Here is a 53,779-nt window from a genome sequence, read left to right as displayed (position 1 = left end):
TCATATCTGCCTCACAGAGTTAATTGGTCGGCCAATGATTGGCTTCCGAGAGGCAGCGTACCCCATTACTTGGCCGACCAAGGTAAAATCTGGGAGGCGGGTAGGATTTCCAGCCCGAGACGAGAAGAGGACCGCCGCCATGACCGCGCAAGCAGCCGGGGAACCGCGTACCGAACCCGTCTGTCCGGTGCCCGGGGCGGTGCTGGACGGACCGGTCAGTCACGCCATCAGCCGCGTGGCCCGGCTCCACCGGATCGCCGCGGGCCGAGCCCTACGGGATCTGGGACTGCATCCGGGACAGGAGTTCCTGATGATGCACCTGTGGGACAGCGGGGCCGTGCGCCAGTCCGAGCTGATCAAGGCGGTCGGCCTCGACCCGTCGACGGTGACGAAGATGCTCCAGCGCCTCGAACAGGCCGGCCACGTCCGGCGCCGCCCCGACCCCGCCGACCGCCGCGCCTCCCTCGTCGAGGCGACGGAGACCAGCTGCGGGCTGCTCTTCGAGGTGCGCCGGGCCTGGGGCGAGCTGGAGCGCCAGACGCTGGCCGGCCTCGACGCGTCCGAGAGCGCCCAACTGACCCGCCTGCTGGGCAAGGTGGAGACCACGCTGTGCTCCGAGCTCGCCCGGAGCGGCGACGGGGACTGCGACACCGCCTGCTAGGCCGGAACCAGGGGCGAGGGGCCGACGGCCAGGGGCCAGGGCCCGTGCGACCGGGCGTGCTACGGCGGGTCCAGGCGGTTCGCCAGGTCCCGGAAACCGGACCACGGCACGGTCGGGGTGCGGGCGTCCCACACCTTCTGGGAGAGCGCGGCCAGCGGCAGCCGGATGCCGGCCGCCACCTGGTCCTGGGTCTGGGCGCCGGACAGGTCGGCCCAGACGGCGAGGCGCCCGCCCAGGATCTGGCCGGCGTACTGCGCCGGGACGGCGGTGCTGCCGCGCAGGACCAGCGGGGTCCACTGCTCGTAGATGCGCTGCCCGGTGGGGTAGGTGAACTGGTTGGGCTCGCCCAGCACGTAGTACAGGTACTCGTCGTTGAGGTTCACGAGCTTGCGGCCCTCGCGCAGGTACTCGAGCGGCGGGCGGGCGCCTATCTCCTTGCCGGTCCAGTACTCGACCTGGATGTCGTCGGCCGCCTTCGCGGTCCCTCCGGCGAAGAACCCGTCGTTCCACGCCTTCAGCGCCTTGCCCGACGGGCGCACGGTGTCCGCCCGGTCGTTGAGCCAGCCCGTGGCCAGGTCCTGAACCCGGGCGTTCGGCCCGTACCGCTCCCGCGCCGCGGTGGCGAGCTGCGGGAAGGAGGCCTCCGGGTCGCGGACCACCAGCGCCTGGTACTCGTCGGCGCCCAGGTGCCAGGCCCCGCCGGGGAACAACGGCTGGTATTCGCGGAGCAGTTCGTCGATGAGCTTCGCGGACGCGGGGTTGGATATGTCCACCGCTCCCTTCACCGCCCTGCCCTGCGCGTCGCGCAGCTGGAGGTCGGGGTGCGCGCGCAGCACCGCGCCGAGGTGTCCGGGCGAGTCGATCTCCGGGACGACGGTGATGTGCAGGCGGGCGGCGAGCGCGATGATGTCGCGCACCTGCGCCTTGGTGAGGTGCGGGGTGGAGACGATCTCGGGGTGGCTGTCGGACTCGATGCGGAAGGCCTGGTCGTCGGAGAAGTGCAGGCCGAGCTGGTTGAGTTTCAGGTCGGCCATCTCGCGCAGCCGGTCCTTTATCCAGTCGGGGGTGAAGTGCTTGCGCGCGATGTCGAGGTTGAGGCCGCGCTGCGGCTCGGCCGGGCCGTCGCGCACGGTGCCTTCGGGGGCCGAACCGGCGCTTTTCACGGCCTGCTTGAGGGTGCGCGTACCGTAGAAGACGCCCGCCTCGTCGGGGCCGGTGATACGGACCCGGCCGTCCTTGACGTCGAGGGTGTACGACTCGGCCGGGCCGGACCCCTTGGCGCCGAGGGCCAGGTGCACGTCGCCCGGGCCGGGCTCCGCCGATTCGGCGTACCCCATGCCCAGTTCACCGGCGAGCAGCCGGCCCTCGTCGGACAGGGCGGCCTTGTCGCCGGGAGCGACGACCACCCGGGCCTCGGGGGCGGGCTTCCAGCCGGGTCCCCGGGCCGGCACGTGCTCCCGTACGGCGGGGATGGTGCGCGGGGCGGTGGACAGGGCGTAGGACGGCGTCGGGGACGGGGCGGCCGCGGTGGGTTCCGGGGCGGGGGCCGCGGACCCGGCCGGAGGGCTCGCTCCGGGGGTCGGGGCGGCCGGGGCCGCCGGAGCACGGGCCTGGTCGGAGGCGGCCGTGCAGGCCGGGGTGGCAAAGGTGACCAGTGCGGCGACCGCGGCCGCCGCTATGGCGTGGCCTCTCACGTGAAACCTCGGCTTCCGGATCATGCGCCCGCGTCCCATGCGCCCGTGTCCCCCGTACCAACCTGGCACGGGGGACACGGGCGCGCGACCGGGAGGGCTCGGACCTGGGCGGTCACAGGGGCGGTCTCAGCCCGTGCGTCTCAGGACGGGGCGGTCTCAGACCAGGGCGTCGAGCGCGGCGGCGGCGAAGCCGTGGTCCTGCTCGGGGGCGCCGCCGCCGACGCCGAGGGCCCCGATCAGGCGGCCGTCGCGGTGCACGGGCAGCCCGCCGGCGATGAACAGCAGCGGACGGTCGAGGGCGGTGGGCAGGGTGTGGAAGGGGGCGCCGGGCTGGACGGCGGCGACCAGGTCGGCGGTGGGCGCGTCCAGCTGGAGCGCCGTGAAGGCCTTGCGGGTGCTGGTCTCGCCGGAGATCAGTACGGCGCGGTCGTCGCGGCGGAAGGCGAGCAGGTGGCCGCCCGCGTCGAGGACGGTGACGCTGACGGTGGCCCCGGCCGCTTCGGCGGCGGCCGTGGCGGCGGCGACGAGCAGCTCGGCGTCCTCGGTGGTCAGCGGGGCGACGGCGGTGCGGGTGGGGCCGGACATGCGGGTTTCTCCTTGCGAGGGGGTCGTGCGGGGAACGGGGGCGGATCAGTGGTGGGCGGGTACGGCGGCGGCCGCCTCGGCGGGGGCCGCGCCGGCGGCGACCCGGCCGCCGGCCGCGCCGCCCGCCGTACGGCGCTCCAGGGCGCCGGACACCAGGGCGAGCACCAGGGCGGAGGCGGCCAGCGCCGCGCCGACCCAGTTCGGGGCGGTCCAGCCGAGGCCGGCGGCGATCACGAGGCCGCCGAGCCAGGCGGCCAGGGCGTTGCCCAGGTTGAAGGCGCCGATGTTGACGGCCGAGGCCAGGGTCGGAGCGCCCGCGGCCTGGTCGAGGACCCGCTTCTGGAGCGGGGGCACGGTCGCGAAGCCGAGGGCGCCGATGAGCACCACGGTGACGGCGGCGCCCGCCTTGGTGTGGGCGGTGAGCGTGAAGACGGCCAGGGTGACGGCGAGCGCGCCCAGGGAGACGTACAGCATCGGCATCAGCGCACGGTCGGCGTACCGGCCGCCGATGAGGTTGCCCGCGACCATGCCCAGGCCGAAGAGGACGAGGAGCCAGGTGACGGAGGAGTCGGCGAAGCCCGCCACGTTGGTCATCATCGGGGTGATGTAGGTGATCGCGGCGAACACTCCGCCGAAGCCGAGCACGGTCATCGCCATCGCCAGCAGCACCTGCACGTTGCGGAAGGCGGCCAGCTCGCTGCGGATCCGTACGCCGCCTTCGGGCCGGGGCAGTTCGGGGACCAGGCGGGCGATGCCGAGCAGGCCGAGGACGCCGAGCCCGGCGACGATCAGGAAGGTGACGCGCCAGCCGAGGGTCTGGCCGACGAAGGTGCCGAGCGGGACTCCCACCACGTTGGCCACCGTCAGGCCGGTGAACATCATGGCGATGGCTCCGGCCTTCTTCTCGGGGGCGACGAGTTCTGCGGCGACGACCGCGCCGATGCCGAAGAAGGCTCCGTGGGCGAGCGAGGCGACGACACGGCCGGCGAGCATGATCCCGAAGGCGGGGGCGAGCGCGGACAGCACGTTGCCCACGATGAACAGGCCCATGAGCAGCATCAGCATCCGCTTGCGGGGGATGCGGGTGCCGAGCACGGTCATCAGCGGTGCGCCGAGGACCACGCCGAGGGCGTAGCCGGTGACCAGGAAGCCCGCGGTGGGGATCGAGACGCCGTAGTCGTCGGCGACCTCGGGCAGCAGGCCCATGATCACGAACTCGGTGGTGCCGATCCCGAAGGCCCCGATGGCGAGGGCGAGGAGGGCGAGAGGCATGAGGGAGGTGTCCTTCGGCGGGAGGGGGGTGTGGTGCGGGGGGAGGGGGGTGTGGTGCGGGGGTGGCGGGCGGCCACCGGGGGCGACACGTTGCGGTCGCCGCTTACACGCGTACACATTAATTGCAGACGCGGGATATTTGCAAGCGCGGGCTATTGCGCGTGTGACCTATCCTGGTGGTCACACGCGGTACCCGCTTCGAAGGAGGAGCCCATGACGGCCACGGACAGCGCGCTCACCGCCCTCTCCCAGGGCTGGTGCGCCCTCTCCCTGCTGCACGGGCGGATCGAGTCGCACATCGAACGCGCCCTCCAGGCCGGCCACGGCCTCAGCGTGCGCGAGTTCTCGCTGCTCGACGTCCTGAGCCGGCAGCACAACGGTCCGGGCGGGCACCTGCGCATGCACCAGGTCGCCGACTCGGTGCTGCTCAGCCAGAGCGCGACCACCCGCCTGGTCAGCCGTCTCGAGGACCGCGGTCTGCTGAGCCGCTACCTCTGCGACACCGACCGGCGCGGCATCTACACCGACGTGAGCGAGTCGGGCCTGGCCCTGCTGGCAGCCGCCCGGCCGACGAACGACACCGCCCTGCGCGAGGCGCTGGACGAGGCGGCGCGCAATCCGCAGCTGGCCCCGCTGGTCGCGGTGGTGGAGAACACCCGGTCCTAGACCGCCTGTTGGATCCTGCCCTGGCGCCGTGACCGGGAGGGTTCACCGGCCACGGCACACGGGACTCGCCCCCGGCCCGCCCCGGCTACGGCCGCGTGGGGCTCGGGGACACCGAGGACGGCACCGGGCGGGAGGGCGTGGGCTGGGTCGCCGAGGGGGTCGCGGACTTCGACGGCGGGAGCGGGCCCCCCGCCGGCCTCGACGGCCCGCTCTTCGCCGGATCCGGCACCTCGGAGGGCGAGGCGCTCGGGTCCGGGCCCGGCTCGGAGCCCGCCCCCGGGCTCACGGACGGGGCCGGCGACGAAGGCGTCGGCGTCGGCGTCGGCGGCCCGATCTCGGGCGGGGCGGCGGGCGGCACCGGACGGACCGGCGCGGGGTCCGGGGCCAGCACCAGGTAGCCGACCACGGCCGCCGCCGCGGCGGCCAGCCCGGCCAGCGGCAGGCCGAGCCGGCGCAGCCGCAGCGCCGGGAACCGGCGTACGTGCGGCCCCGGCGGATCGGCGGGGCGCAGTTCGCGGACCGTGATCCCGGCCGCGCGGGCGTCCAGGGCCGCGCGCAGCCTGCCCTCGACGCGGCGTTCGAGGGAGCGTTCGCCGTACGTCATACCCGTCCCTCCAGAATCCGTTCCAGTGCGTCCAGGGCCCTGCTCGCGTTCGACTTCACCGCTCCCCGGCTGATCCCGAGGGTGCTCGCGATCTCCGCCTCGCTGAGGTCCGCCCAGTACCGCAGCACCAGCACCTGGCGGCGGCGCGGGGTCAGCCGGCCGAGGGCGGAGAGCACTTCTCGGTGTGCCTCGTCCAGGACCACGTGCGTCTCCGCGGACGGTACGTCGGCCGGTGAGGGCGGGGTCCAGGCCCGGGCCGTACGCCGTCGGCGCAGCACCGAGCGCGAGGTGTTGACCACGGCCGTGCGCAGGTAGCCCAGGGCGTTGTCCACTTCGGCGATGTGCTCGCCGTGGCGGCGGTACAGCGCCGTGAAGGCGTCCTGGACCACGTCCTCGGCGGTGGCCAGGTCGTCGACGAGGAGCACCGCCAGCCGGACCATGCGCAGCCGGTGCGCGTGGTAGAGCGCGGTGACGGTGGGCGGCGCGTCTCCCGGACCGCCCGCGGTGCCGTCCCCGTACGGGCTGCCGTACCGGCCCTCGTACGGAAGCCCGTACGGCCGGGGCTCGGCCGCCGGGGCGGAGCGGTCGCGGCGCAGCAACGACCACAGGCCCTGCCACGCCCGGGCGAAACCGGGCGTGAGGGGGCCGACGGGTGGTGCGAGGTGGAGCACAGGATTCCTCAGCCGTTGGCGCGGCGCCGCACGGCGTACAGGGTCCCGGCGCCGGCGGCGATGAGGACGGTGGCCCCGGCCCCCAGTGCGGCGGTGGTCGCGGAGGAGCCAGTATGGGCCAGCTCGGCACCGGCGGGCGAAGCAGCGGGCTGCGGGGCTTCGCTCGGGACCGGGCCGGTGCCGGCGTTCGGGGCCTTGCTCGGGGCGGCGCTCGGAGCCGCGCTCGGCCGCTCGCTGCCGGGCACGCTGACGGACGGGGTCGGCAGTGCGCCGGTGGCGGGCGTCTTCGGCGCGGCGCTGGGCGACGCACTGGACGCGGGCGCGGGCGTGGCCGGGGCGGAGCCACCCGCGGCGGCGGCCGCCGGGCCGGCGAGGGCGACGACCGCCCCCGCGGCGGCCGCGGTGACGGCCGCCCGGCGGAGGCTGCGGGGGACGCGCTTCAGGTTCATCACGGTGGTTCTCCACGATCGGGTCGGGGTCGGGGCGCGGAACCGCACCCTTCACCCCCGCACGACGCGCGACCCCGCGGGAGGTTGCCGCCTTCGGCCGAGAATTCTTCGCAGGGCCGTGCCCAGCACCTCGACCCCCTCCTCGATCTCGCCCGCCGAGCCCGCCGCGTAGCCCAGGATCAGGCCGGGCGGGCCCGGGGCGAGGCGGTGCCAGGACAGCGGGTGGGTCTTGACCCCGAGCTCCAGGGCCGCCGAGGCAAGGGCGGTGTCCTCGAAGCCGGCGCCGTCGAAGGTGACCATCAGGTGCAGCCCCGCGGCCGCGCCGTGCACCCGGGCCCCCGGCAGCCGGTCCGCGACGGCCCGGAGCATGGCGTCGCGGCGCCGGCGGTGGCGGCGCCGGACGAACCGCAGGTGCCGCTCCAGCTCCCCCGAGTCCATCAGCCGGGCCAGGACCAGCTGGGCGAGGACCGGATTGCCCAGGTCGGCGTACCGCTTGGCGGCGGTCACGGCCTCGCTCAGGCGCGGCGGGACCAGGAGCCAGCCCAGGCGCAGGGCCGGGGCCAGGAGCTTCGACACGCTCCCGGCGTAGCAGACGCCCTCCGGCAGCAGGGCGCGCAGGGCGGGGACGGGGGCGCGGTCGTAGCGGTGCTCGGCGTCGTAGTCGTCCTCGATCACCAGTCCCCCGCCGGCCGCCCAGCCGAGCAGCTCCCGGCGGCGCTCGCCGTCGAGCACGACCCCGGTCGGGAACTGGTGGGCCGGGGTGAGCAGCACGGCCCCGGCGCCGCTCGCCTCGAGCGCGGCCACGTCCAGCCCCAGCTCGTCCACCCGTACGGGAACCGTCTCCAGCCGCCCGTACTCCAGCTGCTGGCGGGCCCCGAGGGAGCCCGGGTCCTCCACCGCGATGCGGTGCACCCCGCTCTCCCGCAGGACCTGCGCCAGCAGGCCCAGCGCCTGGGCGACTCCGGCGACGATCACCACCTCGTCGGGGTCGGCGCGGATCCCCCGGTTGCGGGCCAGCCAGCCGACGACGGCCGCGCGCAGCGCGGGCGCGCCCTGCGGGTTGCCGTAGCCGAAGTCGGCCGGGGTGAGGCCGGCGAGGACCCGGCGCTCGGCCTGGAGCCAGGCGGTACGGGGGAAGGCCGTCAGGTCGGGGACCCCGGGCGAGAGGTCGATCCGGCAGGGCACGGCCCGCAGGGCGTCGACGAGTCCGCCGCGCGCGGGGGCGGCGGCGGGCTCGGCCACCGGCGGCGGGGCGGCGACGACGACCGTGCCGCTGCGGCCGCGGCCGGAGACCTGGCCGGTCTCCGCGAGCCGCTGGTACGCCTCGGTGACCAGCCCGCGGGAGACGCGGAGCTCGGCGGCGAGCACCCGGCTGGCCGGGAGCCGGCTGCCGACGGGCAGGGTGCCGTCGGCGATGGCGGCGCGCAGCCGGCCCGCCAGCCAGTCGGTGCGGCCGCCGGGCGGGGCCTGGCCGATGTCCAGCTGGAGGAAGTCCGAGCCGCTTTTGGACCCCTGGTTCGCGTCTTCATTGGACCTGCTCACCGGACCATTGTGCCGCGAGGCTGGAGGACATGAAGAGCATGAAAGCCACCAGCCCGGTGAATGGCCCGAAATCCGCTCAATCCAAGCAGGCCGCGCAGGCCGCGCGTTCGCCCTCGCTCGCCTTCCGGGACCTGGCGCCCGGTATCGCCGGGATGGTGCTGGTGGGCAGCAGCGTCACCGTCTCCCGCTCCCTCGTCGACGCCCCGCTGTTCGCCGTCCAGGCCGTGCGGTACACGGCCGCCGCCCTGCTGCTGCTCGCCCTGGCCCGGGCCGCCCGGGTGCCGCTGCTGCGGCCGCGCGGCCGTGAGTGGCTGTGGCTGGCCGGGGTCGCGGCGACCGGGCTGGTGCTGTTCAACGTGGCCGTCGTACGCGGGGTCGCGCACGCCGAACCGGCCGTCATCGCCGTCGCGGTGGCCTCCGTACCGATCCTGCTGGGGCTGATCGGCCCGTTCCTGGAGGGCCGGCGGCCCAGCCGCCAGGTGCTGCTGGCGGCGCCCGTGGTGGTGGCCGGGGCCGTGCTGGTGGAGGGGACGGGCCGGACGGACGCCGCCGGGGTGGCCTGGGCGGCCCTCGCGCTGGGCTGCGAGGCCGGGTTCACCCTGCTCGCCGTGCCGGTGCTGCGCCGGCACGGCCCGTGGGGGGTGTCCGTACACGCCGTGTGGATGGGGGCGGTGATGCTGGCGGGGCTCGCGGTGTGCTTCGAGCGCCCCGCCGACCTGCTGGAACAGGGCGCGGCCCAGTGGGCGGCCGCCGCGTACCTCGCCGTGCTGGTGACGGCGGTGGCGTTCCTGCTCTGGTACCGGACGGTGGCCGCCGTGGGCTCGGGCCGGGCCGGGCTGCTGACGGGGGTCGCGCCGCTCGCCGCGGCGGGCACCGGGGTCGCCACGGGCGGCGGGGTTCCGGGGCCCGCGGTGTGGCTGGGCCTGGTGGTGGTCATCGCCGGGCTGGCGGCGGGCCTGCGGCCGCCGCGCCGCGCGGCCGGCCCGCTGCCGCACCGGGAGCCCGCGTCCCCTTGAGGGCGCCGGGCCCCGTGGATCACAATCCGCAGATGGCGACGCCCTCGTACAGCAGTGCCCCGTGCACGGGTTCCCCGTACAGCAGCTGGATGCGGTACTTCTCCCCCACCGCCAACCACCGCAGACTCGGCCTGGTCTGCCTCGGGGTGGGGGTCCAGCAGGGCGGACTGCCGGTGGTGGGGCCGCGCTCCCTCGACCATCACGTCGCCGTGGTGGTCACGCGCGGCCGGGGCTGGTTCAGCCACGCCGGCCGGCCGCCGCAGCCGGTGACCGCGCCCGCGCTGCTGTGGCTGGTCCCGGGGGTGGAGCACCACTACGGGCCCGATCCGCGGACCGGCTGGGACGAGTGCTTTGTCGACTTCACGGGCAGCAGCGTGGAGGCGTACACCGACCTGGGCTACGTGACCCCGGACCGGCCGCTGGTACCGCTGAGCGGGACGGCCGGGGTGCAGCACGTGGTCGACGGGATCGTACGGGCGGCCCGGCGCGGCGGCCCGCTGCTGGAGGTCGAGGCAGCGGCCGCCGTGCACGGGCTGCTGGTGGCGCTGCGCTACGCCCGCGCCGAGGTGTCCCGGCACGGGGACGCCGTGATGGACACCCTGGCGCGGGACGCCCTGCTGCCGATATCGGTGGCCGAGCACGCCGCCCGGCTCGGGATGCCCCTGCCCCAGCTGCGCTGGGCGGTGCGGCGCAGCACCGGGGAGGGGGTCAAGGAGTACCTCCTCGGGATCAGGCTGAGCCGGGCGAAGGAGCTGCTCGCCCGCACCGACCTGCCGGTCGCCGGGGTGGCCCGGCGGGTCGGCTACGAGGATCCGGCCTACTTCAGCCGGCTGTTCAGCCGCCGGGTGGGCATGGCCCCCGTGCGGTTCCGGGCGCAGCAGTCGGCCGGCAGGACACTCCCTACGGCACGTGGCCGATGGTGATTTCGGCGACCGAGGTCCACGGGTTGCCCGCCACCTCCCTGGTGGCCTTCAGCTTCACGTAGCGCGCGGTGCGCGGGGTGAAGGCGACGTCCTGCTGTGCGGCCGTGTCGGCGAAGGTCCCGGAGGCGGCCGCCGCGCCCCAGGTGACGCCGTCGGTGGACGTGAACACCTGGTGGTCGGCGATCCGTCCGTTGCTCTGCGTCTGCCGGGGCAGGCAGTGGAGGGCGGAGACGTTGTAGGAGGCGCCGAGGTCGAGGGTGATCTCGTGCGGCAGGGGCGCGGTGGCGGCGTACCACTGGGTGTGCCAGATGGTGGACGCGTCGCCGTCCAGCACGTTGGCGGCGCTGCCGTTCTCTCCGGCGGTCTCCTGGCTGTCGACCGCCGTCACGCTCATCTGGCTCTGCGGTACGAGCAGTTCACCGCCGCCGACCGGGCCGAGGTCGTCGACGGCCAGGTCGTCGAGGATCAGGTCGGCCTCGTTGTGGGAGTCCTCGGGGGTGACCTTGCGTACGCCGATCCAGGCGTCGGCCCCGGCGGTGAAGGTCTTGGTGAAGGTGGTGGGGGTACGGGCCTGGTTCAGTGCGGTGGCGGTCTCGGTGGTGCCGGATCCGGTGACGAACTGGTAGTCGCCGCTGAATCCGCTCTCGTAGCGGAAGGTCACCTTGTAGGAGCGGCCCGGGGTGAAGCGCAGGGTCTGCGGCAGGGTGCGGTAGACCAGTCCGGTCCGCTCCTCGTGCGATTTGAGGGAGTTCTGGCCGCCGATCACGTCGTCGACCAGCTTCCCGCTCCATCCGGCCTGGGTGTACGGGGCGTTGCGCTGGGCGATGTGGGTGCGCGGGTCGGTGGCGGAGCCGCCCGCGCCGCCGAAGGCGAAGGGGCCCCAGCCGGCGTCCACGTTCTCGAAGTCCTCGGCGAACCAGTGCCCGGCGAGCGGGGTGCGGGCGGAGCGGACCACGCGGACGTCGTCGAGGTAGACGGTGCCCGGTCCGGTGGCGGCGGACAGCCGCAGGGTGGCGGTGGACTGTCCGGCGGGGACGTCGAAGAGGACCTTCATGCGCTGCATCCGGGTGCCGTTCTTCTCGCTGCCGCCGAGGTTGTTCGTCAGCGGTGAGGAGTCGGCGTACACGGAGGCGGCGGCGCCGCCGGCGGGGGTCGCGGTGAGGGTGGCGGCCCGGCCGGTGGGGGTGGAGACCCAGACGGAGGCTGCGTAGGTGCCGGGGGTGAGGCCGGTGAGCTGCTGGGAGACGGCGGGGGCGGTGCCGGGGGCGAAGGTGAGCTCGCTCTGGCCCTGGGCGTTGCGGGTGACGGCGGCGCCGGTCCCGGTGACGGTCCAGGCGTTCAGGCCGCCCGAGTAGAAGGAGGGGTCCTTGACCGGGGTGCCCTCGCCCCACTGGGGGTCGGCCGGGGCGGCCGGTGCGCCGTTGGTGACCACGTACGCGGTGCGGGCGGCTGCGTTGATGGTGACCTGGCCGCCCGCGCCCACGGTGAGGTCGCCGGCCGGCACGCGGCCGGTGTCGGTGAGCCGGTACAGCTTGGGCGCGCTCCAGCCGGCGGGCAGGGTCCAGGTGGTGGAGCCGGCCTTGTCGTTCCAGTGGTAGAGCTTGCCGTCGCGGGGCAGCAGGTAGGCGTCTCCGGACAGGACGGTCCGGCCGGCCGTGGTGATCTGGCGTTTGCTGCCCGTGGTGGTGACGGTGGTGCCGTTCGCGAGGGTCACCGTGTCGGCGGTCCACTTCACGATCGGGGATTCCTGGAGGTACTTGGTCGGCAGGTTGACGGCGAAGGTGGTGTTGAGGAAGGCGGTGAAGTCCTTCTTGCCCTGCCAGCCCTCGTACGCGGTGATCTCGGCGCCGCCGAGCAGCGGGCTGCGGGCGATCCAGTCGTCCTTGGCGTGGTTGGCGATGAACCGGGCGATGGTGGAGTTGATGCCCTTGAGGTCGCTGCCGCCGTAATTGACGTCGGTGGCCCAGTGGTGCCAGAGGGACTGTTCGGTCAGGGTGTTGGGGAACTCGGTGGTCAGCTGGAGTCCCAGTCCGGTGATCTCGCGCTGGAGCTTGCGCGAGACGTAGCCGTCGCCGTACCAGACGTCCACGTAGAGGAAGTCGAGGCCGGGGGCGGCGGCCTTGAGGTCCTGGAGCCGCTTCAGCCGCTGCCCGGACTGGCCGTCCTTGCGGGTGTCCACGTAGTACGACTGGTCCAGCCAGTCCCAGCCGAGCCCGCCGCTCTGGTGGGCCGGGTCGAAGGTGGCCGAGACCGGGTACTCCTCGGTGGCGTTGATGTGCACGCCGAAGTCGGCGTTGTAGGCGTGGCCGGCGGTGGTGAGGGTGTTCAGGTCGACGGCGCCGCCCAGCTTGGAGCCGATGTTCTTGTAGTCCATGTGCGCGGAGTCGTGGCCCTCGGAGGCGTAGCCCTTGAGGAGGACGAACTGGCCGAGGCCGTCGGTGGCTCGGTTGACGCGCTTGGTCTCGTCCAGGGTCTGCGCGAAGGGATGGGTGGCCTGGGAGGCGAAGTTGAAGGGGATCCGCTGCACGACGCGGTCGGCGGTGTCCTGCCAGCCGGTGGGCGGGGTCCAGATGTCGCGGTAGGCGACGGCGGCGTCCTGCCAGTCGACGGCGGAGTCCGCGTTGCGGTCGGCGGTGATCGCGACGCGGACGTACGGCAGGGGCTCGGTGTCGCTGTCGGCTGCGCCCGCGGGCCGGTACAGCCACGCTCCGCTCCACAGGCCGGCGCGGCGGTAGCCGCCCTTGTCGGTGACCCGCTTGGATATCCGGCCGTTCTCCCGCGCGGTGCCGCCCGAGGGCGTGTCGTACAGGGAGTTGGAGTCGATGGCGGCGGCCAGCCGCCCGGTGTTGGCCAGGCCGTACATCACGGTGGTCGCGGCGGGGTCGACGGGGGTGGCTGCGGTGACGGGGGTGAAGGTGTCCCCGGTGCCGGTGGTGGCGGTGTGCATGTTCGCGGTGGCCAGGGCGGCGCCGGGCTGGTCGCTGCGGACGCTGACGAGGTGGTGGTCGGGGATCGCGAAGGTGCGTACGCGCAGCGCCGCGGTGTCCTCGATCGCGGTCACGTTGAACTCCACGACGGAACCGGTCACCGAAAGACGGGATCTGACGGTCACTCCGGAGAAGGAGAGCGCGTAGTCCACCCCCGAGGCGGAGGGCGTCGAGGTCACGGTCGGGGTGTGGCTCGTCCCGTTGACGAGCACGGTGCTCAGCACGTCCTCGTTGCCGTGCAGGACGTCGCCGGTGGCCCGGCGGGTGTAGCTGATGACGCGGGGGAAGCCGCTGTCGACGCTGACGGACAGTTCGGGCGAGGTGATCGTCACGGGTGCGGCCGCCGCGGCGGGTGCGGCGGGTGCGGCCACGACCAGGGTGGCGACCAGGCCGGCCACCGCGGCCGCGGCCGGCCAGAGGGGGGTGCGCATCGGACCTCCGGGAGTCGGCGCTTCCTTGGCGGAAGACCGCTCGGCACGCAGGCCCGAGCGGTCCGCTCACTGACCTGACAGCTTGCGGACCGCGACCGGGCAAACCCATGGACAAAGCGGAGCGCCGTCCTGGACTTACGTACGCGCGAACTCGGGAGGGGCGGGTGCGGGGCGGGGCACGGCGGGTGGGGGTGCGGGTGCGGGTGCGGGTGCGGGTGCGGGTGCGGGTGCGGGTGCGGGGCTAGCCGGAGGCCGGGACCAGGATGACGGCGGTGCCGTAGGCGCACACCTCGGTGCCGACGTCGGCGGCTTCGGTCACGTCGAAGCGCATCATCAGGACGGCGTTCGCGCCCCGCGCCTTCGCCTGGTCGATGAGCCGTTCCATGGCCTGGTTGCGGGTCTCCACGAGGGTCTTGGTCAGCCCCTTGAGCTCTCCGCCGATCATCGACTTCAGGCCCGCGCCGATCTGGCTGCCGAGGTGGCGGGAGCGCACGGTGAGCCCGAAGACCTCCCCGATGACCCGTTCCACCCGGTAGCCCGGGACGTCGTTGGTGGTGACGACGAGCACACCGGTCTGCTCGGCGCCGGGGCCGCCGCCGTAGTCTTCGATACCCATGGCCCCACTGTCGCCTGCCCCGGCGCGGCCCGCATCCGGAACGGCCGGGTTCAGGGCATTCGGGCGGCGAGGCCGAACTCGTGGGCCACGACCACCGCCTGGGCCCGGCTGGACAGCCCCAGCTTGCTCATGCAGCGGTGCACATGGGTCTTCACGGTGGCGGAGCTCAGGAACAGCCGCTCGGCGATGTCGGCGTTGGGCAGGCCGGCGCCGACCAGGCCGAGCACCTCGCGCTCGCGCGGGGTCAGCGTGTCGAGCCCGGGGTGCGGGGGCCGGGCGACCGGGGCGGCGTACGTGGCGATCAGCCCGCGCAGGGCCCGGGGGCTGAACAGCATCTCGCCGGCGTGCACGGTGGCGATGGCGGCGAGCAGCCGGTCGGGCGGGGTGTCCTTGAGGAGGAACCCGCTCGCGCCGACGCGCAGGGCGCGGAAGACGTACTCGTCGGTGTCGAAGGTGGTGAGCACGAGCACCTTGGGCCCGCCGCCGGGACCGTCCGGCCGGTCCCGGGCGCCGCCACGGCCGCCCTCGCCGACCCCGCCGTCGCCGCTGCCCCCGCCGTCGCCGCCGTCCTGGCCTTCCGCGTGGGCGGCCAGGATCCGCTCGGTGGCCTCGATCCCGTCCGCGCCGGGCATCCGGATGTCCATCAGGACGACGTCGGGCCGGGTCTCGGCGGCGAGCCGGACCGCCTCCTCCCCGTCCGCCGCCTCCCCCGCGAGCTCGAAGCCGGGAGCGGCGGTGAGCAGCGCGGCCAGTCCGGACCGGATCAGGAACTGGTCATCGACGACGAGTACGGACGGCATGCGCGTCTTCCCCTCCCGGTCTGGGCACGGGAATCCGCAGGCCGACCTCGAAGCCGCCCCCGGGGACCGGCCCCGCGGTCACCGTGCCGTGGTAGATCGTCGCCCGCTCGCGCATGCCGATCAACCCCTGACCGGCCGCGCCTCCCGGGCCGGCCGGCGCCCGGGCCGGCGCGCGGCCGCTGCCGTCGTCGCCGACCCGTACCCGGACCTCGTCCGCTCCGTAGTGGACCTGGACGGTGGTCCGCGCCCCCGGGGCGTGCTTGATCACGTTGGTCAGGGCCTCCTGGACCGCGCGGTACGCGCACAGGTCTATCCCCGGCGGCAGCTCGTACGGCGTCCCGGTGACCCGTACGCCGACGGGCACCCCGGCCGCGCCGACCCGCCGGACCAGCTCGTCGAGCCCGGCCAGGCCCGCCACCGGGCCCCTGTCCTCCTCCTGGCCGGGCAGCGGTCCGTCCTCGCGGAGGACCAGCAGCATCCGGCGCATCTCGGTCAGGGCCTCGCGGGCGCTGTCCCCCACGGTGTCCAGGGCCTTGCGGGCGGTGGGCGGGTCGGAGGAGAGCACGTAGGAGGCGAGCCCGTTCTGGACGGAGATCACCGAGACGTGGTGCGCGATGACGTCGTGGAGTTCGCGGGCGATCCTGATGCGTTCCTCGGCGACGGCGCGGCGGGCCTTCTCCTCCTGTTGCAGCCGGAGTTGGCGGGTGAGTTCGCGCAGCCGCCGGGAGCCGTCCCCGGCGACCCAGCAGACGACGGTGGCGACGGTGACGAAGGCCATGCTCATCGGGACGACGCCCGGCTCGGCGAGCCGGGTCCCCCACAGGAGCACGGCCAGCGCCCCGGCGGCGGACCGGACCGACACCTTGCGGGGGCACGCGGAGGCCACGGTGTAGAGGGCGGTGGCCAGCCCGCACGCGGCGACCACGTGGTAGTAGCCGAGGGTGAAGTAGACGCCGGCCCACAGCCCGGTGTTCAGCAGGACCGCGACGGGGTGGCGGCGGCGCAGTACGAGCGGCAGGTAGACCAGGGCGAGCAGGACGTAGGCGAAGGCGTCGGTGTCGCGCCAGTAGCCGTACGGGTCGGGCCAGTTGTGCAGCAGCGTGGACGACATCCACAGGGAGCCCGCGGCCCATACGATCTCGCCCGCGACCGGCAGCACGGCACGGAGCCGTACCACGGCCGGATGTTCGGACAGCTGCACGTCAACCCCCTTGAGTACACCCCAGGTTGTACAGGGTCGACACCCAGGGGGGTAGGCCGGATTCAACCCGTGGACAGTCGCGGCCGGTGATCGGCCGCGCGTAGCTTCGGCAGGGCCGGTTCACCGGCCGGCACGGCCTCACCCCCCGGGGCCCGCCGCGCGGCCGTGCCCGTTCGGGGGCGGGCACGGCCTCGCTCACCCGTGGGCGGGGGTCAGGCGGGGGCAGGTGGTGGAGCGGGTGCCGAGGAAGCGGAAGCGGCCCGAGGCGACCTCGTAGAAGAACAGGCCGTCGCCGGTGTAGGTGCCGTTGGCCCGCTCGAAGGCGTAGGTCTTGGAGACGCCCTGGTGGGTGGTCCCGCGCAGGGTGGGCAGCAGGTCCCCGCGGCCGACCTGGGCGCGGCCCAGGTCCCGCGCGCACCGGGCCAGCAGGTGCACGGCGTCGTAGCCCTCGGCCGCGTAGAGCGGGGCGGGGCCGCCGTGGCGGGCGCGGAAGGCGGTGTCGAAGGCGCGGGCCGCCGGGGGCGCGGGGGCCGCGGCGGGGTCGACGGCGGTGGAGACCAGCAGCCAGCCCTCGGCGCTCGCGCCCGCCTCCTGGAGGAAGCGGGGGTCGTGCACGGCCTGGGTGGCGAGGACCCGGCCGCGGTAGCCGGCGGCTGCCAGGGCCGCGGCGAGGCGGGCCGCGCCGGTGGGTCCGCCGCCGTAGAGGACGGCGCCCGCGGCGGCCCGGACGGCTTCGCGGGCGAGGGGGCCGGAGCCGAGGCCGGGGCCGTCGCCGAACCCGTCGGACCGGGCTGCGGTTTGTCCCCGGACTTCCCGCCCGGCCCGCAGCCGGTGAGGACCAGCAGCCCCGCCAGTGCCCCGCTCAACGCCCCCGCCATCGCCGGCACACGCCGCGTGACCGCCCTCAGATCGCTCACCGGAATCCAACAGGTCGAGTATGAACGGCGGTTGAATCGGCCGCCGCGCGAATGCGCGGGGGTGCTGGGCATGCCGTGAAGCGGAGAGGCGTACTCCGTCCGGCGGGGGCACAGATTGGGCATATCGGGCTAAACCGCGGTGAGCCAACCCTGCGAACGGCCCCGCCGTCGCCATAGTCGTCCCTGGCAACCGCCAGGTTGCCGCCCAGCGCCGCGCGCCGCGGCCGGGCGGATGCTTTCGTAGAGGAGCCGGCTCATGCTGAAGCCCACCAGGACCATCCTCGCTCTCGCCGCCGGAAGCCTGGTGCTCGGCCTGGTCGGGGCCGGGACCTCGGTCGCGGACGAGCAACCGGTGGCCGAGGCCTCGACGTCGCAGCAGGCCGAGGCCGCGGCCATGCGGCACTCGATCGGCAAGGTCGTCTCGAAGGGCCCCCTGAAGGTCCGCAGCAAGCCGAACACCCGCTCCCGGATCGTCGGCCAGGTGTACCCGAACCGCACGGTCGAGATCGAGTGCAAGCAGTACGGCGAGTCGGTCGACGGGAACCGCGTCTGGTACCGCCTGCACGACGAGAACGGCAACAACGAGAACGGCAACAACGAGAACGGCAGCGACGGGAACGGTTCCGACCAGAACGGTTCCGACCAGAACGGCAGCAACGGGAACGGCACCTGGCCGGGCAGCGGCAACCAGAACGCCGGCACGGGCGGCAACCGCGGCGAAGACCGGGCCGCCTACGACCACGAGCGCTGGGTCTCGGCCCGCTACGTCAAGAACCTCAGCAAGGTGCGCTTCTGCCGCTGACTCCGCACGGTCCGGTCACCGGGCCGGTCAGCTGTCCGGGCGTACGGCGCGCGGCCCCACGCAACGCGCTCCGTACGCCCGGACCCGCTCGCGCAGTTCGCGGTCGGCCGTGACCACCACCACGACGCAGCCGCGGTCCGCATGGGCCGCGGCCAGTTCCACGATGCGGTCGTCGCCGCTCCCGGGCGCCGGGTCCACCCGTACGCCGGGAACGGACTCGACGCCCCGGGCGGCCCCTTCGACGACGAGGACGATCTCCTCGTCCCCGTCCCGCGCGGCCAGCCGGTCGCGCAGCCGCTCGGCCGCGCCCCGCCGGTCCCGCCACCAGCCGTCCGGTACCGAGCCGACGACGTTCGCGCCGTCCACGATCAGCACGTGCCCCATGGAGCCGTCCTAGAAGTCGCCGTAGTTGACCTGCCAGGTGGGCAGGCCCATCCGGCGCCAGACCGCGACCACCCGGTCCCGGTCGTCGAGCGAGACCCGGACCGCGTACCGGCCGCGCACGTGCGCGTCGAAGAGCTCGGCCTTCACCACGTCGTCGCGGCGCGTGTCGCCCGCCGCACGCATCCACAGCTCGTCGTACGGCACCCGGTGCCGCCGCAGCCAGGACTCGGTCTGCGGGCGGTGCTCCTCGCTCCGCCCCGACAGCAGCACGATCACGTCGCCGTCGGCCCGCCGGAAGGCGTCCAGGGCGTGCCGGACGGGCTCGTTGAGCAGGTCGAGCTCGCAGCGCGAGAAGTCGTACGGGCCGCGGTCGCCGGTCAGCGCGAGCGTCCCGTCGATGTCGCACATCACCGCGGCGGGCAGGGCCGGGTCGGCGACGTACTCCCGCACCGGCGGCGCGGCCACCTCGCCGGAGGTGCCGTTCAGCCACTCCGCCGTCAGCCGCCAGCCGCCCTTGCGGGCCTTCTGGTGCTTGTCGGCCAGTATGCGGATGATCTCCTCACCGACCTGCTTCTCCCGGGCGGCGTCCCGGCGCAGGCACTCCTCCAGCGGGACGTCGGTGAAGTCGTGCACGACGAAGGTGGCGAGTCCGCCGACGGCCGCCTTGAGCCGCTTGGGGATGTGCTTGGTCAGGTGGGTGTTGTCGACGACCACGTCGAAGCCGCCGTCGACGGCCGCACGGACCGCCGCGTCCTGGACGGCCAGCACGGTCTGCTCGTGCGCGTGGGACCGGCCCCGCTCGGGGTCCGGCAGGTCGAGCATGCTCCGCAGGTCGTCCAGGTTGACGCGGCGCATCCGGCCCCCGGACTCCGCCTGGAGGGCGCGCGCCGCGGTCGTCTTGCCGGAGGCCGGCAGCCCCGTCATGACGTGTACGACGGGCAGCGGGGGCTCCTCGTGCGGGGCCGGGTCCGCCGGACGGGCCGGGGCGGGGGCCTGGGCGGCCGCGGCCCGGGCGGGGCCGGGGACGCGCGGCGACGCGGCCGGCGGCGCGGGGGCCCGCACCTCTTCGGGCGCGGCTTTGGACACGGTCTGGTCCTCCTCGTCGGTGGCGTACGGGTCGGCGGTCTCCGGGCGCACGTGGCGCCAGGTGGTGAGCTCGGTCGGGCGGCCGTCGAGCCGCAGGAACATCGCCGCGCGGATCCCCCGGTCGCCGAGCCCCTTGACGGCGCGGGCGAAGGCGCCGCGGTCGCCGGCCAGGTGGACGAGTCCCGCGTAGGCCTCGTCGATGGCCTGCTCGTGGCGCGCGGCCTCGCCCTCCAGACGCGCGATCACCTCCCGGACCCAGGTGTCGAACTCGTCGGGCACCTGCTCCAGCAGTGCGTCGAGCGGCTTGCCGCCCGAGGCCTCGATGTCGGCGACCGTGCAGTTCAGGCCCTGGGCGAGCTGCTTGGCGGGCAGGGCGGCGAACCGCTGGATGCCGTGGCCGCGCCAGATGTCCCGCTCGGTGACGCCGGTGAGCACCTTGTGGAGCCGTACGTACTCGGACAGCTTGGCCTTGGCGCGCACGCCCGAGGCGAAGCGCAGCACGAAGCCCTCCGCGTCGGTGCCGGTCGCCGCGGCGCCGCCGGGCATGGTGCTGGACTCGGTCAGCGCGACCAGTTCGTCCAGGGGCATCGCGGGCCAGACGGTGACGACGGAGCCGATCCCCTCCCAGTGGGGCGCGGCCTCGGCGAGCGGGACCTCGGTGCCGTCCGCTCCGAACGCGGCGAGCAGGACGAGGTCGCGGCGGCCGCCGTAGTCGACGACGATGCGGTTCTGCGGGTAGAGGATCTCGGCGAGGTAGGTGGTCCCGGGGCGCAGGGCCGCGGTGTCCCTGGTGTCGAGGAGGCGCTGCGCCCAGGTGGACTGGGCGCTGTTGAAGGAACCCTTGGAGGCGACGTGCCAGCGGTCCGCGTAGTGGAAGACCACGGCGAGGCTGCCGTCGACCTTCTCGTAGACCTCGAACGGCTCGTCCGGCAGGGCGGGCGCGTAGGGCCGGCCCGCCGCGTGCTCGCCGACGTTGAAGAACTTCGGCAGCGGCAGGGCGACGACCGCGCCGGTGGTGTCGTCGGCGACGAGTCCGCGGCAGCGCGTGGTGACCTGGTTCCACACGCCTTCGTACTGGGCCGTCCGGGTGTAGGTGTAGATGGACAGCGGCAGTTCGGGGTGCGTCTTGCGGGTCACGTACCCGGCGTCGATCGCTTCCGCCAGCGCCTGTGCGGGCAGCAGGTCGTGAAGAGTCAGGCGGTCCTGGCTCATGGGTTCCTCCCGGTTTGAGATGGCTGATTCTCGCGTGCGGGAGGGTCTGCCCGGTAGTCAATTATGCCTGGTCGCGGCCCCGCCGAGGCGGTTGATGTCCTTCGGGCGCAGGGTGCGGCCGGCGACCTCGGTGCCGGGTGCGGCCACGGCGATCATGGCGCGGCCCAGTGCCTCGGTGGTGACGACGAGGTCCGGCGCGATCCGGCGGACCAGCGGGACGAGGGGGGCGGTGACGGTGTAGAGGACGCGGTAGAGGCGGGTCTTGGAGGGGACGCCGCGCACCGGCTGGACGATGCCCGGGCGGAACATGTAGGCCTGGAAGGGCAGTTCGAGCAGGTCGTTCTCGGTCTTCCCCTTGACCCGGGCCCACATGGACCGGCCCTGTTCGGTGCTGTCGGTGCCCTCGCCGGACACGTAGACGAAGGTCATCCGGGGGTTGGCGGCGGCGAGCGGGCGGGCCACCGCGAGCGTGAGGTCGTGGGTGACGCGCCGGTACGCCTCCTCCTTCATCCCGACGGAGGAGACGCCGAGGCAGAAGAAGCAGGCGTCGTACGCGGCCAGCCCGAGGTCGGGGGCGGAGAGGTCGGACGGGTCGTCCTGGACGCGTTCGCGCAGTTTGGGGTGGGTGACGCCGAGCGGGGTGCGGCCGATGGCGAGGACGCTGTCGACGGTGTCGTCGCGCAGGCATTCGCGGAGCACGCCCCGGCCGATCATCCCGGTGGCCCCGAAGAGGAGGACGTTCACGCGGCGCTCCTCATGCGGTCACGCAGAGCTCGTTGCCCTGCGGGTCGGTGAGGGTGGTCCACGTCCAGGGGCCCTGACGGCCGTCGTGGAGGAAGGTCGCGCCCTTGGCGAGGAGCCGTTCGACCACGTCCTTCGGGTCGTCGGACCCGGTACGGACGTCGAGGTGGACGCGGTTCTTGACCGTCTTGGCCTCGGGGACGAGCTGGAAGAGGATGCGGGGAGCGCCTTCCAGGCCGTCGGGGTGGCGGATCGCGGCGCCGACCTTCCACACGAGGGTGCCGCGGTGGGTCGTGGTGTCGTCCTCGGTCGCCTGGCCCGCGGCGATCACGCCGCGGATGAAGTCCTCATCGCTCGGCTCCACTTCCCAGCCGAGGGCGTCGGCCCACCAGTCCGCGAGCGGGTGCGGGTCCTGGGAATCGATGATCAGCTGAAACGTGTAGGCCATGCCGGGACCCTACTGAGGCGGCGCCGCGGCCGCCACAGGAGCGGGACGCGTCAGGGCCGGCGGCGCGCGGCTCGGCCGGGGGTGCCGCGGGGGCTCCGGCTCGAGGTCCGGCGGGTGGTGAGGAACGCGGCGCAGGTCAGGGCGCAGGCCCCGACGGCGATCCAGAGCAGGACCTCGCCCAGCGGGCGCAGCCACGGCAGCCCGGCCGGGTCCGCCGCGGAGAGGCAGGCGGTGGCCGTCATGCCGAGGGGGAACACGGTGGCCCAGCGCCGGATGTCATAGTGCGGGCGGGGGTGGCGCAGTTCGGCCCAGAGGAGGACGGCGTACCAGACGAGGGAGAGGGCCAGCGCCGCCAGCGTGGTGACGCGCAGCGCCGTGTGCGCCGTACCCGTCCATACGGGTGATGCCGTCAGATGGGCGCCGGCCAGTGCGGAGATGGACAGTGCGCCGCCCGCCACCCAGTGGTCGCCCGCGCCGCCGGTGACCTCGTGGAGGTCGAAGCGGACCAGGGCCGCGCCGTAGAGCAGCAGGCCGAGGCAGAACGCGGCCAGCGCCGCCCGGGCCAGCCAGTCGTGGTGGCCGGCCGCGGCCAGCACCGCCGCGAGCACGGCGAGCCCCTGGGTCGCGACGCAGACGAGGAACGCCACCCCGCCCATGCGCCGCCTCCAGTGGAGTACGACGGCCAGCAGCAGCCCGGGCCAGAGCGCCGCGGCGAGCGCCAGCAGCGCGGCGGCCGCGCTCTGCCACCCGAGCACCGAGAGCCGGGTGCCGAGCACGGTGGTGGCGGCGACGGCGGTGAGCGCGGCCGGGGTGTCGGCCTCGGCCCGGAACCTGCCGCGGTCCCCCAGCAGGCGGGCCGCGAAGTCGGCGGCGAGAACCAGCCACAGGGCCCCGGACAGGGCCAGCGCCACCAGGGAGAGCAGCTCGTACCCGGTCAGGTGCAGTCCGACAGAGAGGATGCCGACGGCCATGACGACGGCACCCGCCGCCGGCGGGAGACCGGTCCACCAGCAGCGATCGGGCAGAGGGCTCACCCCTCCAGCGGACCGCACCGTTCCGCAGGCCGCCAGCGGACGGGCGCGGGTCGGGCCGGGCCCGCGCGCCGTCGGCGTGGCCGTACGGCCGCCCGGTAGCGTCGCCACCGCTCGGCCGGTGGCCGGAACTCGATCTTGCCAGTGCACTTAGGCATACCTAACCATGGGCACACCCGAGTGGGCGTCCCCCCTCCGCACGCGCCCGCCGGCCACCGCTTCGGAACCCGTCCCCACCGAAGGAGCCCCCCACATGACCCCCCCTCCTCGACAGAAACCGGCCGTACGCCGTCGCCCTGTTCCGGATCGTCACGGGACTGCTGTTCGCCTCGCACGGCGCGGCCTCCCTGTTCGGCGTCCTCGGCGGCGCCCACGGCGGCGGCACGGTCCCGGCCGGTGCCTGGCCCGGCTGGTACGCGGCCGTCATCCAGCTGGTCGGCGGCGTCCTGGTCCTCGTCGGCCTCGGCACCCGGTCCGCCGCCTTCGTCGCCTCCGGCTCGATGGCGTACGCGTACTTCAGCGCCCACCAGCCGGACGCCCTCTGGCCGTTGCAGAACGGCGGCGAGCTCTCCGCCCTGTTCTGCTGGGCCTTCCTGCTGCTGGTGTTCACCGGCCCGGGCGCCCTCGCGGTGGACGGCCTGTTCGCCTCCCGGACCTCGGCGGGCCGCAGCCGCGGGGAGCGCAGCCCGGAGGCCGTGGCCGCCTGAGGCGTCGGCTAGCGTCGGCCCATGGACATGGACGAGCTCGGCGGCGTGGAGATCGTCGCCTTCCCGGACGCCGGGGCGTTCGAGGACTGGCTGGCCGCGCACCACACGCGCCACGAGGGCGTGTGGGTGAAGGTCGCGAAGAAGAGGTCCGGCATCCCGTCGGTGACCGACGACGAGCTCGTGGACGTCGGCCTGTGCTACGGCTGGATCTCCGGGCAGCGCCGGGCACTCGACGCGGACCACTACCTGCAGAGGTACGTGCCGCGCAGGCCCCGGAGCCTGTGGTCGCAGGTGAACGTCGACAAGGTCGCGGTGCTGACGGCCACCGGCCGGATGCGCGAGCCGGGACTGGCCGAGGTGCGCCGGGCGCAGGCGGACGGGCGGTGGGCAGGGGCCTACGCGTCGCAGAAGACGGCGGAGGTACCGCCGGACCTCGCGGCGGCGCTCGACGCCAGCCCCGCCGCCCGGGAGGCGTTCGAGGCGCTCGACCGGACCGGCCGCTACCAGGTGGTGCTGCCGCTGCTCCAGGCGCTCACCCCGGAGACCCGGCGGGCCCGGCTCGAACGGGCGGTGCGCATGCTGGCGACGGGCGAGAGCGCGTAAGCGTCAGGGCGCGGACCGCGTCAGGGCAGAAAGGCGCAGGGCCCGGCGCCCCGAGGGGTGCCGGGCCCTGCGGCCGGAGCGCACGCGGTTCAGGAACCGGCGTTCTTCGCGGCCTTCTCGGCCTTCTCGGCCTGCATCTCCTTGATCCGGACCGCTTCCTTGCGGACCTCGGCCTGGGTGGCGCGCTCGCGCTGGAGCCACTCGGGGGCCTCCTGCTTGAGCGCTTCGATCTGCTCGGTGGTGAGCGGCTCGGTGACCCCGCCGCGGGCGAGACCGGCGATGGAGACGCCCAGCTTCGCCGCGACCACGGGGCGCGGGTGCGGGCCGTTGCGCCGCAGCTCAACCAGCCAGGCGGGCGGGTCGGACTGGAGGGCGTTCAGCTCGGTGCGCGAGACGACACCCTCCTGGAATTCAGCGGGGGTGGCCTCGAGGTACACACCCAGCTTCTTTGCCGCGGTCGCGGGCTTCATCGTCTGGGTGCTCTGGTGGGACGTCATGCCGTCAAGAGTATCGAGCGTGTGCGCTACCTCCGACCACGACCGGTAACCTGGCGGGGTGACAGGCTCGGAAGTACCCCATGCGTTCCGGCTCGCTTATGTCCCCGGGGTGACCCCCACCAAGTGGATCCGGATCTGGAACGAGCGACTGCCCGACGTACCGCTGACCCTCGTGTCGGTGTCCCCCGCCGAGGCGTTCGGTGTGCTGCGCGACCGCGCCGCCGACGCCGGTTTCGTACGGCTGCCGGTGGACCGGGACGACCTCAGCGCGATCCCCCTCTACACCGAGACCACGGTCGTCGTGATCCCCAAGGACCACCTCGTGGCGGCGGTCGAGGAGGTCTCCACGGCGGATCTGGCCGGGGAGATCGTGCTGCACCCCCTCGACGACACCCTCGGCTGGGAGAAGCTGCCGGGACAGCCCGCGATCGAGCGCCCCGAGACGACCGCGGACGCGATCGAGCTGGTGGCGGCCGGGGTGGGCGTGCTCGTCGTCCCGCAGTCCCTCGCGCGCCTGCACCACCGCAAGGACCTCACCTACCGGCCGGTCACCGACGCCCCCGAGTCGCGCGTGGCGCTGTCGTGGCCGCAGGAGGAGACCACCGATCTGGTGGAGCAGTTCATCGGGATCGTCCGCGGGCGGACCGTGAACAGCACCCGGGGCCGCCCGGCCGCCGCCGCGCAGCCGAAGGCCACCGCCAAGGCGAAGGCCAAGGCCAAGGCCAAGCGCCCGGAGGCGGGCGGCGGCGCACCGCGCAAGGCCGCGCCGGGCAAGTCGGCGAGCCGGAGCCCCAAGGGCGGCAAGGGCGGAAAGCCCCGCCGCCGCTCGTAGCCGCCCCGGCCGGGCTCGACTCTCCGCCGGGCTCGGCCGCCGTCGGCGACGAGGGATCACGCCCACCCGCGCCCGTGCGCGCCCCCAGGGCGGCGCGCACGGAGCACGGTCCGCGGAAGGGCGGACCGTGACGGCCGGGTCCGGAGGACACCGGTGCCCCCGCGGTGTATGCAGGGGGGATGGATCTCCGGCCACCGCTCGCGTCCCGCCCACGGTCCCGGCAGGTGCGCCCCGCACAGCTGGCGGTTCCCTTCGCGCTGATCGCCCTGGTCACGGTGGTGGACGTACTCGCGCCGCCCGATGTCCACCTCGGCCCCTTCCTGGTCGCCGCACCGGCCGTCACCGCCTCCTTCGCCGGGCCGTGGATGACCGGGTTCGTCGGCCTGGTGGCGGTGCTGGCGCAGGCCGTGGTGGCGATGGTGCGCACGACCCTCACCGATCTCAACCACACCTTCCAGATCTGCGCGCTGATCATGATCTCGGTGTTCGTGACCCTCTTCGCCCACCTGCGCGAGGTGCGCGAGCGGGAGCTGGTCCAGCTGCGGTCGGTGGCCGAGACCGCCCAGCAGGTGGTGCTGCGGCCGCTGCGCGACCGGATCGGCCCGCTGGGCGTGGCCTCGCTGTACCTGGCCGCCGCGGCCGAGGCCCGGATCGGCGGGGACCTGTACGCCGCCGCCCGGACGGCCACGGGAACCCGGCTGATCATCGGCGACGTCCGCGGCAAGGGGCTGGAGGCGGTCGGGGACGCCGCGCTCGTCCTCGGCGCCTTCCGGGCCGCCGCCCACCAGGAGGCCGGCCTGCCGGGGCTGGTGGCCTACCTGGAGGCGGCGGTCTCCCCGGACCTGGACGACTCCGGGGACCAGGGCGAGAGCTTCATCACCGCGGCCGTCCTGGAGATCCCCGACGACGAACCGGTCCTGCACCTGGTCAGCTGCGGCCACCCGCCGCCCCTGCTGCTGCGCGACGGCCGGGCGCTCCCCCTCGACGTGGACCGGCCCTCGCCGCCGCTGGGCCTGGCGGGACTGGTGGCATCGTCCGTCACCGCGCACACCTTCGCCTTCGACGCGGGCGACGTCCTGCTCCTGTACACGGACGGCGTCCTGGAGGCGCGCGACGCGGAGGGCACCTTCTACCCGCTCGCGGAACACGCGGCCGCCTGGTCGGGCACCCACCCGCGCGCCCTCCTGGACCTGCTGTGCGCGGACCTGCTGTCGCAGGCGGCCGGCAGCACCCTCGGCGACGACGCCGCGATGGTCGCGATCGAACGGCTCCCGCACTGACGCGCGGTTTGCCAGAATCCGATCATGCTGAGCATCGGAACGATCGTGATGGGCGCCTCGGACGTACGCAGGGCGGCCGCATTCTGGGGCTGGGCGCTGGGGTACGTCCCGCGCGGCGGCGAGGTGTCGGACGGCTGGACCGTCCTGGTCCCGCCCGACGGCCACGGGCCGGGCCTGGCCCTCGGCCGCAGCACCTCCCCCGTACAGGAGCGCCCCCGCGTGCACCTCGACCTGTACGCCGCGGACGCCGCCGAGCAGGCGGCGGAAGTGACCCGCCTGGTGTCCCTGGGAGCCCGGCACGTCGACTGGGACTCCTACCCCGAGGACCCCGACTTCGTCGTACTGGCCGACCCGGAGGGCAACCGCTTCTGCGTCATCGACACCAGCCACGGCTGAGGCTTGCCGAGGCTTAACCCCTGCCGATCGCTCCCTTAAGCGGAACCTAAGGCTCTGGATGGGCGCCCCCGAACGGACGAATGTCCGTTTCGGGGCGGCTAGCGTGCTGCCGCACCCCAACTCCCCGGTAATACAAAGGCAGGCACGTGATGAGCAGGACAGTCGGGCACCGGCGCAGGGCGAGTCGTACGGCGAAGGTCACGGGCGCGGTCGTGGCGGCGGCGGTGATCGGGGGCGCGGCCTTCGCGTTCACCGGGACCGCGCAGGCCGGCTCCGTCGGGGCCGTGTACACGAAGTCCAGCTCCTGGAGCGGCGGTTACACCGGCCAGTACGTCATCACGAACGACTCCGGGCAGAGCATGGAGGGCTGGGAGCTCCGGTTCGAGCTGCCGTCGGGCGTGCGGATCGACTCGCTGTGGAACGGCGTGCACACGGTCGACGGGCAGCGGGTGACGGTGAAGCCCGCGGACTGGAACCGGCGGCTGGCGGCGGGAGCTTCCGTCACCGTCGGCTTCGTGACGAGCGGGCCGGGCGCCCCGGGCGACCCGACCGGCTGCCGCATCAACGGGCTGAAGTGCTCGGTGGACCAGGGCGCGACGGCCGGTCCGAGCGGACGCCCCACCGTCCGCCCCAGCACCGCGCCGACGGCGGCGCCCACCGCCACGGCCACCGCGGCCCCGACCGCGACCTCCGCCCAGCCGACCCGGCCCACGTCGCCCGCCCCCACCGGGACCGGCCCGGCCGGCCCCGGCGCGCGCTTCGCCCCGTACGTGGACACCTCGCTGTACCCCGCCTACGACCTGCTCGACACCGCGGCCAGGACCGGGGTGAAGGAGTTCCACCTGGCCTTCATCACCTCCGGCGGCGGCTGCGCACCGCTGTGGGGCGGTGTCACGGGCCTCGCGGACGACAAGGTCGCCGCCCAGATAGGCGCCCTGCGGGCCGAGGGCGGTGACGTCCGGGTGTCCTTCGGCGGGGCCGCCGGGCACGAACTGGCGCTGAACTGCGCCACCGTGGACGAACTCGCCGCCGCCTACGGCAAGGTCGTCGACCACTACAAGCTCACCAAGGTCGACTTCGACATCGAGGGCGCGGCCCTGCCGGAGACCGCGGCCAACACGCGCCGCGCCCAGGCCATCGCCCGGTTGCAGAAGGCGCACCCGGGGCTGGACGTGGCGTTCACCCTGCCCGTGATGCCCGAGGGCCTGACCCAGCCGGGTGTCGCGCTGCTGGCCGACGCGCGGAAGAACGGGGTGCGGATCGACGCCGTCAACATCATGGCGATGGACTACGGGCCCGCGTACAGCGGGGACATGGGCCAGTACGCCGTCCAGGCGGCGACGGCGACGCAGGCCCAGCTCAAGGGCGTACTGGGGCTCTCCGACGCGGCGGCCTGGAAGGCGGTCGCCGTCACGCCGATGATCGGCGTGAACGACGTCCCCAGCGAGATCTTCACCGTGGCCGACGCCACGCAGCTGGTGGACTTCGCCGCGTCGAAGGGGATCGGCCGGCTGGCCATGTGGTCCTCGACGCGCGACAAGCAGTGCGCGGCCGGAGCCGTCGGCCACGCCGACGCCACGTGCAGTTCCGTCCTCCAGGAGCCGCTGGCCTTCACCAAGGCGTTCGCGGCCTTCAAGTAGCCGTCCGGGCGCTACGCGAGGATGCCCGCGCGCGCGGCCAGGGCGAGTGCCACCTCGGGCCGCGGCGCGGGCCCCTGCACGGCCCGGGCCGGTGCCAGCAGCGCCGCCACGGCGGCCTCGTCGGCCGCGCGTTCCCGCGCCGCCGCCACGAACCCCTCGACGGCCTCGGTCAGGGTCCGCCGCCGCTCGTACGGCACGTCGCGCGAGTCCACGGCCAGTTCGAGGAACTCCTCGTGCGAGCCGGCCCAGGGCGCGGCGCCGTCCAGTCCGTCCTCGGGCAGCTCGTCCGGGTACGGGATGCGGTGCCAGGCGCCGTCCTGCCACCAGTAGACGAAACCGAGGAGGTTGCCTTCGGCGTCCTCGCGCAGGAGGTCCCAGGGCAGCCAGTCGGGGCCGCCCTCGAGGAAGTCGACCTGGCGGCCGCCGACATGGGTGTGGCTGCCGTCCGGGTCCTGGCCGCACAGGACGGCCCGCGCCCCGTCGAGCACGGTCAGCCGCCACCAGCCGCCGGCGCCGGTGGAGTGGCACCACACGCCGTCGTCGTCGACGGCGAACTCGGTCCGGTCGCCGCAGGCGGCGTCGAGGACGGCCAGGGTCACCGCCCTGGCCCAGAGCAGTTCGGGACGGTCCAGGTCCTCGGGCCGGCTCGGCTGGTGCATGGTGCGGGTTCCCTCCCCGTTCGCGCGGACCGTGCGCCGGTCCGCTGAGTCGGACAAGCCTCGCACGGGCCGCTTCGGCCGAATTGCCGATGGTCCGGGAGCACCGGACACGGGAGTCTGAGAAGTAGTGATTCGTCCTGCTTTCTGCCAGTTCCTCCGCGGACAGGAGCTCCCCGTGCTCGTCCTCGACTCCTCCCACTCCGACACCGCGCTCGCGCGGCGTGCCGCCGTACGCTTCGTCCGGACCCGCTGCCCCTGGGCCGACGTGCACGACGTCGTGCTCGTCGTCAGCGAGCTCCTGGGCAACGCCGTCCGCCACACGGACGACGGCGGCTGGCGCCTGCGCATGGCCTGCCGGCGGCCGGAGGAGCTGTTGGTCGAGGTGTCCGACAGCAGCAGCGTCCGCCCCGTGCCCCGCCCGGGTGACCCGGACAACGGCGGCGGGTTCGGCTGGGGCATCGCGCGGCAGCTGACCTCGTCGCTGACGGTGGTGCCGCACGGGGCCGGGAAGTCCGTACGGGCCGTCTGGCACCGCGAGACGCCGGCCGACGGAGGCCCGGCCGACGCCGGCGCGGTGATCGACGGCCCGGTGATCGACGGCGCAGTGATCGACGGCGCAGTGATCGGCAGCCCGGCCACCGGCAGCCCGGCCATCGGCAGCCCGGTCGTCGGCGCCCCCGTGCTCGCCGGGCCGGCCCTCAGCGGCCCGGTGCCCGGCTGACCTGGGCCAGGACCAGGACCGTGTCGTCGGCCGAGGTGCTGGGGACCAGGTTGGCCAGGATCCGGTCGGCCGCCGCCTCCATCGTGCCCCGCGCCCGCCGCAGCTGGTCGCGGAGCGCCGCCATGCCCGCGTCGATGTCCCGGCCCCTGGCCTCGATGAGGCCGTCGGTGTACAGGGCCAGGGTGGCCCCCTCCGGGAGGTCCAGCTCCGTCGTCGCGAAGGGGAACCCGCCCACGACATGCCGTCCATGTCGGCCAGCGCCTGGTTGAGGTGGACGTACCGCAGCCGTTCGTCGAGCACGACCAGGCCGATGGGGCAGGTCTCGAAGAGGGCGTCGAGGAAGGCCAGGTTCGTCTTGACCCGGTCGAGGTCCTCGCTCCTGCCGGCCAGGCCCATGATCACGGTGCTGCCGTCGGGGCCGGTGACGGGGAAGACGCGGAAGCCGCAGTCGAAGACCGTCCCGTCGCGGTGTACGACGGGCATCCGGACCCGCCAGTACCCCAGGGCGCGGCCGCGTTCCGCCAACTGCTCGGCCGCGCCGGGGCGGCCCGGGGCGGGGGCGGGGAACAGGACGTGGGCCGGGCCGGAGAGCACCGCTTCGGGCGGGTGTCCGAAGAGCTTCTCGGCGCCGGGTCCCCAGTAGCGGACGCGGCCCGCGCCTTCGAGGCCGAAGACCGCCACGGGTACGTGCTCCAGCAGCGTGCCGGGCTCCGACCTCAGGAGGCCGGCGGACTGCTCGCGCTCGCCCCCCGGCGGATCCGTCGGCACAGACGCCCCCTTTCGGGCTTCCGGGCTTTCCCGTCAATTCTGCCCCCACCCCGTCCCTCGGACCCACTTGCGCCAGTTGAGCGGTCGGGCGCGCGCGTCGACGGCCGCGCGTCCGCCAACCGCTGCCGACCGAGTCGAGGAACGACATGCTGCTGCCCCTGAACCGACGGCTGGCCCTCGGTGCCGCTCTGCTGGCCGTGCTGGCCGGCGTGGCACCGGCCACCACCGCCCACGCCGCCGAGGCACCCGCCGACCTCCAGGCCCTGGTCAGGGCCCTGCGCCAGACGACCGACGCGGGGGCTCCCGGGGCCATGGCCCGGATCTCGGGCCCCGGCGGCGTCCAGTCCAAGGCGGTGGGCGTACGCGACCGGGCCTCGGGCGCGGCCATGGACACCCGCTCCCGCTTCCGCGTCGGCAGCGTCACCAAGACGTTCTCGGCCGTGGTGCTGCTGCAGCTGGTGGCCGAGAAGAAGCTCCGGCTGGACACCTCGGTCAACCACTACCTGCCCGGTCTGCTGCCCGACGACCGGATCACCGTCCGCCACCTGCTGAGCCACCGCAGCGGGCTGGCCGACTACACGGACGCCATGTTCGCCCGGACCGTGCCGGGTTTCGAGGCCGTGCGCACGAGGGTGTTCGGCTACCGGGAGCTCGTCGGGCTCTCGCTGAAGGAGCCGAGGACGACCGAACCCGGCGCGGCGTACGCGTACTCGAACACCAATTTCGTCGTCGTCGGCATGCTGATCGAGGAGGTCACCGGGCGCCGGGTGGGCGAGGAGTACCAGCGCCGCGTGATCGAGCCGCTGGGCCTGCGGAACACCTCGTACGTGCACCCCGGTACGCGGATCGAGGGGCGGCACGCGCGCGGCTACCTCCACCCCGACGAGGAGGGCGCGCCGCTGGTCGACTCCACCGAGCAGACCGTGTCCTGGGCGCAGTCCGCGGGAGCGGTGATCTCCGATCCGGCCGATCTGAACACCTTCACCTCGGCGCTGCTCGGCGGCCGACTGCTGGACGCGCGGATGCTGGACGCCATGCTGAAGATGACGCCGACGGACGCGGCCGGCACCCGTTTCTACGGGCTGGGCCTGCGCCGCTACGACCTGTCGTGCGGCACGTCGGTGTACGGCCACACCGGCACCGTGCAGGGCTTCTACACCTACGCGTTCGCCACCCGTGACGGCCGCCGCAGCCTCACGGCCATGGCGAACACCTCGAACCGGGGCGCCGCGAACACGGCGCTGGGCGGGACCCTCGAAGCCGCCTTCTGCGGGAAGCGGTCCGCGACGGCCACGCCGCGCGGCTTCTCGGTCGCCCCGGCCGAGGTGGACCTGCCGGAGCGCCACGCGCGCTGAGTGCGGCCACCGGTACCCCGTCCGGGGGGTAGCCCCCGGACGGGGCGCCGTGGATCATGACAGGGGGCCGGCCCGCCGGCCCCGCGCTCCGCTCCCCGCCACCGAGCCCTGGAGATATGTGTGTCCTCCGCGTCGAGTTATGCGTCCGGTGCCTGCGAACTGCCGCTGCTGGGCGACACCATCGGCGAGAACCTGGACCGCACCGTGCGGCGGTTCCCCGGGCACGACGCCCTCATCGACCGGGCGTCGGGGCGCCGTTGGACGTACGCGGAGCTGGCGGCGGATGTCGACGCCCTGGCGCTCGGGCTGCTCGGCCTCGGCATCGCCAAGGGCGACCGGGTCGGGATCTGGGCGCCGAACCGCGCCGAGTGGACGCTGGTCCAGTACGCCACGGCCAGGATCGGGGCGGTCCTGGTCACGGTGAACCCGGCCTACCGCTCGCACGAACTGGAGTACGTCCTGCGGCAGTCCGGGATCCGGCTGCTGGTCGCGGCGGAGCGGTTCAAGAGCTCCGACTACGCGGCCATGATCGCCGAGGTCCGGCCGCGCTGTCCGGAGCTGGAGTTCACCGTGCTGCTGGACGGGGCCGAGTGGACCGCGCTGCTGGAGCGCGGACGGCGGGGCGACCCGGCAGACCTGGCCCAGGCGCAGGCGGAGCTCAGCCCGGACGACCCGATCAACATCCAGTACACGTCGGGGACCACGGGCTTCCCCAAGGGGGCGACCCTCTCGCACCACAACATCCTCAACAACGCCTTCTTCGTCGGCGAGCTGTGCCACTACACCGAGCGGGACCGGGTCTGCATCCCGGTGCCCTTCTACCACTGCTTCGGCATGGTGATGGGCAACCTGGCGTGCACCAGCCACGGTGCGGCCATGGTGATCCCCGCGCCCTCCTTCGACCCCGCGGCCACCCTGGCCGCGGTCGAGGCGGAGTCGTGCACCTCGCTCTACGGGGTCCCCACCATGTTCATCGCCGAGCTGGCGGACCCCGGCTTCGACGGGTACGACCTGTCCAGCCTGCGGACGGGGATCATGGCGGGCTCGCCCTGCCCGGTCGAGGTGATGAAGGAGGTCATCGAGCGGATGGGCATGGCCGAGGTGGCCATCTGCTATGGGATGACGGAGACCTCCCCGGTGTCGACGCAGACCCGCGCGGACGACTCCGTCGAGCGCCGGGTGTCGACCGTGGGCCGCGTCGGACCGCACCTGGAGGTGAAGGTGGTCGATCCGGGGTCCGGCCGTACGGTGCCCCGCGGCGAGCCGGGCGAGCTGTGCACCCGCGGCTACTCGGTGATGCTCGGCTACTGGGGCGAGCCGGAGCGCACCGCCGAGGCCGTCGACGCGGCGCGCTGGATGCACACGGGCGACCTGGCGGTCATGGACGGCGACGGCTACCTGAGCATCACCGGCCGCATCAAGGACATGGTGATCCGCGGCGGGGAGAACCTCTACCCGCGCGAGATCGAGGAGTTCCTGCACACCCACCCGGGCATCCTGGACGTCCAGGTCATCGGCGTGCCCGACCCGAAGTACGGGGAGGAGCTGATGGCCTGGGTGCGGATGCGGGAGGGCGCCGAGCCGCTGACCGCCGCGGCCGTGCGCGCGTACTGCGACGGCCGGCTCGCCCACTTCAAGATCCCGCGGTACGTGCACGTCGTGGAGGAGTTCCCCATGACGGTCACCGGGAAGATCCGCAAGATCGAGATGCGCGAGGCGGCGGCCCGCCTGCTGGACCTCTCGTCCGACAGGCCCTGAGGGCCGCCGCGCCCGCTCCGGTGGATCAGTTCTTGCCGAGGAGCCCGTTCATCGTCGCGATCTCGGCGCTCTGGGAGCTGATGATGGCCTCGGCCATCGTCTTCGCCTCGGGGAAGGCCCCGTCGGCCAGCTCCGTCTTCGCCATCGCCACGGCACCCTCGTGGTGCTTGATCATGAGCTCCATGAAGGCGGTGTCGAAGGCCCGGCCCGAGGCCTTGCCCAGGCCGTCCATCTCCTCGGCGGTCATCATCCCGCCGCCGGCCCCGTGAGCCGAGTGGTCGGCCGCGCCCGCGGCGGGCACCTGCTCGCCCCAGGAGGTCAGCCACCCGGACAGGGTCCTGATCTCCGGGTCCTGGGCCTTCTTGATCGCCTCGGCCAGCTGCTTCACCTCGGCCGAACCGGCCCGGGAGGGGGCGAGGTCGGCCATCTCGACGGCCTGGCGGTGGTGGGGGATCATCCCCTGCGCGAAGGCGGTGTCGGCGGCGTTGTGCTGCCCTTGCCCGGCGGGCGAGGAGGCCGACGGGGGCTGGGACGGGGACGCGGACGGGGCGGGGTGCCCGCCGTGCCCGGCGGTGGCTCCGTCGTCGGCCGCGCCGCAGGCGGCGAGGACGAGCGAGGCCGCTGCGGCGGCCGCGACGGCGGTGATACGGCGGATCGGGGAACGGTTCTTGCTCATGGTGGTGCGACTCCTTGACGCGTGAGGACAGGGCGGAGCGCGGCGGCCCCGGGGAGGGGGCGCCGTGCGGGCCGCTCTAGATGCGCAGGAGCTGCAGTTCCGCGAGATCGGGCGGGGCGCGGCCGCTCTCGGCCGGCGCCGAGGCACGGGTGGCGAACACCGCGGGCGCGGGCGCGCCCGGCAGGGCGGCCGCGAGCGCGGGCGGTGCGTACGGGGTGGTGATTCCGGTCGCGGCGCAGGTGGCGTCCGCGTGATGCACCTGGCCGTGGCCGCCGGCGTCGTGCGAGCAGCCCTCGGCCGTCCGGTGATCGCCGGCCGTCCGGTGGCCGTCGGATCCGTGTCCGGCGGCGGGGACGGCCTGCGCCCGTACGGGCATGGCGCCCATGGCCCCGGTGCCCAGCCCGTGCATGGCCAGTACTCCGGCCAGGACGGCGAGCACCAGCAGCAGACGGCCGGGCCCGGCGGGGCGGCGGCGCGGCGGCTGCGGGACGGCGATCATGCGGTCATCCTACGATCCCGGTCGGCCCGCGCCCACGCAGGGCCGCCCGACGGCGCGCCCGCTCCCGGCCGGCCGGGAGCTTCCGACGACGGCCGGAGGCGCTCGATCGGGCCTTCCGACAATGTCCGGATCAACGCCGTCCGTCACGGCGAGGAGACGCTACGATCACGGCATGATCACAGCCGACCCGCGTCGCACCTCGCGCGTCGGCCTGTTCGTCGGGCTCCTGAGCGCGCTCCTCTTCGCGATACTGCACTGCACCGCCCAGCTGCCCGGCGAAGAGCCGGTGGCCTCGGGGACCCTCTCCGCCACGGTCACGGTCACCGGCGCCCTCGGCGCCCCGGACCCCGGAAGCGCCGCCCCTCAGCACCCGGGCCACCCCGCCCCTCAGCACCCCGCCCATCCGGATCACCCGGACCACCACGCCGACTGCCTCTCCACCGGCCTGGTCCCCCAGGCACAGAACGAGCCGCGGCACCCGGCGGGCGCCGAGCCCGCGCTCGCCCTCACCCCCGTCACGGGTCCGCAGTCGGCGGATCCGGCCGCACCTCCCGGGGCCGGCGCCGCACGCCCGGCCCGTACCGGCCGCGCCACGCTGGCCGGCGTGTGCCGATGGCGCATCTAGACCGCTCCCGTACCGCATGAGCGACGTCCTGACGCATCATCGAACGAGAGCGGACCAATGGATTCCTCCACCACCGATGTGACACCCCCTGCCCGCACGGCCCTGTCCGGCCTGGTCGGCAACACTCCCCTGCTGCGCGTATCGGAGCCGCTGACCCCGGCGGGAACCGGCTTCTGGGCCAAGCTGGAGGGCTTCAACCCGGGCGGCATCAAGGACCGCCCCGCCCTGCACATGGTCGAACGGGCCCGCGCCCGGGGCGATCTGCGGCCGGGCGCCCGGATCATCGAGTCCACCAGCGGCACCCTCGGCCTGGGCCTCGCCCTGGCCGGCATGGTCTACGGGCACCCCGTCACCCTGGTCACCGACCCCGGCCTGGAACGGTCGATGACCCGGCTGCTGACCGCCTACGGAGCCCAGGTCAACGTGGTCGGCGAGCCGCACCCCACCGGCGGCTGGCAGCAGGCGCGCCGCGAGCGCGTCACCCAGCTGATGGCGCGCCACCCCGGCTCGTGGTGCCCCGACCAGTACAACAACCCCGACAACACCACCGCCTACACCCCCTTGGCCCTCGAACTGGCCACCGAACTGGGCCACATCGACGTCCTGGTGTGCAGCGTCGGCACCGGCGGCCACTCCGCGGGGGTCTCGCGCGTCCTGCGCCGGCTCTACCCCGGCCTCGTCCTGGTCGGGGTGGACACGGTGGGCTCCACCATCTTCGGCCAGCCGGCCCGCACCCGGCTGATGCGCGGCCTCGGTTCGAGCATCTACCCGCGCAACGTGGCCTACGACCAGTTCTCCGAAGTGCACTGGGTCGCCCCGGCGGAGGCCGTCTGGGCCTGCCGCCGACTCGCCACCTCCCACTACGCCACCGGCGGATGGAGCGTCGGAGCGGTCGCCCTGGTGGCCGGGTGGCTGGCGCGCACCCTGCCCGCGGACACAAGGATCGCCGCGGTGTTCCCCGACGGGCCGCAGCGCTATCTCGGCACGGTCTACGACGACGACTACTGCGCGGCGCACGGCCTGCTCGACGCCCCGCCGGCCCCCGAACCCGATGTGATCGGCCGGCTGGACGAGAAGGAGGTCGCGCGGTGGACGCGCTGCGCCTCCGTCGTCGACCCGCTCACCCTCGGCGAGCCCGGCGCGCGGGAGCGGACCCGGTGAAGGGGACCCTCGCACAGGTCCGTTCGTACGAGCGCGGCGTCCGGCTGCTGATGGTGAACCAGTTCGCCATCAACCTCGGCTTCTACATGCTCATGCCCTATCTGGCCGCACACCTGGCCGGGCCGCTGGGGCTCGCCGGGTGGACGGTCGGGCTGATCCTCGGCGTGCGCAACTTCAGCCAGCAGGGCATGTTCCTGATCGGCGGGACGCTGGCCGACCGCTTCGGGTACAAGCCGATGATCATCGCCGGGCTCGTACTGCGCTTCGCCGGCTTCGCCACGCTCGGGCTGGTCGACTCGGTGCCCGCGCTCATCGCCGCCTCCGCGGCGACCGGTCTGGCCGGGGCGCTGTTCAACCCGGCCACGCGGGCGTACCTGGCCGCGGACGCGGGGGAGCGCCGGGTCGAGGCCTTCGCCCTGTTCAACGTCTTCTACCAGGCCGGGATCCTGCTCGGCCCGCTGGTGGGCATGGTGCTGACCGGGGTCGACTTCCGGCTCACGTGCCTGGTCGCGGCCGCGGTGTTCGCGGTGCTCGGCGTCGTGCAGATCCGGGCGCTGCCGGCCCGCCGGGGCAACGACGCCCCGGATCCGGAGGCGGGACCGCGCGCGGGCGTCCTCGCCCAGTGGCGCGGGATCCTGGCCAACCGCCCGTTCCTGCTGTTCTCCGGCGCCATGGTCGGTTCGTACGTGCTGACCTTCCAGGTCTACCTGGCGCTCCCGCTGGACGTCCGGCGGCTCGTGGGCGAGGGCCCCTCCGGCACGGCGGCGGTGGCCCTGCTCTTCGCGGTGTCCGGGCTGAGCACCGTCCTCTTCCAGACCCGGGTGACCGCCTGGTGCAGGGCCCGGATGGAGCCGGGCCAGGCACTGGCCCGGGGGCTGCTGGTGATGGCCTCGGCCTTCCTGCCCCTGGCGGCGGCCGCGGCGCTGCCGGTACCGGGCGGAGGCGTCGGGCTGTGGCTGCAGGCAGCGGTTCCGGCCGCGCTGTCCGCGCTGCTGCTGGCCGTGGGCACGATGATCGCCTACCCGTTCGAGATGGACACCATCGTCCGCCTCTCCGGCGACCGGCTGGTGGCCACGCACTACGGGCTGTACAACACGGTCTGCGGGGTCGGCATCGCCGTCGGGAACCTGCTCACCGGTGCCGCCCTGGACGCGGCCCGGGCGGCCGGGCTCTCCGCGCTGCCGTGGCTGGGGCTCGCCGGCCTCGGCCTGGGCTGCGCGGCCGCCTTGCACGCGCTGCACCGCTCGGGGCGCCTCGTGCCCGGCCCGCAGGGGGCACGCGCGGAAGCCGCGGCGGCCTGACGGCCTGACCGTCAGGCACTGCCGCACAGCACGGGTGCGGGGGCGGCCACGCACTCCCGGCCGCCCCCGCAGCCGCGCCCGCGCGCCTCCCACATGCCGGGATCGCCCCGAGCCCATCCGGCCTTGCTCCCGCGCGGATCGCGCCATTGCGCCCGAAGCCCCAACTCCTATACATACAAGGCGGGTTGCGGTCCGGGCATGTATGCGAACACGCGGAGACCCGCCGCCCACCCGCCCAGCCGCCGCACCCTCCTGCGCTCCGCCGTGGCGGGCACGGCGGCCGCCGGGGCGGGTCTGGCCCTCGGTCCGGCGTTCCCCACCTCCGCCGCGCCGGAGGAGGGGACCGCGGACCGGCCGGCGACTCCCGCGCAGGCACTGCGCCGGCTGGCGGAGGGGAACGACCGCCGGCGCGGGCGGCGGCAGCGGCACCCGCACGAGTCCGCCGCCCTGCGCCGCCGACTGGCCCTGGGGCAGCATCCGTTCGCGATCGTGCGGGCTGTGTGGATTCCCGGGTGGCCCCGGAGCTCGTGTTCGACCAGGGGCTGGGCGACCTGCTGACCGTCCGGTCCGCCGGCGAGGTGCTCGACGAGGCCGTGCTGGGCAGCATCGCCTACGGGGTCCTGGAACTGCGCGTACCCCTGGTCCTCGTACTGGCCCACCAGGCGTGCCGAGCCGTCGGCGCGGCCGTCCGCGCCGACGAGACGGGTGAGCCGCTCCCGGCCGTGGTCGCCGCCCGCTACGAGCTCACCGACCAGCGGGTCCGCACGCTCTCCTAGGCTCGCACCCCAGGCGCTAGCGCCATGCCATCTCGCGGCGCAGGTCCGGGGTGGTGGCGGCCGCCAGGTCGTCGACCACGGCGTACAGGCTGCCCGTACGCCGGTACACCTCGCGCTGGCGCTCCGCGCCCGTGCCCCGCCGGCAGAGCTCGCCGAGGAGGCTCTCGGCCTCGGCGAGGTCGCCGGTCGCCGCCAGCCCGGGCTCGGCGCGGCGCAGCAGCGCGGTGGTCAGGGTGTGGGCGGGCACGGTGTCGCCGGTGAGCGGGTCGAGCCCCTCGCCGTGGTGGCCGTAGCGGGCCGCGAAGCGGTGCGCCGCCCGCAGCCGGCCGACGGGGACCCGGGGCGCGGGCCCGGCGTCCGCCTCGGCCGCCATGGCCGTGCACAGGCCCCGGATCAGCAGGGCCAGCAGCACCGTGGTGTCCACGTCGGCGCTGACGTCCGCGATCCGGATCTCGAGCGTGGGCACGTGCTCGGACGGGCGGGCGAACCAGTAGATCATCCCGCGGTCGAGGATGACGCCCGAGTTGACCAGGGCGTCCGCGGTGGACTCGTAGCCGGCCAGGTCCAGCAGCGGCGCGGGCCCCGCCGTCGGCCAGCGGCCGAACTCCACCGAGCGCCAGCCGGCGAAGCCGCTCTCCAGCCCGCCGGCGAACGGCGAGTTCACCGCGAGCGCCTGGAGCGCCGGGAGGTACGGGCGCACCCGGTTGGCCAGGTCAAGCGCCTGGGCGTGGTCGAGGGTGCCGATGTGGACGTGGCAGCCGCAGACCGCCCCGAGCCTGCCGTCGACGACGGCGCGGTAGGCGCCGGCCATGCGCCGGTAGCGGGGGCAGTCGGTCACCGGCACCGGATCGTCCGGCGGGACCACGGCCGTGCCGGTGCCCACCAGCAGGCATCCCGCCTCCCGTGCGGCATGGCCGGCCGTGGCCCGCAGGGCGGCCAGCTGCTCGCGCAGCTCGGCGCCGGTGCTGACGGGCCGGGTGCAGACCTCGAGCTGGGAGGTGTAGAACTCGGCCTGCGCCTGGTCCCCCAGCTCCGCGGCGAGCGCCCCGAGCACCCGCGGCGCGCGGGGCACCGGCGCCCGCGTGCGGACGTCCACGAGGAAGAACTCCTCTTCGACTCCCATGGTGAGCACGGCGCCCCGCTTCCGTCGTCGGACGTGCGACCGGAGGGCACCCCGCCCGTCCGGCTCCCGCGCCTCACCGCCCGGCCGCCGTCGTGGGAGGCGTATGCCCACTTCAGTCTCCTCCATGCACGGCCCGCGAGCGCTCTCGGGCCCGCCACCTGCGCGGAGTGACCCAGAGCAGCGCTTCGAGCACACAGGGTCATCAGCCCTCCCCGGAGGGGCCGTTCGCGGGTTCGAGTAGCGTTCGGTGGATGACCACGCCTCCCCCGCAGCAGCCCCCGGGCCCGTACGGGCCCCCGCCCCACCAGCAGCCGTACCAGCCGCAGTACCAGGCCCCGTACCAGCAGCAGCCGCACCCCCAGCAGTACCCGTACCCGTACCCGTACCCGGGCCAGCCGCCCTACCCGCCGCCTCCGCGCAAGAGCCGGACCGGCCTGGTGGTCGGGATCGTCGCGGCCTCGCTGGCCGGGCTGGGCATCCTCGCGTTCGCGGTGAGCCGGATCGCCGGGGCGGGGGGCCTGGCGGGCGGGTCCGGCTTCCCCGAGGCCGAGTACCGGCTCACCGTGCCGCAGACCCTGCTGGACGGCGAGTACGAGCTGGTCGAGGACCTGTCGCAGTCCGAGGGCGCGGAGGCGCTCGACGGAGCCTACGACCCGAAGATCCGCAACCCGGAGCCCGCGGTCGGCCAGTACACCGCCGAGTCCCGCAAGGGTGTCAGCGCCCTCGTCTTCTCGGGGATGTACGGACAGTTCAAGGACCCGGCGACGGCCCGCGAGAAGATGCTGTCCGGCGCCGCGGACGCGAAGGGCGCGACCCTGGCCGTCCCCGCCCGGGAGATCACCCCGGCCGGCTCCGGGATCACCGTCTCCTGCCAGGTTCTGACGATGACCCAGGAGGGCACCCGGAGCACCCTGCCGATGTGCGCCTGGGCGGACGAGAACACCGGTGCGTCGGTCGGTTTCGTCTCTCCGGAGACCGTGCAGCAGGACCCGAAGGCCGTGGACCTGGCCAAGGTCGCCGAGACCACCCTGAAGGTGCGCACGGAGACCAGGCAGCCGATCCACTGACGCCCGTCAGCCGAAGAGCGCGGTGATGCGCTGGAGCGGGACGAACTTGGGTACGTCCTCGAGGTGCCTCAGCTGCCGGGTCGCGGGGTCGATGCGGTAGATGTGCATCGCTCCGTCGCCACCGGCGGCCTCGTCGCCGGCGTCCCCACTGTGCGAGACCGGCGCGGTCTGCACGGTGGCGGTGACGGAGGCGGCGGCCGCCTGAGCGGGCGCGGCCGGTAGGGCCAGGGCGGCCGGCGCCGCGGCGGGCAGGGCGGCCCGGCGCGCCGGACGGGCGTCTTGTCCCGGCGTTCCGCGGTCGCTAGCGTCTCGGTCCGGACAACTCCTACGCAGGGGAAGCGGGACGGATGGCCGTCGGAGTCACTCTTGCCGTCGTCGGTGCCGGGAACCGCGGGGTCGCCCACGCGGAGTGGGCCCTGGCCCATCCCGAGCGGGCCGCGGTCGTCGCCGTGGCCGAACCGCGTGCGGTGCGGCGGGAGCGGATCGCGGCCGCTCACGGTCTGGACGCCGGGGCGGTGGTGGACGACTGGCGGACACTGGCGGCCCGCGGACGCGTCGCGGACGCGGTGCTGATCTGCACGCTGGACCGCGAACACCTGGAGCCGGTGCTGGCGTTCGCCGCGCTCGGCTACCACATCATGCTCGAGAAGCCGATGGCCCTGACCGAGGAGGAGTGCCGGCGGATCGTGGCCGCGGTCGAGGAGGCCGGGGTGATCCTCTCCGTGGGCCACGTCCTGCGGTACACCCCGTACACGCGGGCGTTGAAGCGCGCGCTCGACTCGGGCCGGATCGGAGACGTGGTCAGCGTCCAGCACCTGGAGCCGGTCGGGTTCTGGCACCAGGCCCACTCCTTCGTGCGCGGGAACTGGCGCCGCGAGGACGAGGCCACCTCGATGCTGATGGCGAAGTCCTGCCACGACCTGGACTGGCTGCAGTACGTGCTGGGCCGGCCGCCCGTCCGCGTCTCCAGCTTCGGACGCCTCTCCCATTTCCGGTCCGAGCTCAAGCCCGCGGGCGCGGCCGACCGGTGCCTGGACTGCGCCGTGGAGGACACCTGCCCGTACTCCGCGGCCCGCGACTACGGCGAGCGGCTCGCCGCTGGCCGGCACGGCTGGCCGCTGAGCGTGGTGGTCGACGAGTACACCCCGCAGGCCCTGGAGAGCGCGCTGCGCGAAGGACCGTACGGGCGCTGCGTGTACGCCTGCGACAACGACGTGGTCGACCATCAGGTGGTGGCCATGGAGTTCGACTCCGGGGCCACGGCCACCTTCACCATGACCGCCTTCACCGAGGCCGGGGACCGGCAGACCCGAATCTTCGGCACCCGCGGTGAACTGAGGGGGGACGGGAAGCAGTTGACGCTGTACGACTTCCTGACCCGCACCGAGGAGGCCCTCGGGCCCGGCCCCGAGGAGGCGATGGACGCCGCCGGCCGCCACGGGGGCGGCGACGCGGGCCTGATGGACGCCTTCGTCTCCGCCGTCGCCGCCGGGGACCCGGGCCTGGTGAAGTCCGGCCCGCGGGAGTCGCTCACCAGCCATCTGGCGGTACTGGCCGCCGAACGGGCCCGGCGCGAGGGCGCCGTCGTGGACATCCGGCTGTGAGCGGGCGGGGCGGGGGCTGACGGCGGTCCGCATCCCGCCGGAGATGCGGACCGCCGCGCCGCCGCCTCGGGGCGGGTGCTACCAGGACGACTTGGTGACGCCGGGAAGGAAGCCGGCGTGCGCCTGTTCGCGCATCCGGACCCGGGAGAGCCCGAACCTGCGCAGGTGGCCGCGGGGGCGGCCGTCCACGCTGTCGCGGTTGCGCACCCGGGTCGCGCTGGCGTCGCGCGGCTGCCTGCGCAGCGCGGAGAGCGCGGCGCCGCGTTCGGCCTCCGTCGAGGAGGGCCGGCGCAGGACCTCCTTCAGCTCGGCGCGCCGGGCGGCGTAGCGCTCGACGGTCGCCTTGCGCCGCTCGTTGCGGGCGATCTTGCTCTTCTTCGCCATCAGACCTTCCCCCCTCGGGCCCGGATCCGGGCCACCGCCGCCTCGACGCCGATCACGTCGACGGTCTTGACCGCCCGCGCGCTGAGGGTCAGGCGGACGTGCCGCCCTTCGCTGGGCAGCCAGTAGCGCTTGCGCTGGATGTTGGGGTCGAAGCGGCGCGGGGTGCGCCGGTGGGAGTGGGAGATGTTGTTGCCGAAGCCGGGCTGGGCCCCGGTCAGCTGGCAGTGGGCGGACACGGTGTTACCTGCCTCTCTCTGAAGCGGAAGAGTTATTGGAAATGATTTCCATTCCCGTATAGTAGCGGCATGGCACGCAACGAAGTACGCCCGATCGTCAAGCTCCGCTCCACCGCGGGCACCGGCTACACCTACGTCACCCGCAAGAACCGGCGCAGCGACCCGGACCGCATGGTGCTGCGCAAGTTCGACCCGGTGGTCCGCCGGCACGTCGACTTCCGCGAAGAGCGCTGAGCCCACCCCCACCGCCCAGAAGGACACCGCCATGAAGCCCGGAATCCACCCCGCCTACGGCCCCGTCGTCTTCCGCGACAAGGCCGCCGACTTCGCCTTCCTCACCCGGTCCACCGCCACCAGCGACAAGACGGTGGAGTGGGAGGACGGCAACACCTACCCCGTCGTCGACGTGGAGATCTCCTCGCAGAGCCACCCCTTCTACACCGGCACGGCCCGCGTCCTGGACACCGCCGGACGCGTCGAGCGCTTCCAGCGGCGGTACGGGAGCTCGGCGTGACCCTGCCCGTCGTCATCGTCGGCGGGCTGCACTGCGATGCCCGCCGCGCCACCGTGGAACGGCTGCTCGGCACGGTCCCCGGCAGCGTGGCCCTGCACCACGACCTCTCCACGGCGGCCCGGGGCACCGTCCTGCGCACCGTGCGCGACGCCTCCGGGACGCTCGGCTCCGGTGAGGCGCCGCTCGTCAACGACTGCGCCTGCTGCGCACTGCGCGAGGATCTGGTCCCCGAGCTGTGGCGGCTCGCCGACGGCGGGCTGACCCGGCTCGCCGTCGTCGAGCTGTGGGACTCCGTCGAGCCGCGGGCGATGGCCGAGGTCGTCGCCGCACACGGCGGCGGGCGGCTGGAGCTCACCAACGTGATCACCGCCGTGGATCCCGCCCTCGTCCTGCCGTACCTGTCCAACGGGGACGACCTGGCGGAGGCGGGGCTCGCGGCGGCGGCCTCCGACCGGCGGACGGTCGGCGACACCTGGGCCCGGCAGCTCGAATACGCACCCGTCCTGGCTCTCGTCGACGGCGCCGACGCGGACGAGGAGGACCGGGCCCTGCTGGAGCAGCTCCACCCGACCGCCCGCCGGGTGGAGAGCGGGTCGGCCGATCTGGCGCGGCTCGCCTTCGCCGGGTTCGACACCGAGGCCGCGGCCGCCGCGCAGCACCCGGCCTGTGCGCTGCTGCCGCAGGAGGCCGACGAAGCCGGGGTGGCCACCCTGGTCTGGCACCGCCACCGGCCCTTCCACCCGGAGCGGCTGTACGAGGCGCTGGAGGACCTGGCCTGCGCGGCGGCCCGCAGCCGTGGCCGGTTCTGGCTCGCCGACCGGCCCGACACCCTGCTCGCGTGGGACGCCGCGGGCGGCGCGCTCTGCGTCGAGGACAGCGGCCCCTGGCTGGCCTCCCTCCCGGACGCGGCCTGGGAGATGGTGCCGCCGGTGCGCCGGGCGGCCGCCGCGCTGGGCTGGCACCCCGAGCACGGCGACTGCTGCCAGCACCTGGTGTTCACCTCGCCCGGGCTCGACCGCCAGGGGCTGGAGCGGCTCCTGGACTCCTGCCTGCTGACGGACGCCGAGTTCACCGCGGGGCGCGAGGGCTGGAAACGCCTGCCCGCCGCCTTCGACGCCCTGCTGGCCCCCGTCCCGTAGGGCACGTACGGCCGACCGCTCCCCACAACTCCCCTGCTCTACCACCGCACTTCACAGTTCGCTCCTCACAGTTTCAGGACTCCTCATGGCCCGACGCATCACGCCCCGAAAGCCCGCCGCCTCCCGTCCCAACCCGCTGGACGCGGCGAAGATCACCTACATCGACTACAAGGACACCGACCTGCTGCGGAAGTTCATCTCCGACCGGGGCAAGATCCGCAGCCGGCGGGTCACCCGCGTCACGGCCCGGCAGCAGCGCCGACTCGCCGCGGCGATCAAGAACGCCCGTGAGATGGCCCTGCTCCCCTACGCCGCCAGGTAGGGCCGCCCCGGGCGTCCTGACCGTCCCGAGCGTCCTGACCGTCGTGACCGTCCTGACCGTCCTGATTCGGCCGTCGGGCGTCGCGAAGCAGTCCCTCCCCCGCCGGGGCGGGCCCAAAGGGGGCCGCGCGGGTTACGGTCGTATGACCGTTTGCCGAAACCGGTACGTATTCCTCGTCGGGGAGGAACAGCTGGGATGAGCAACGCACCTCTGTACCTGGAACCGCGGCTGGCACCGCGGATGACGTCCTTGCTGGATGAAGTCCCCTTCCTGCACGGGCTCGTGGACGGGCTCGGATCACCCCTGAACCTCGTGCTCCCCCAGGAGTTCGCCGAGAACGTGGCGCGATTCGGCTCCGTCCTGCGCCGCCACCGCCTGGGCGGCCGGGTCTGCTTCGCGCACAAGGCCAGCCGCTCCCGCGCCCTGGTCCGGCACCTCACCACGACCGACGCCGCCCTCGACGCCGCCTCCCTCGGCGAGTTGAGGCACGCGCTGGGCTCGGGGTTCACCGGGGACCGCATCGTGGTGACGGGCCCCAAGGACGCCGAGACGCTCTGGCTCGCCGCGCGCAGCGGTTCCGTCGTCAACGCCGACGGGGCGGCCGAACTGGAGGAAGCGGCCCGGATCGTCGGCGCGTTCGGGCTGCCCCGGCTGCGCGTGATCCTGCGGCTGTCCGAGTTCGAGACCTCCGGAACCCGGATGCTGTCGCGCCGCAGCCGGTTCGGCACGGCCGTGAAATCGCTCGGCGACCTGCTCGACGTGCTCGAACGCCACCAGGACGCGCTGGAGCCGATCGGGGTGGGCTACCACCTCGACACCACGAGCCTGGACGAGAAGGCCACGGCGCTCGAAGGATGCCTGCGGGCAATGGAGGAGCTGCAGATCCGGGGGTTCGCGCCGCGCGTGGTCGACGTGGGCGGCGGCTTCGGCGTCAACTACCTGGCGCACGGCGCGCAGTGGGACCGCTACACCACCGAGCTCACGCACGCCGTCATGGGCCGTCGCCCGGCCCTCACCTGGGGCGGGCACGGCTACGGCCTGCGTGCGGAGAACGGCACGCTCCGCGGGTCCCTCGGCCTCTATCCGGCCCACCGCCCCGTCGCCGGCGCCGCCTACCTCGACGAGCTCCTGTCCCGTCCCGCGCCCGGCCTCGGCCGCCCGTTCGGCACGCTGCTGCTGGAGAGCATGTACGACCTGTACGCCGAACCCGGCCGGGCCCTGGCCGACCAGTGCGGGCTCACGCTCGGGAGGGTGCAGGAGGTGCGGTCGGGCGGGTCCGGGGAGCACCTCGTACGGCTCGCCCTGAACGCGGGGGACGTGGGCCTGGAGGACCACGGCGTGCTCATGGACCCCGTACTCCTCCCCCGCGGCGGGCTTCCCGGGCGGGCGCCCGGAGCGGCGGCCGGAGCGGCGGCCGGAGCGGTGGACGGACCCGCGGACCGGCCGGTGGGTGTGTACCTCATGGGCAACCTGTGCCTCGAAGCGGACCTGATCACCCGCCGCATGGTGTTCTTACCACGGCTGCCGCGGCCGGGCGATCTGCTCGCCTTCGCCAACACCGCGGGCTACTGCATGGACTTCACCGCCACCCGGGCCCAACAGCAGCCCGTGGCCCGCAAGATCGCCGTACGGCAGGAGGACTCCGGGGAGGGCAGAGGGCGCTGGACCTGGTGCCTCGACGAGGAGTACTGGCCGGTCACAGCCACGGGGGGACGGCGGACATGAGGTACGACAGCATCACCGAGGCCATCGGCGACACCCCGCTGGTGCGCATCGACCCGGCCGTGCACGGCCTGCGCCACATCGACCTCTACGCCAAGCTGGAGATGCTCAACCCCTTCGGCTCGCTGAAGGACCGCGCGGCCTGGCACATGGCCCGCTCCGCGCTGGACGACGCCCGGGCGCGGTCCGCGACGATCGTCGAGCTGTCCAGCGGGAACACCGCCAAGGCCCTGGCCCTGATCGCGGGGATGCACGGGCTGCCGTTCAAGAGCGTCACCAACCGGATGCGTATTCCGGAGATCAAGGACCTGCTCCTGCTGCTGGGCGCCGAGATCGAGGAGCTGCCGGGGCAGAGCGAATGCCTGGACCCGACCGACACCGAGGACCCGCTGACCCGGTTCCACCAGCGGCTCAGCCGCCCGGACAGCGCCCTCCTCCACACCGACCAGTACTTCAACCCGTTGAACGCCGAGGCGCACGCGCAGGGCACCGGACCTGAGATCATCGCCGATCTGGACGGCCGTGCTCCGGACTGGTTCGTCGCGTGCGTGGGCACGGCCGGTTCGTCCACCGGGGTGGCCCGCGCCCTGCGCGCCCACGATCCGGCGGTGCGGGTCGTCGGGCTGGTCGGGGAGAAGTCCGACTTCATCCCCGGCATCCGCACCCTCGACGAGGTTCAGGAGGTCGGGCTCTTCGACCCCGCCACCTACGACACGATCGAGGGCGTGAGCTCGGACGAGGCCATCGACGGGATGGTGACGCTGATGCGCCGCTGCGGGCTGCTCGCCGGTCCCACCGGCGGGGCCGCGTACCTCGGGGCCGTGCGCCATCTCCGGCCGCTGGACACCCCGTCGGCCGGCGGGCGCAGGACGGCCGTGTTCATCGTCTGCGACCGGGCGGAGAGCTACCTCGGCTATGTGCGGCAGCGCCGTCCGGAGCTGTTCGGCCGGCCTCCGGCGAAGAACTCGGTGGCCACGCTGACCGAGGAGGAGGTGCGCTCGGCGGCCGTCATCGAGGTCGCCGAGGCCCAGAAGTGGATCGAGGACCGGCGTCCGCTGGTGATCGACCTCCGCGGCCCGTTCGCGTACGCCGCCCTGCACATCGACGGCGCGGTCAACATCGTCGACGAGCTCTTCGACGAACTCCTGCGCGGCGGGCTGCCCTTCGGCACCCGGCAGCCGGTGCTGCTGACCTGCCCGGTCGGCGAGAAGTCCGCCCGGTACGCGGCCGTGCTGACGCGCATGGGCCACCCGGACGTACGCAGTCTCGCCGGGGGCATCGTGGCCTGGCGGGACGCCGGAGCACCTCTGGTGCGTGACTGACGTGGCGGCCGATCCCGCCGGGGAGATCGCGGAACTGGCCCCGTGGCAGCGCGGGCTGCGCGCCCAGTTCCCGATCATCACGGGCCATCCGGGCCTGGCCTATCTGGACAGCGCGGCCACCGCGCAGAAGCCGCAGGCCGTCCTGGACGCCGTGCACGGCTACCTCACGACGTCGAACGCCAACGCGGGCCGGGGCTCCTACCCATGGGCCAACACGACCACCGCGCTGGTGGAGCGCGCCCGCGACCGGGTCAAGGAGTTCCTCGGCGATCCGCGGCCGGACCGGTCCTCGGTGCACTTCACCACCGGGACCACGGACGGGCTGCGCACCGTCGCACGGGAGTGGCTGCCCGGACTGCTGGCGGACGGCGACGAGATCGTCGTCCCGTTCACCGACCACGAGGCGAACCTGGCGCCGTGGCTGGAGGCGCGGGAGCTGCTGGCCCGCCAGGGGGTCCGGATCCGGGTGCGGGAGCTGCCCTGCCAGGCGGGCTCCGGGGACTACGACCCGGCGGCCCTCGCCGGGATCGTCGGCCCGCGCACCCGCTTCGTGGCCGCCACGCACGTGCACCACGTGTACGGGGCCGACATGAACGTGCACCGCATCCGGCAGGTGGTCGGGCCCGACGTGCCGATCTGCCTGGACGCCGCACAGAGCATCGGCCACCTCCCGGTCTCGGTGGCCGGGCTCGACGTGGACTTCGTGGTCTTCTCCGGGCACAAGGCCCTCGCCCTGCCCGGTACCGGCGCGGTCTGGGCCCGGGACCTGCGGGGGCCGGCCTTCCGGCCCGGCGGCTGGAGCGGCACCCCCAACACGGTGGGCATCGCCTCCCTGGCGGCGGCCCTGGACTGGCTGGACGCCGCCGGGACCGAGCGCATCGAGCGCTGGACCGTGGCGCTGACCTCGCTGCTGACCGACGGGCTGGGGCGGCTGCCCGCGTACGAGGTGCTCGGCTGCCGTTCGAGTCTGGCCACCGCGTCCGAGGTGCAGCGCAGGCGGAGCATCGTCACCTTCCGGCACCACGGGATCGGCGCCCAGGACCTCGGGTTCATCCTGTTCAGCCGCGGCTTCATGGTGCGCTCCGACGGGCACTGCCAGGCGGGCGGCGGCGGCGGCGACCGGGAGTCCTCGGTACGGGTGAGTCTGCACGTGCACAACACGCCTGAAGAGGTGGAAGAGTTGCTCACCACCCTCGCTAGTCTGCAATGATTTCCATTATGGAGATGAGCACGATGACGTCCCGTACGGCAGCGCGCTGGGTGGAGCGCTGGGAGAGTCAGCAACAGCGGTACGCCGTCGACCGCGAGGAGAGGTTCACGGTCATCACCGACGTCGTCGAACGGATGACGGCCGACCGTGCCGCTCCCCTGGTCCTCGACCTGGGCAGCGGCCCGGGGGCCCTGGCCGCGCGGCTGGCCGGACGCCTCCCGGACGCCGAGGTGCTGGCCGTGGACGCCGACCCGCTGCTCCTCGAACTCGGCAGCTCCCACTACGGACCGGCCGTACGCCATGTCGAGGCCGTGATCGGGAGGCCGGGCTGGCTGGACGTGCTCGCCCTGGACCGCCCGGTGGACGCGGTGGTCTCGGCGACGGCCCTGCACTACCTCGGGGAGTCCACGCTGCGGGAGGTCTACAAGGAGCTGGCCGGACGGCTGCGCCCCGGCGGCGTCCTCGTCAACGGCGACCACATCCGCCCGGACGCGCCGCGCATCGCCGAACTGGCCCTGCACGTCGGGGAGCGCCACTCCGAGCGGTACCTGGACACCACCGAGGACTGGGAGTCCTGGTGGTCGGAGGCGGCCGCCGACCCGGAGCTGGCACCGCGGCTCGCGGACTGCGGGCCCGACCGGCATCCGCACTGCGAGGGCAACGACCTGACCCTGTCCGGCCATGTCGCGCTGCTGGGCGAGGCGGGGTTCCAGCAGATCGGCACGGTATGGCAGTTCGGCCACAGCCATGTGGTGGTCGCCGTCCGCTGAACGGGGCCGGAGCCCGGGCCGGGGCGGTTCCGGGCTGTCGGCCCGGCCGGTCGGCAGCGGGCCGTGCGGACGCGCCGCGCCGCCGACCGGTGTTCCGGTCGGGGGCACGGCGTGTGCGTGGAGGGGGGCGCGGGGAGGGCCTCAGAAGAGGCAGGTGAAGAACTGGTAGCCGGTGGGGTCCCCGGTCATCTGCCAGTGGAAGCCCTGGAGGAGGAAGCAGGCGACGAGGTTGCTGACGGCGAAGAAGGCCAGGACGCCCAGGGTGACCGCGGCGGTGCGGCGCAGGGCGGGCGAGCCGGCGGCGGCGTCCAGGGGCTGGGCGGCGCCGGCCAGGACGAGGTTGACGCCTGCGGCGAGGGCGGCGAGGAAGAAGGTGACGGCGGCCCAGGTGTACAGGTGCAGTCCGAACAGGGCGCCGGCGTAGCCGGGGTCCGGGGGAACGATGTGCATCAGCACCTGCGCGCCGGACACGGTGCCGCCGATCAGCGCGGAGACGAGGGCCACGCCCCAGCCCGAGGCGAACTCGGCGGTGGTCACGGGCCCCTTGCGCGAGCGGGCGATGATCATGGCCGGGCCGAGGGCGCTGAGCAGCATGAAGACGGCGGCGGCCGAGGCGCTGTGGGACACCCGCGCGCCCGCGCCCTTCTCCGTTTTCGCGGTCGGCGACGTGCGCGAGGGCCGCAACGACGTCGCCGTCGAGGTCCCCGGCGTGCTGTCGTTCCTGGCGCACCACAACCTCACCGACGCCGTGCCCGGAATCTACGACACCGCCCGCCGGGAGCGGCCCGGTACGGCGCCGCGCCCGAGGACTACGTGCCCGACGTCTTCGTGGCCTTCTGGGGTTCCGCCTGATGATCGGCTTCGGCAGGGTGTCCTTCGCGGCCGGAGCGGCCGGCCTGTGGCTGACCCGCGGCAGGCGCCTGCTCGACCCCGCGCTGCGTACCGGGGAGGACGAGGTGCCCCGGCTGGCGCTCACCCGGCGCCGCGAGCTCGGCCCCTTCCTCACCGCCTGGTCCTGGCGGACCGCGGCGCTCACCCTCGGCTTCCCGCTGATCGCCGACTCGTTCGGCTGGATCTTCACCGAGACGGGCCGCCAGCCGTGGGCCGTGTACGGGCTGATCAAGACCCGGGTCGACCACAACCATGCACCTGCACGACCTCTGGTTCGTACTCATCGCCTTCCTGTGGACCGGCTACTTCTTCCTCGAGGGCTTCGACTTCGGCATCGGCGTACTCACCGGGATCCGAGGTGTGGATGCTGACCGCCGTCGGCGCGACCTTCGCCGCTGCCGATCCTCGCCGCCTGGTCTGCCCGATCGTGCGCGGTGTCGCGCTCGAGTACCGGCACAAGCGCGATGACGAGGCGTGGAAACGGGTCTGCGACCGCTGCGTCTTCCGGAGCTCTCTGGTCTGCTCCGCCCTGTGGGGGCTGATCTTCGCCGACATGGTGCGCGGCGTGCCGGTCGGGCCGGACGGGAACGTCACCGGCGGCCCGCCCGCACTCCTCCACCCGTACGCGCTCCTCGGCGCGCTGACCATGGCCGGGCGTTCGCGCTGTCAGGGCCGGCGGTCGTGGCCACCGTCGCGACGCTGTTCCTGGCCCTCTTCCTGTTCCCCGACGTGATGCCCTCGACGGCCGATCCCGCCTGGAGCCTGACCGTGGCCGGTTCGGCCGCGAGCCCGTACACGCTGAAGATCCTGACCTGGGTCGCGTCCTTCATGACCCCCGTCGTCCTCGCCTACCTGGCGTGGACCTACTGGGTCTTCCGCAGGCGCGTCGGCGCGCCGTGACGCGAGGGCGAGGGCGATGGCGAGCGCGGCGAGGATCAGAACGGCCGCCACGGCGAAGGTGATCCGCATGCCGGTGGCGACGGCCCCGGGACGGGCCGCGGCCACGTCGGCCGTCGCCGTCCCGAGGGCGAACACGGCGCCCATGACGGACGCGCCGGTGACCAGGCCCAGGTTGCGCGACAGGTTGAGCAGGCCCGAGACAACGCCCCGGCGGCCGGCGGGGACTTCGGCCATGACGGCGGTGTTGTTGGCCGTCTGGAACACCGCGTACCCGGCCGTGAGGACGGCCATGGGCGCCAGGTATCCGGTGATGCCCGAGCGGGCCGGCAGGGTGGCCAGGGCGACGGCTCCGGCCGCCATGGCGACGAGCCCGGCGACGGTGGTGCGGGGTGCGCCGAACCGGTCCGCGATACGGCCGGCCGGTACGCCGGTCAGGGCGGCGACGAGCGGGCCGGCCGACAGGACGAGTCCGACGAGGGCCTCCCGGAGCCCGAGGCCGCGTGCGAGGTAGAACGGCCCGACGACCAGAGTCGACATCATCACCGTGGAGACGAGGGCGCTCGTGGCGAGGCTCCCGCTCAGCCGCGGATCGCGGAGCGTCCGCAGCCGGATCAGCGGGGACCCGGCCCTCGCCTCGGCGCGTACGAAGAGGGCGGCTCCGCAGGCGGCGGCCGCGAGCAGGGCCGCGTTGAGCGGCCCGAAGCCGCCGCGCCCCAGGGTCATGGCGAGGGCGTACGCGGCGAGGGTCAACGCGAGCAGCAGGGTGCCGGCATGGTCGAAGCGGGCCCGGTCGGCGGGGCGTCCGGGCCGGTCGGCGGGCAGGTGGCGGTGGGCGAGCAGCAGGGTGAGGACGCCCAGCGGGACGTGGACGAGGAAGATCGCCCGCCAGCCGAATCCGGAGAGCAGGACGCCGCCGAGCGAGGGGCCGAGTGCGGTGCCGACGGCGGACATCGTGCCGAGCAGGCCCATCGCGCTGCCGGTCCGCGCCTTCGGGACGGTCTCGGCGACGAAGGCCATGGTGAGGGCCATCATCACGGCAGCTCCGAGCCCCTGGGCCGCGCGGGCGGCGATCAGCAGCCGCAGTGTGGGCGCGACGCCGCACAGGGCGGAGGCCAGCGTGAACAGGAGGATGCCGGCCAGGAGCAGCCGCCGGCGGCCGATGAGGTCACCGAGCCGTCCGGCGCTGACGACCAGGGTGGTGACGGCGAGGAGGTAGGCGAGGACGATCCACTGGACCTCCTGGAAGGAGGCGTCGAAGGCCTGCGCGAGCGTCGGCAGTCCGACGTTGGCGATGCTGGTGCCGAGGGAGGAGAGCAGTGCGGAGAGCGAGAGGGCGGCGATGGCCCGGCGTGCGGCGGGCGTCCGGCGGGACGCTCTGGCCGGCGGTTCGGAGTCGTGGTGGGGGCTCATGGGCGGGAGCCTGCGCGGGCCGGGGGCGTACCGGCAAAGATTTTTGCCGTTTCCGGGAAACGGCGGGCGGGGCGGGGTGACCGGGGCTCGGACTCGGGCCCGGGTCCGGGTCCGGGTCCGGGTCCGGGTCCGGGCCCGGGCCCGGGCCCCAGCAGTCACATATACACAACAG

Annotated in this window: 55 protein-coding genes and 5 pseudogenes (1 of these 60 cut by a window edge); 30 read left to right on the top strand and 30 right to left on the bottom strand. The window is 74.1% G+C overall.

Annotation, left to right across the window (positions count from 1 at the left end; genetic code table 11):
* On the bottom strand, positions 1-4 hold the beginning of the coding sequence (locus tag ACFWP3_RS17450; protein ID WP_384221547.1) for an alkene reductase. It extends 1,061 nt beyond the left edge of the window; 4 of the gene's 1,065 nt are visible here — the first part of the coding sequence; the start codon lies at positions 2-4; its stop codon lies beyond the left edge, outside the window.
* Positions 5-139: 135 nt separating this feature from the next.
* Between ACFWP3_RS17450 and ACFWP3_RS17445 the strand changes: the two genes are divergently transcribed.
* Entirely contained in the window at positions 140-661 is a 522-nt protein-coding gene (locus ACFWP3_RS17445) for a MarR family winged helix-turn-helix transcriptional regulator (RefSeq protein WP_384221545.1), read from the top strand.
* Positions 662-720: 59 nt separating this feature from the next.
* Here ACFWP3_RS17445 and ACFWP3_RS17440 read toward each other — a convergent pair whose 3' ends face one another.
* From ACFWP3_RS17440 to ACFWP3_RS17430, 3 genes are all read right to left on the bottom strand, one after another.
* Complete coding sequence (locus ACFWP3_RS17440) at positions 721-2,379, bottom strand: glycoside hydrolase family 20 protein (RefSeq protein WP_384221542.1); 1,659 nt, start codon at positions 2,377-2,379, stop codon at positions 721-723.
* Between the two features lie 132 nt (positions 2,380-2,511).
* The gene (locus ACFWP3_RS17435) at positions 2,512-2,940 is read right to left on the bottom strand and encodes a heme-binding protein (protein WP_384221541.1); all 429 of its coding nucleotides are present in this window, start codon (positions 2,938-2,940) and stop codon (positions 2,512-2,514) included.
* 45 nt (positions 2,941-2,985) lie between these two features.
* Complete coding sequence (locus ACFWP3_RS17430) at positions 2,986-4,212, bottom strand: MFS transporter (protein ID WP_384221538.1); 1,227 nt, start codon at positions 4,210-4,212, stop codon at positions 2,986-2,988.
* A 213-nt stretch (positions 4,213-4,425) separates the two neighbouring features.
* Between ACFWP3_RS17430 and ACFWP3_RS17425 the strand changes: the two genes are divergently transcribed.
* Positions 4,426-4,878, top strand: coding sequence for a MarR family winged helix-turn-helix transcriptional regulator (locus ACFWP3_RS17425; RefSeq protein ID WP_384221536.1), 453 nt, complete (start codon positions 4,426-4,428; stop codon positions 4,876-4,878).
* Positions 4,879-4,963: 85 nt separating this feature from the next.
* Here ACFWP3_RS17425 and ACFWP3_RS17420 read toward each other — a convergent pair whose 3' ends face one another.
* The 4 genes from ACFWP3_RS17420 to ACFWP3_RS17405 are packed head-to-tail and all read right to left on the bottom strand — an operon-like array spanning position 4,964 to position 8,144.
* Positions 4,964-5,482, bottom strand: a complete 519-nt coding sequence (locus tag ACFWP3_RS17420) for a hypothetical protein (protein ID WP_384221533.1) — start codon at positions 5,480-5,482, stop codon at positions 4,964-4,966.
* On the bottom strand, positions 5,479-6,153 hold the full coding sequence (locus ACFWP3_RS17415) for an RNA polymerase sigma factor (protein WP_384221530.1): 675 nt from the start codon (positions 6,151-6,153) through the stop codon (positions 5,479-5,481). Before ACFWP3_RS17415 ends, ACFWP3_RS17420 begins: the two co-directional genes overlap by 4 nt.
* Before the next feature lie 8 nt (positions 6,154-6,161).
* Entirely contained in the window at positions 6,162-6,602 is a 441-nt protein-coding gene (locus ACFWP3_RS17410; RefSeq protein WP_384221527.1) for an LAETG motif-containing sortase-dependent surface protein, read from the bottom strand.
* A gap of 51 nt (positions 6,603-6,653) precedes the next feature.
* Positions 6,654-8,144 (bottom strand): PLP-dependent aminotransferase family protein, encoded by a 1,491-nt coding sequence (locus ACFWP3_RS17405; protein ID WP_384221524.1) that lies wholly within the window; start codon positions 8,142-8,144, stop codon positions 6,654-6,656.
* A 29-nt stretch (positions 8,145-8,173) separates the two neighbouring features.
* On the opposite strand from ACFWP3_RS17405, the gene ACFWP3_RS17400 reads away from it, so the two are divergent.
* Together ACFWP3_RS17400 and ACFWP3_RS17395 are read left to right on the top strand one after the other, a co-directional pair.
* The gene (locus ACFWP3_RS17400; RefSeq protein ID WP_384221522.1) at positions 8,174-9,160 is read left to right on the top strand and encodes an EamA family transporter; all 987 of its coding nucleotides are present in this window, start codon (positions 8,174-8,176) and stop codon (positions 9,158-9,160) included.
* Positions 9,161-9,192: 32 nt separating this feature from the next.
* Positions 9,193-10,083, top strand: coding sequence for a helix-turn-helix domain-containing protein (locus ACFWP3_RS17395; protein WP_384221519.1), 891 nt, complete (start codon positions 9,193-9,195; stop codon positions 10,081-10,083).
* Here the strand turns inward: ACFWP3_RS17395 and ACFWP3_RS17390 are convergent.
* The 5 genes from ACFWP3_RS17390 to ACFWP3_RS17370 form a co-directional block, all read right to left on the bottom strand.
* On the bottom strand, positions 10,061-13,501 hold the full coding sequence (locus ACFWP3_RS17390; protein WP_384221516.1) for an endo-alpha-N-acetylgalactosaminidase family protein: 3,441 nt from the start codon (positions 13,499-13,501) through the stop codon (positions 10,061-10,063). The two genes, ACFWP3_RS17395 and ACFWP3_RS17390, sit on opposite strands and share 23 nt — an antisense overlap.
* Positions 13,502-13,742: 241 nt before the next feature.
* Positions 13,743-14,117 (bottom strand): YbjQ family protein, encoded by a 375-nt coding sequence (locus ACFWP3_RS17385; RefSeq protein ID WP_384221514.1) that lies wholly within the window; start codon positions 14,115-14,117, stop codon positions 13,743-13,745.
* A gap of 50 nt (positions 14,118-14,167) precedes the next feature.
* Positions 14,168-14,917, bottom strand: coding sequence for a response regulator (locus ACFWP3_RS17380; protein ID WP_384221511.1), 750 nt, complete (start codon positions 14,915-14,917; stop codon positions 14,168-14,170).
* A complete protein-coding gene (locus ACFWP3_RS17375) occupies positions 14,892-16,118 on the bottom strand; it encodes a sensor histidine kinase (protein WP_384221508.1) in 1,227 nt (408 codons plus the stop codon). Before ACFWP3_RS17375 ends, ACFWP3_RS17380 begins: the two co-directional genes overlap by 26 nt.
* A gap of 195 nt (positions 16,119-16,313) precedes the next feature.
* A complete protein-coding gene (locus ACFWP3_RS17370) occupies positions 16,314-17,045 on the bottom strand; it encodes a hypothetical protein (RefSeq protein ID WP_384221505.1) in 732 nt (243 codons plus the stop codon).
* Between the two features lie 246 nt (positions 17,046-17,291).
* Between ACFWP3_RS17370 and ACFWP3_RS17365 the strand changes: the two genes are divergently transcribed.
* Positions 17,292-17,837 carry an SH3 domain-containing protein gene (locus tag ACFWP3_RS17365; protein WP_384221502.1) on the top strand — a complete coding sequence of 182 codons (546 nt, stop codon included), beginning with the start codon at positions 17,292-17,294 and terminating at the stop codon, positions 17,835-17,837.
* Positions 17,838-17,864: 27 nt separating this feature from the next.
* On the opposite strand, the gene ACFWP3_RS17360 is transcribed toward ACFWP3_RS17365, so the two are convergent.
* From ACFWP3_RS17360 to ACFWP3_RS17340, 5 genes are read right to left on the bottom strand one after another with little or no spacing between them, the layout of a single operon-like run.
* Positions 17,865-18,221: an NTP pyrophosphohydrolase gene (locus ACFWP3_RS17360; protein WP_384221500.1), complete on the bottom strand. Its 357-nt coding sequence runs from the start codon at positions 18,219-18,221 to the stop codon at positions 17,865-17,867.
* A 9-nt stretch (positions 18,222-18,230) separates the two neighbouring features.
* Entirely contained in the window at positions 18,231-20,519 is a 2,289-nt protein-coding gene (locus ACFWP3_RS17355) for an AAA family ATPase (protein WP_384221497.1), read from the bottom strand.
* Between the two features lie 57 nt (positions 20,520-20,576).
* On the bottom strand, positions 20,577-21,263 hold the full coding sequence (locus tag ACFWP3_RS17350; RefSeq protein WP_384221496.1) for an epimerase: 687 nt from the start codon (positions 21,261-21,263) through the stop codon (positions 20,577-20,579).
* A 10-nt stretch (positions 21,264-21,273) separates the two neighbouring features.
* Entirely contained in the window at positions 21,274-21,708 is a 435-nt protein-coding gene (locus tag ACFWP3_RS17345; protein ID WP_384221493.1) for a VOC family protein, read from the bottom strand.
* Positions 21,709-21,758: 50 nt separating this feature from the next.
* Positions 21,759-22,742, bottom strand: a complete 984-nt coding sequence (locus ACFWP3_RS17340) for a tellurite resistance/C4-dicarboxylate transporter family protein (protein ID WP_384221491.1) — start codon at positions 22,740-22,742, stop codon at positions 21,759-21,761.
* A 293-nt stretch (positions 22,743-23,035) separates the two neighbouring features.
* On the opposite strand from ACFWP3_RS17340, the gene ACFWP3_RS17335 reads away from it, so the two are divergent.
* Positions 23,036-23,446, top strand: coding sequence for a DoxX family protein (locus ACFWP3_RS17335; RefSeq protein ID WP_384221605.1), 411 nt, complete (start codon positions 23,036-23,038; stop codon positions 23,444-23,446).
* Positions 23,447-23,473: 27 nt separating this feature from the next.
* The gene (locus tag ACFWP3_RS17330; protein ID WP_384221603.1) at positions 23,474-24,049 is read left to right on the top strand and encodes a YdeI family protein; all 576 of its coding nucleotides are present in this window, start codon (positions 23,474-23,476) and stop codon (positions 24,047-24,049) included.
* 89 nt (positions 24,050-24,138) lie between these two features.
* Here ACFWP3_RS17330 and ACFWP3_RS17325 read toward each other — a convergent pair whose 3' ends face one another.
* On the bottom strand, positions 24,139-24,546 hold the full coding sequence (locus tag ACFWP3_RS17325; RefSeq protein WP_384221489.1) for a DUF5997 family protein: 408 nt from the start codon (positions 24,544-24,546) through the stop codon (positions 24,139-24,141).
* A 58-nt stretch (positions 24,547-24,604) separates the two neighbouring features.
* Here ACFWP3_RS17325 and ACFWP3_RS17320 point away from each other — a divergent pair, with 58 nt between their 5' ends.
* The 4 genes from ACFWP3_RS17320 (at position 24,605) to ACFWP3_RS17305 (ending at position 28,694) form a co-directional block, all read left to right on the top strand.
* Positions 24,605-25,378 (top strand): LysR substrate-binding domain-containing protein, encoded by a 774-nt coding sequence (locus tag ACFWP3_RS17320; protein WP_384221486.1) that lies wholly within the window; start codon positions 24,605-24,607, stop codon positions 25,376-25,378.
* A gap of 179 nt (positions 25,379-25,557) precedes the next feature.
* Positions 25,558-26,658: a PP2C family protein-serine/threonine phosphatase gene (locus tag ACFWP3_RS17315; protein ID WP_384221483.1), complete on the top strand. Its 1,101-nt coding sequence runs from the start codon at positions 25,558-25,560 to the stop codon at positions 26,656-26,658.
* Between the two features lie 24 nt (positions 26,659-26,682).
* A complete protein-coding gene (locus tag ACFWP3_RS17310; protein ID WP_384221480.1) occupies positions 26,683-27,054 on the top strand; it encodes a VOC family protein in 372 nt (123 codons plus the stop codon).
* Positions 27,055-27,203: 149 nt separating this feature from the next.
* Positions 27,204-28,694, top strand: coding sequence for a cellulose binding domain-containing protein (locus tag ACFWP3_RS17305; protein WP_384221478.1), 1,491 nt, complete (start codon positions 27,204-27,206; stop codon positions 28,692-28,694).
* Between the two features lie 11 nt (positions 28,695-28,705).
* Here ACFWP3_RS17305 and ACFWP3_RS17300 read toward each other — a convergent pair whose 3' ends face one another.
* A complete protein-coding gene (locus ACFWP3_RS17300; protein WP_384221476.1) occupies positions 28,706-29,353 on the bottom strand; it encodes a hypothetical protein in 648 nt (215 codons plus the stop codon).
* A 175-nt stretch (positions 29,354-29,528) separates the two neighbouring features.
* Between ACFWP3_RS17300 and ACFWP3_RS17295 the strand changes: the two genes are divergently transcribed.
* Positions 29,529-30,074: an ATP-binding protein gene (locus ACFWP3_RS17295; RefSeq protein WP_384221473.1), complete on the top strand. Its 546-nt coding sequence runs from the start codon at positions 29,529-29,531 to the stop codon at positions 30,072-30,074.
* On the opposite strand, the gene ACFWP3_RS17290 is transcribed toward ACFWP3_RS17295, so the two are convergent.
* Both ACFWP3_RS17290 and ACFWP3_RS17285 read right to left on the bottom strand, forming a co-directional pair.
* On the bottom strand, positions 30,052-30,309 hold the full coding sequence (locus ACFWP3_RS17290) for a SpoIIE family protein phosphatase (protein ID WP_384221471.1): 258 nt from the start codon (positions 30,307-30,309) through the stop codon (positions 30,052-30,054). The two genes, ACFWP3_RS17295 and ACFWP3_RS17290, sit on opposite strands and share 23 nt — an antisense overlap.
* 173 nt (positions 30,310-30,482) lie before the next feature.
* Positions 30,483-30,842 (bottom strand): annotated as a pseudogene (locus ACFWP3_RS17285) (PAS domain-containing protein); the annotation flags it as partial.
* Between the two features lie 146 nt (positions 30,843-30,988).
* On the opposite strand from ACFWP3_RS17285, the gene ACFWP3_RS17280 reads away from it, so the two are divergent.
* Positions 30,989-32,197 carry a serine hydrolase domain-containing protein gene (locus ACFWP3_RS17280; RefSeq protein WP_384221469.1) on the top strand — a complete coding sequence of 403 codons (1,209 nt, stop codon included), beginning with the start codon at positions 30,989-30,991 and terminating at the stop codon, positions 32,195-32,197.
* 108 nt (positions 32,198-32,305) lie between these two features.
* Complete coding sequence (locus tag ACFWP3_RS17275; protein WP_384221601.1) at positions 32,306-33,955, top strand: AMP-binding protein; 1,650 nt, start codon at positions 32,306-32,308, stop codon at positions 33,953-33,955.
* A gap of 25 nt (positions 33,956-33,980) precedes the next feature.
* Here ACFWP3_RS17275 and ACFWP3_RS17270 read toward each other — a convergent pair whose 3' ends face one another.
* The gene (locus ACFWP3_RS17270; RefSeq protein ID WP_384221467.1) at positions 33,981-34,631 is read right to left on the bottom strand and encodes a DUF305 domain-containing protein; all 651 of its coding nucleotides are present in this window, start codon (positions 34,629-34,631) and stop codon (positions 33,981-33,983) included.
* A 76-nt stretch (positions 34,632-34,707) separates the two neighbouring features.
* Positions 34,708-35,130, bottom strand: coding sequence for a DUF6153 family protein (locus ACFWP3_RS17265; protein WP_384221465.1), 423 nt, complete (start codon positions 35,128-35,130; stop codon positions 34,708-34,710).
* Positions 35,131-35,302: 172 nt separating this feature from the next.
* Between ACFWP3_RS17265 and ACFWP3_RS17260 the strand changes: the two genes are divergently transcribed.
* From ACFWP3_RS17260 to ACFWP3_RS17245, 4 genes and pseudogenes are all read left to right on the top strand, one after another.
* Positions 35,303-35,755 carry a hypothetical protein gene (locus tag ACFWP3_RS17260; RefSeq protein WP_384221463.1) on the top strand — a complete coding sequence of 151 codons (453 nt, stop codon included), beginning with the start codon at positions 35,303-35,305 and terminating at the stop codon, positions 35,753-35,755.
* Between the two features lie 57 nt (positions 35,756-35,812).
* A complete protein-coding gene (locus ACFWP3_RS17255) occupies positions 35,813-36,916 on the top strand; it encodes a PLP-dependent cysteine synthase family protein (RefSeq protein ID WP_384221460.1) in 1,104 nt (367 codons plus the stop codon).
* Positions 36,913-38,217 carry an MFS transporter gene (locus ACFWP3_RS17250; RefSeq protein WP_384221458.1) on the top strand — a complete coding sequence of 435 codons (1,305 nt, stop codon included), beginning with the start codon at positions 36,913-36,915 and terminating at the stop codon, positions 38,215-38,217. The genes ACFWP3_RS17255 and ACFWP3_RS17250 overlap by 4 nt, the downstream gene beginning before the upstream one ends.
* Positions 38,218-38,415: 198 nt before the next feature.
* Positions 38,416-38,939: pseudogene (locus ACFWP3_RS17245) on the top strand (carbonic anhydrase); the annotation flags it as partial.
* A 70-nt stretch (positions 38,940-39,009) separates the two neighbouring features.
* Here ACFWP3_RS17245 and ACFWP3_RS17240 read toward each other — a convergent pair.
* A complete protein-coding gene (locus ACFWP3_RS17240; RefSeq protein WP_384221598.1) occupies positions 39,010-40,116 on the bottom strand; it encodes a glutamate--cysteine ligase in 1,107 nt (368 codons plus the stop codon).
* A gap of 251 nt (positions 40,117-40,367) precedes the next feature.
* Between ACFWP3_RS17240 and ACFWP3_RS17235 the strand changes: the two genes are divergently transcribed.
* A complete protein-coding gene (locus ACFWP3_RS17235) occupies positions 40,368-41,183 on the top strand; it encodes a hypothetical protein (RefSeq protein ID WP_384221456.1) in 816 nt (271 codons plus the stop codon).
* 6 nt (positions 41,184-41,189) lie between these two features.
* Here the strand turns inward: ACFWP3_RS17235 and ACFWP3_RS17230 are convergent, their stop codons facing one another.
* Positions 41,190-41,357: a hypothetical protein gene (locus ACFWP3_RS17230; RefSeq protein WP_384221454.1), complete on the bottom strand. Its 168-nt coding sequence runs from the start codon at positions 41,355-41,357 to the stop codon at positions 41,190-41,192.
* A 173-nt stretch (positions 41,358-41,530) separates the two neighbouring features.
* On the opposite strand from ACFWP3_RS17230, the gene ACFWP3_RS17225 reads away from it, so the two are divergent.
* Positions 41,531-42,787: a Gfo/Idh/MocA family protein gene (locus ACFWP3_RS17225; RefSeq protein ID WP_384221451.1), complete on the top strand. Its 1,257-nt coding sequence runs from the start codon at positions 41,531-41,533 to the stop codon at positions 42,785-42,787.
* A gap of 78 nt (positions 42,788-42,865) precedes the next feature.
* Here ACFWP3_RS17225 and rpsN read toward each other — a convergent pair whose 3' ends face one another.
* Both rpsN and rpmB read right to left on the bottom strand, forming a co-directional pair.
* Positions 42,866-43,171, bottom strand: coding sequence for a 30S ribosomal protein S14 (rpsN, locus tag ACFWP3_RS17220; RefSeq protein WP_384221449.1), 306 nt, complete (start codon positions 43,169-43,171; stop codon positions 42,866-42,868).
* Positions 43,171-43,407: a 50S ribosomal protein L28 gene (gene rpmB / locus ACFWP3_RS17215; RefSeq protein ID WP_384221446.1), complete on the bottom strand. Its 237-nt coding sequence runs from the start codon at positions 43,405-43,407 to the stop codon at positions 43,171-43,173. Before rpmB ends, rpsN begins: the two co-directional genes overlap by 1 nt.
* 69 nt (positions 43,408-43,476) lie before the next feature.
* Here rpmB and rpmG point away from each other — a divergent pair, with 69 nt between their 5' ends.
* The 8 genes from rpmG to ACFWP3_RS17175 all read left to right on the top strand — a co-directional run bounded on the left by rpmG (position 43,477) and on the right by ACFWP3_RS17175 (position 50,406).
* The gene (rpmG, locus tag ACFWP3_RS17210; RefSeq protein WP_133895600.1) at positions 43,477-43,641 is read left to right on the top strand and encodes a 50S ribosomal protein L33; all 165 of its coding nucleotides are present in this window, start codon (positions 43,477-43,479) and stop codon (positions 43,639-43,641) included.
* Between the two features lie 31 nt (positions 43,642-43,672).
* Positions 43,673-43,921, top strand: coding sequence for a type B 50S ribosomal protein L31 (locus ACFWP3_RS17205; protein ID WP_384221444.1), 249 nt, complete (start codon positions 43,673-43,675; stop codon positions 43,919-43,921).
* Positions 43,918-45,060: a CobW family GTP-binding protein gene (locus ACFWP3_RS17200; RefSeq protein WP_384221441.1), complete on the top strand. Its 1,143-nt coding sequence runs from the start codon at positions 43,918-43,920 to the stop codon at positions 45,058-45,060. The genes ACFWP3_RS17205 and ACFWP3_RS17200 overlap by 4 nt, the downstream gene beginning before the upstream one ends.
* An 85-nt stretch (positions 45,061-45,145) precedes the next feature.
* The gene (gene rpsR, locus ACFWP3_RS17195) at positions 45,146-45,382 is read left to right on the top strand and encodes a 30S ribosomal protein S18 (RefSeq protein ID WP_384221439.1); all 237 of its coding nucleotides are present in this window, start codon (positions 45,146-45,148) and stop codon (positions 45,380-45,382) included.
* 195 nt (positions 45,383-45,577) lie between these two features.
* Positions 45,578-47,107, top strand: coding sequence for a Y4yA family PLP-dependent enzyme (locus tag ACFWP3_RS17190; RefSeq protein WP_384221437.1), 1,530 nt, complete (start codon positions 45,578-45,580; stop codon positions 47,105-47,107).
* Positions 47,104-48,426, top strand: a complete 1,323-nt coding sequence (locus tag ACFWP3_RS17185; RefSeq protein WP_384221435.1) for a pyridoxal-phosphate dependent enzyme — start codon at positions 47,104-47,106, stop codon at positions 48,424-48,426. Before ACFWP3_RS17190 ends, ACFWP3_RS17185 begins: the two co-directional genes overlap by 4 nt.
* A gap of 1 nt (position 48,427) precedes the next feature.
* Positions 48,428-49,636 (top strand): aminotransferase class V-fold PLP-dependent enzyme, encoded by a 1,209-nt coding sequence (locus ACFWP3_RS17180; protein ID WP_384221596.1) that lies wholly within the window; start codon positions 48,428-48,430, stop codon positions 49,634-49,636.
* A 23-nt stretch (positions 49,637-49,659) separates the two neighbouring features.
* Positions 49,660-50,406, top strand: coding sequence for a class I SAM-dependent methyltransferase (locus ACFWP3_RS17175; protein WP_384221594.1), 747 nt, complete (start codon positions 49,660-49,662; stop codon positions 50,404-50,406).
* A 141-nt stretch (positions 50,407-50,547) separates the two neighbouring features.
* Here ACFWP3_RS17175 and ACFWP3_RS17170 read toward each other — a convergent pair whose 3' ends face one another.
* Positions 50,548-51,033 carry a disulfide bond formation protein B gene (locus ACFWP3_RS17170; RefSeq protein ID WP_384221433.1) on the bottom strand — a complete coding sequence of 162 codons (486 nt, stop codon included), beginning with the start codon at positions 51,031-51,033 and terminating at the stop codon, positions 50,548-50,550.
* Here ACFWP3_RS17170 and ACFWP3_RS17165 point away from each other — a divergent pair.
* Positions 50,999-51,533, top strand: a pseudogene (locus ACFWP3_RS17165) (cytochrome ubiquinol oxidase subunit I); the annotation flags it as partial. The gene ACFWP3_RS17170 and the pseudogene ACFWP3_RS17165 sit on opposite strands and share 35 nt — an antisense overlap.
* A 16-nt stretch (positions 51,534-51,549) precedes the next feature.
* Positions 51,550-52,197, top strand: a pseudogene (locus ACFWP3_RS17160) (cytochrome d ubiquinol oxidase subunit II).
* A 213-nt stretch (positions 52,198-52,410) separates the two neighbouring features.
* Here ACFWP3_RS17160 and ACFWP3_RS17155 read toward each other — a convergent pair.
* Positions 52,411-53,607 (bottom strand): annotated as a pseudogene (locus ACFWP3_RS17155) (MFS transporter); the annotation flags it as partial.
* Positions 53,608-53,779 lie beyond the last annotated feature (172 nt).

This window comes from Streptomyces sp. NPDC058525 (assembly GCF_042719495.1).
In the GTDB taxonomy this organism is placed as follows: domain Bacteria; phylum Actinomycetota; class Actinomycetes; order Streptomycetales; family Streptomycetaceae; genus Streptomyces.
The sequence above is the reverse complement of the archived record's forward strand: the minus strand, read 5'-3'. Positions and strand labels throughout refer to the sequence as shown.

Excerpts from the sequence above, each read along its gene's own strand:
- ACFWP3_RS17445 (WP_384221545.1), top strand. The coding sequence starts at position 140 with ATGACCGCGCAAGCAGCCGGGGAACCGCGTACCGAACCCGTCTGTCCG.
- ACFWP3_RS17440 (WP_384221542.1), bottom strand. The coding sequence starts at position 2,379 with ATGATCCGGAAGCCGAGGTTTCACGTGAGAGGCCACGCCATAGCGGCG.
- ACFWP3_RS17435 (WP_384221541.1), bottom strand. The coding sequence starts at position 2,940 with ATGTCCGGCCCCACCCGCACCGCCGTCGCCCCGCTGACCACCGAGGAC.
- ACFWP3_RS17430 (WP_384221538.1), bottom strand. The coding sequence starts at position 4,212 with ATGCCTCTCGCCCTCCTCGCCCTCGCCATCGGGGCCTTCGGGATCGGC.
- ACFWP3_RS17425 (WP_384221536.1), top strand. The coding sequence starts at position 4,426 with ATGACGGCCACGGACAGCGCGCTCACCGCCCTCTCCCAGGGCTGGTGC.
- ACFWP3_RS17420 (WP_384221533.1), bottom strand. The coding sequence starts at position 5,482 with ATGACGTACGGCGAACGCTCCCTCGAACGCCGCGTCGAGGGCAGGCTG.
- ACFWP3_RS17410 (WP_384221527.1), bottom strand. The coding sequence starts at position 6,602 with ATGAACCTGAAGCGCGTCCCCCGCAGCCTCCGCCGGGCGGCCGTCACC.
- ACFWP3_RS17400 (WP_384221522.1), top strand. The coding sequence starts at position 8,174 with ATGAAGAGCATGAAAGCCACCAGCCCGGTGAATGGCCCGAAATCCGCT.
- ACFWP3_RS17395 (WP_384221519.1), top strand. The coding sequence starts at position 9,193 with ATGGCGACGCCCTCGTACAGCAGTGCCCCGTGCACGGGTTCCCCGTAC.
- ACFWP3_RS17390 (WP_384221516.1), bottom strand. The coding sequence starts at position 13,501 with ATGCGCACCCCCCTCTGGCCGGCCGCGGCCGCGGTGGCCGGCCTGGTC.
- ACFWP3_RS17385 (WP_384221514.1), bottom strand. The coding sequence starts at position 14,117 with ATGGGTATCGAAGACTACGGCGGCGGCCCCGGCGCCGAGCAGACCGGT.
- ACFWP3_RS17380 (WP_384221511.1), bottom strand. The coding sequence starts at position 14,917 with ATGCCGTCCGTACTCGTCGTCGATGACCAGTTCCTGATCCGGTCCGGA.
- ACFWP3_RS17365 (WP_384221502.1), top strand. The coding sequence starts at position 17,292 with ATGCTGAAGCCCACCAGGACCATCCTCGCTCTCGCCGCCGGAAGCCTG.
- ACFWP3_RS17360 (WP_384221500.1), bottom strand. The coding sequence starts at position 18,221 with ATGGGGCACGTGCTGATCGTGGACGGCGCGAACGTCGTCGGCTCGGTA.
- ACFWP3_RS17355 (WP_384221497.1), bottom strand. The coding sequence starts at position 20,519 with ATGAGCCAGGACCGCCTGACTCTTCACGACCTGCTGCCCGCACAGGCG.
- ACFWP3_RS17345 (WP_384221493.1), bottom strand. The coding sequence starts at position 21,708 with ATGGCCTACACGTTTCAGCTGATCATCGATTCCCAGGACCCGCACCCG.
- ACFWP3_RS17330 (WP_384221603.1), top strand. The coding sequence starts at position 23,474 with ATGGACGAGCTCGGCGGCGTGGAGATCGTCGCCTTCCCGGACGCCGGG.
- ACFWP3_RS17325 (WP_384221489.1), bottom strand. The coding sequence starts at position 24,546 with ATGACGTCCCACCAGAGCACCCAGACGATGAAGCCCGCGACCGCGGCA.
- ACFWP3_RS17315 (WP_384221483.1), top strand. The coding sequence starts at position 25,558 with ATGGATCTCCGGCCACCGCTCGCGTCCCGCCCACGGTCCCGGCAGGTG.
- ACFWP3_RS17310 (WP_384221480.1), top strand. The coding sequence starts at position 26,683 with ATGCTGAGCATCGGAACGATCGTGATGGGCGCCTCGGACGTACGCAGG.
- ACFWP3_RS17305 (WP_384221478.1), top strand. The coding sequence starts at position 27,204 with ATGAGCAGGACAGTCGGGCACCGGCGCAGGGCGAGTCGTACGGCGAAG.
- ACFWP3_RS17300 (WP_384221476.1), bottom strand. The coding sequence starts at position 29,353 with ATGCACCAGCCGAGCCGGCCCGAGGACCTGGACCGTCCCGAACTGCTC.
- ACFWP3_RS17280 (WP_384221469.1), top strand. The coding sequence starts at position 30,989 with ATGCTGCTGCCCCTGAACCGACGGCTGGCCCTCGGTGCCGCTCTGCTG.
- ACFWP3_RS17270 (WP_384221467.1), bottom strand. The coding sequence starts at position 34,631 with ATGAGCAAGAACCGTTCCCCGATCCGCCGTATCACCGCCGTCGCGGCC.
- ACFWP3_RS17265 (WP_384221465.1), bottom strand. The coding sequence starts at position 35,130 with ATGATCGCCGTCCCGCAGCCGCCGCGCCGCCGCCCCGCCGGGCCCGGC.
- ACFWP3_RS17260 (WP_384221463.1), top strand. The coding sequence starts at position 35,303 with ATGATCACAGCCGACCCGCGTCGCACCTCGCGCGTCGGCCTGTTCGTC.
- ACFWP3_RS17255 (WP_384221460.1), top strand. The coding sequence starts at position 35,813 with ATGGATTCCTCCACCACCGATGTGACACCCCCTGCCCGCACGGCCCTG.
- ACFWP3_RS17240 (WP_384221598.1), bottom strand. The coding sequence starts at position 40,116 with ATGGGAGTCGAAGAGGAGTTCTTCCTCGTGGACGTCCGCACGCGGGCG.
- ACFWP3_RS17235 (WP_384221456.1), top strand. The coding sequence starts at position 40,368 with ATGACCACGCCTCCCCCGCAGCAGCCCCCGGGCCCGTACGGGCCCCCG.
- ACFWP3_RS17225 (WP_384221451.1), top strand. The coding sequence starts at position 41,531 with ATGGCCGTCGGAGTCACTCTTGCCGTCGTCGGTGCCGGGAACCGCGGG.
- rpsN (WP_384221449.1), bottom strand. The coding sequence starts at position 43,171 with ATGGCGAAGAAGAGCAAGATCGCCCGCAACGAGCGGCGCAAGGCGACC.
- rpmG (WP_133895600.1), top strand. The coding sequence starts at position 43,477 with ATGGCACGCAACGAAGTACGCCCGATCGTCAAGCTCCGCTCCACCGCG.
- ACFWP3_RS17205 (WP_384221444.1), top strand. The coding sequence starts at position 43,673 with ATGAAGCCCGGAATCCACCCCGCCTACGGCCCCGTCGTCTTCCGCGAC.
- rpsR (WP_384221439.1), top strand. The coding sequence starts at position 45,146 with ATGGCCCGACGCATCACGCCCCGAAAGCCCGCCGCCTCCCGTCCCAAC.
- ACFWP3_RS17190 (WP_384221437.1), top strand. The coding sequence starts at position 45,578 with ATGAGCAACGCACCTCTGTACCTGGAACCGCGGCTGGCACCGCGGATG.
- ACFWP3_RS17185 (WP_384221435.1), top strand. The coding sequence starts at position 47,104 with ATGAGGTACGACAGCATCACCGAGGCCATCGGCGACACCCCGCTGGTG.
- ACFWP3_RS17175 (WP_384221594.1), top strand. The coding sequence starts at position 49,660 with ATGACGTCCCGTACGGCAGCGCGCTGGGTGGAGCGCTGGGAGAGTCAG.